The 55,915-nt window shown below is 69.4% G+C and carries 59 protein-coding genes (2 of these 59 cut by a window edge); 26 read left to right on the top strand and 33 right to left on the bottom strand.

What is annotated here, in order from left to right:
- Both ACWDUM_RS11100 and ACWDUM_RS11095 read left to right on the top strand, forming a co-directional pair.
- Positions 1-720, top strand: the 3' portion of a protein-coding gene (locus ACWDUM_RS11100) for an arylamine N-acetyltransferase family protein (protein WP_450134010.1). Its footprint begins 87 nt before the window's first position; 720 of the gene's 807 nt are visible here — the last part of the coding sequence; its start codon lies beyond the left edge, outside the window; the stop codon is at positions 718-720.
- 52 nt (positions 721-772) lie between these two features.
- Positions 773-1,519, top strand: coding sequence for a VIT1/CCC1 transporter family protein (locus ACWDUM_RS11095; protein WP_450112638.1), 747 nt, complete (start codon positions 773-775; stop codon positions 1,517-1,519).
- Here ACWDUM_RS11095 and ACWDUM_RS11090 read toward each other — a convergent pair.
- The 4 genes from ACWDUM_RS11090 to ACWDUM_RS11075 form a co-directional block, all read right to left on the bottom strand.
- On the bottom strand, positions 1,495-2,076 hold the full coding sequence (locus ACWDUM_RS11090; RefSeq protein ID WP_450134009.1) for a TetR/AcrR family transcriptional regulator: 582 nt from the start codon (positions 2,074-2,076) through the stop codon (positions 1,495-1,497). The genes ACWDUM_RS11095 and ACWDUM_RS11090 overlap by 25 nt on opposite strands.
- Positions 2,073-3,308 (bottom strand): cytochrome P450, encoded by a 1,236-nt coding sequence (locus ACWDUM_RS11085; RefSeq protein ID WP_450134008.1) that lies wholly within the window; start codon positions 3,306-3,308, stop codon positions 2,073-2,075. Before ACWDUM_RS11085 ends, ACWDUM_RS11090 begins: the two co-directional genes overlap by 4 nt.
- Positions 3,309-3,357: 49 nt before the next feature.
- On the bottom strand, positions 3,358-3,540 hold the full coding sequence (locus tag ACWDUM_RS11080) for a hypothetical protein (protein WP_450134007.1): 183 nt from the start codon (positions 3,538-3,540) through the stop codon (positions 3,358-3,360).
- 164 nt (positions 3,541-3,704) lie between these two features.
- Positions 3,705-5,231, bottom strand: a complete 1,527-nt coding sequence (locus ACWDUM_RS11075) for a SpoIID/LytB domain-containing protein (protein WP_450134006.1) — start codon at positions 5,229-5,231, stop codon at positions 3,705-3,707.
- Positions 5,232-5,475: 244 nt separating this feature from the next.
- Here ACWDUM_RS11075 and ACWDUM_RS11070 point away from each other — a divergent pair, with 244 nt between their 5' ends.
- Positions 5,476-7,596 carry an N-acetylmuramoyl-L-alanine amidase gene (locus ACWDUM_RS11070; protein WP_450134005.1) on the top strand — a complete coding sequence of 707 codons (2,121 nt, stop codon included), beginning with the start codon at positions 5,476-5,478 and terminating at the stop codon, positions 7,594-7,596.
- Between the two features lie 61 nt (positions 7,597-7,657).
- Here the strand turns inward: ACWDUM_RS11070 and ACWDUM_RS11065 are convergent, their stop codons facing one another.
- Together ACWDUM_RS11065 and ACWDUM_RS11060 are read right to left on the bottom strand one after the other, a co-directional pair.
- Positions 7,658-7,795, bottom strand: coding sequence for a hypothetical protein (locus tag ACWDUM_RS11065; protein WP_450134004.1), 138 nt, complete (start codon positions 7,793-7,795; stop codon positions 7,658-7,660).
- Between the two features lie 149 nt (positions 7,796-7,944).
- A complete protein-coding gene (locus ACWDUM_RS11060; RefSeq protein WP_450112629.1) occupies positions 7,945-8,787 on the bottom strand; it encodes an HAD family hydrolase in 843 nt (280 codons plus the stop codon).
- 480 nt (positions 8,788-9,267) lie between these two features.
- Between ACWDUM_RS11060 and ACWDUM_RS11055 the strand changes: the two genes are divergently transcribed.
- On the top strand, positions 9,268-10,194 hold the full coding sequence (locus tag ACWDUM_RS11055; protein ID WP_450112628.1) for an Ig-like domain-containing protein: 927 nt from the start codon (positions 9,268-9,270) through the stop codon (positions 10,192-10,194).
- 178 nt (positions 10,195-10,372) lie between these two features.
- Here ACWDUM_RS11055 and ACWDUM_RS11050 read toward each other — a convergent pair whose 3' ends face one another.
- Both ACWDUM_RS11050 and ACWDUM_RS11045 read right to left on the bottom strand, forming a co-directional pair.
- The gene (locus tag ACWDUM_RS11050; protein ID WP_450134003.1) at positions 10,373-10,987 is read right to left on the bottom strand and encodes a SanA/YdcF family protein; all 615 of its coding nucleotides are present in this window, start codon (positions 10,985-10,987) and stop codon (positions 10,373-10,375) included.
- A 70-nt stretch (positions 10,988-11,057) separates the two neighbouring features.
- Positions 11,058-11,816 carry a lysophospholipid acyltransferase family protein gene (locus tag ACWDUM_RS11045; protein ID WP_450134002.1) on the bottom strand — a complete coding sequence of 253 codons (759 nt, stop codon included), beginning with the start codon at positions 11,814-11,816 and terminating at the stop codon, positions 11,058-11,060.
- Between the two features lie 153 nt (positions 11,817-11,969).
- Here ACWDUM_RS11045 and ACWDUM_RS11040 point away from each other — a divergent pair, with 153 nt between their 5' ends.
- The 5 genes from ACWDUM_RS11040 to ACWDUM_RS11020 all read left to right on the top strand — a co-directional run bounded on the left by ACWDUM_RS11040 (position 11,970) and on the right by ACWDUM_RS11020 (position 16,490).
- Positions 11,970-13,517, top strand: coding sequence for a Rieske 2Fe-2S domain-containing protein (locus tag ACWDUM_RS11040; RefSeq protein WP_450134001.1), 1,548 nt, complete (start codon positions 11,970-11,972; stop codon positions 13,515-13,517).
- A gap of 146 nt (positions 13,518-13,663) precedes the next feature.
- On the top strand, positions 13,664-14,104 hold the full coding sequence (locus tag ACWDUM_RS11035) for a hypothetical protein (RefSeq protein WP_450134000.1): 441 nt from the start codon (positions 13,664-13,666) through the stop codon (positions 14,102-14,104).
- Between the two features lie 154 nt (positions 14,105-14,258).
- Entirely contained in the window at positions 14,259-15,095 is an 837-nt protein-coding gene (locus ACWDUM_RS11030) for a mycofactocin-coupled SDR family oxidoreductase (protein WP_450133999.1), read from the top strand.
- Between the two features lie 20 nt (positions 15,096-15,115).
- Positions 15,116-16,261, top strand: a complete 1,146-nt coding sequence (locus ACWDUM_RS11025; protein WP_450112623.1) for a Rieske 2Fe-2S domain-containing protein — start codon at positions 15,116-15,118, stop codon at positions 16,259-16,261.
- A 4-nt stretch (positions 16,262-16,265) separates the two neighbouring features.
- Positions 16,266-16,490, top strand: coding sequence for a hypothetical protein (locus ACWDUM_RS11020; protein ID WP_450112622.1), 225 nt, complete (start codon positions 16,266-16,268; stop codon positions 16,488-16,490).
- A gap of 86 nt (positions 16,491-16,576) precedes the next feature.
- Here ACWDUM_RS11020 and ACWDUM_RS11015 read toward each other — a convergent pair whose 3' ends face one another.
- Together ACWDUM_RS11015 and serS are read right to left on the bottom strand one after the other, a co-directional pair.
- Positions 16,577-16,972, bottom strand: coding sequence for an ankyrin repeat domain-containing protein (locus ACWDUM_RS11015; protein ID WP_450133998.1), 396 nt, complete (start codon positions 16,970-16,972; stop codon positions 16,577-16,579).
- 95 nt (positions 16,973-17,067) lie between these two features.
- On the bottom strand, positions 17,068-18,327 hold the full coding sequence (gene serS / locus ACWDUM_RS11010) for a serine--tRNA ligase (RefSeq protein WP_450133997.1): 1,260 nt from the start codon (positions 18,325-18,327) through the stop codon (positions 17,068-17,070).
- Positions 18,328-18,452: 125 nt separating this feature from the next.
- Between serS and ACWDUM_RS11005 the strand changes: the two genes are divergently transcribed.
- From ACWDUM_RS11005 to ACWDUM_RS10980, 6 genes are all read left to right on the top strand, one after another.
- Positions 18,453-19,598, top strand: coding sequence for a septum formation family protein (locus ACWDUM_RS11005; RefSeq protein ID WP_450112619.1), 1,146 nt, complete (start codon positions 18,453-18,455; stop codon positions 19,596-19,598).
- Positions 19,598-19,948: a metallopeptidase family protein gene (locus ACWDUM_RS11000; RefSeq protein ID WP_450112618.1), complete on the top strand. Its 351-nt coding sequence runs from the start codon at positions 19,598-19,600 to the stop codon at positions 19,946-19,948. Before ACWDUM_RS11005 ends, ACWDUM_RS11000 begins: the two co-directional genes overlap by 1 nt.
- Before the next feature lie 130 nt (positions 19,949-20,078).
- Positions 20,079-20,387 (top strand): PE family protein, encoded by a 309-nt coding sequence (locus tag ACWDUM_RS10995; RefSeq protein WP_450112617.1) that lies wholly within the window; start codon positions 20,079-20,081, stop codon positions 20,385-20,387.
- Between the two features lie 34 nt (positions 20,388-20,421).
- The gene (locus ACWDUM_RS10990; protein WP_450133996.1) at positions 20,422-21,627 is read left to right on the top strand and encodes a PPE domain-containing protein; all 1,206 of its coding nucleotides are present in this window, start codon (positions 20,422-20,424) and stop codon (positions 21,625-21,627) included.
- Positions 21,624-22,424, top strand: coding sequence for an ESX secretion-associated protein EspG (locus ACWDUM_RS10985; protein ID WP_450133995.1), 801 nt, complete (start codon positions 21,624-21,626; stop codon positions 22,422-22,424). The genes ACWDUM_RS10990 and ACWDUM_RS10985 overlap by 4 nt, the downstream gene beginning before the upstream one ends.
- Before the next feature lie 85 nt (positions 22,425-22,509).
- Entirely contained in the window at positions 22,510-23,145 is a 636-nt protein-coding gene (locus tag ACWDUM_RS10980; RefSeq protein WP_450133994.1) for a TetR/AcrR family transcriptional regulator, read from the top strand.
- 120 nt (positions 23,146-23,265) lie between these two features.
- Here ACWDUM_RS10980 and ACWDUM_RS10975 read toward each other — a convergent pair whose 3' ends face one another.
- Positions 23,266-24,051, bottom strand: a complete 786-nt coding sequence (locus ACWDUM_RS10975) for an enoyl-CoA hydratase (protein WP_450133993.1) — start codon at positions 24,049-24,051, stop codon at positions 23,266-23,268.
- 21 nt (positions 24,052-24,072) lie between these two features.
- Entirely contained in the window at positions 24,073-25,041 is a 969-nt protein-coding gene (locus tag ACWDUM_RS10970) for an NADPH:quinone oxidoreductase family protein (RefSeq protein WP_450133992.1), read from the bottom strand.
- 171 nt (positions 25,042-25,212) lie between these two features.
- On the opposite strand from ACWDUM_RS10970, the gene ACWDUM_RS10965 reads away from it, so the two are divergent.
- The 6 genes from ACWDUM_RS10965 (at position 25,213) to ACWDUM_RS10940 (ending at position 30,932) form a co-directional block, all read left to right on the top strand.
- On the top strand, positions 25,213-26,016 hold the full coding sequence (locus ACWDUM_RS10965; RefSeq protein WP_450133991.1) for a crotonase/enoyl-CoA hydratase family protein: 804 nt from the start codon (positions 25,213-25,215) through the stop codon (positions 26,014-26,016).
- A gap of 80 nt (positions 26,017-26,096) precedes the next feature.
- Positions 26,097-27,290 (top strand): thiolase family protein, encoded by a 1,194-nt coding sequence (locus ACWDUM_RS10960; protein ID WP_450133990.1) that lies wholly within the window; start codon positions 26,097-26,099, stop codon positions 27,288-27,290.
- Between the two features lie 28 nt (positions 27,291-27,318).
- Entirely contained in the window at positions 27,319-28,080 is a 762-nt protein-coding gene (locus tag ACWDUM_RS10955; RefSeq protein ID WP_450133989.1) for a 3-hydroxyacyl-CoA dehydrogenase, read from the top strand.
- Positions 28,081-28,106: 26 nt separating this feature from the next.
- Entirely contained in the window at positions 28,107-28,727 is a 621-nt protein-coding gene (locus ACWDUM_RS10950) for a TetR/AcrR family transcriptional regulator (RefSeq protein WP_450133988.1), read from the top strand.
- Positions 28,728-28,752: 25 nt separating this feature from the next.
- On the top strand, positions 28,753-29,754 hold the full coding sequence (locus ACWDUM_RS10945) for an NAD(P)H-dependent flavin oxidoreductase (RefSeq protein ID WP_450133987.1): 1,002 nt from the start codon (positions 28,753-28,755) through the stop codon (positions 29,752-29,754).
- Positions 29,755-29,774: 20 nt separating this feature from the next.
- A complete protein-coding gene (locus ACWDUM_RS10940) occupies positions 29,775-30,932 on the top strand; it encodes an acyl-CoA dehydrogenase family protein (protein ID WP_450133986.1) in 1,158 nt (385 codons plus the stop codon).
- A gap of 85 nt (positions 30,933-31,017) precedes the next feature.
- On the opposite strand, the gene ACWDUM_RS10935 is transcribed toward ACWDUM_RS10940, so the two are convergent.
- The 8 genes from ACWDUM_RS10935 to ACWDUM_RS10900 form a co-directional block, all read right to left on the bottom strand.
- A complete protein-coding gene (locus ACWDUM_RS10935; protein ID WP_450133985.1) occupies positions 31,018-32,004 on the bottom strand; it encodes an NAD(P)H-dependent flavin oxidoreductase in 987 nt (328 codons plus the stop codon).
- 107 nt (positions 32,005-32,111) lie between these two features.
- Entirely contained in the window at positions 32,112-32,744 is a 633-nt protein-coding gene (locus ACWDUM_RS10930; RefSeq protein WP_450112604.1) for a TetR/AcrR family transcriptional regulator, read from the bottom strand.
- Positions 32,745-32,818: 74 nt separating this feature from the next.
- A complete protein-coding gene (locus ACWDUM_RS10925; RefSeq protein ID WP_450133984.1) occupies positions 32,819-33,676 on the bottom strand; it encodes an enoyl-CoA hydratase-related protein in 858 nt (285 codons plus the stop codon).
- A 4-nt stretch (positions 33,677-33,680) separates the two neighbouring features.
- Positions 33,681-35,198 carry a class I adenylate-forming enzyme family protein gene (locus ACWDUM_RS10920; protein ID WP_450133983.1) on the bottom strand — a complete coding sequence of 506 codons (1,518 nt, stop codon included), beginning with the start codon at positions 35,196-35,198 and terminating at the stop codon, positions 33,681-33,683.
- 106 nt (positions 35,199-35,304) lie between these two features.
- Positions 35,305-36,171, bottom strand: coding sequence for an SDR family NAD(P)-dependent oxidoreductase (locus ACWDUM_RS10915; RefSeq protein WP_450133982.1), 867 nt, complete (start codon positions 36,169-36,171; stop codon positions 35,305-35,307).
- A 174-nt stretch (positions 36,172-36,345) separates the two neighbouring features.
- A complete protein-coding gene (locus tag ACWDUM_RS10910; RefSeq protein WP_450133981.1) occupies positions 36,346-37,785 on the bottom strand; it encodes an MFS transporter in 1,440 nt (479 codons plus the stop codon).
- Entirely contained in the window at positions 37,770-37,979 is a 210-nt protein-coding gene (locus ACWDUM_RS10905) for a hypothetical protein (protein WP_450133980.1), read from the bottom strand. Before ACWDUM_RS10905 ends, ACWDUM_RS10910 begins: the two co-directional genes overlap by 16 nt.
- A 37-nt stretch (positions 37,980-38,016) precedes the next feature.
- Positions 38,017-38,967 carry a PDR/VanB family oxidoreductase gene (locus ACWDUM_RS10900; protein WP_450133979.1) on the bottom strand — a complete coding sequence of 317 codons (951 nt, stop codon included), beginning with the start codon at positions 38,965-38,967 and terminating at the stop codon, positions 38,017-38,019.
- Between the two features lie 152 nt (positions 38,968-39,119).
- On the opposite strand from ACWDUM_RS10900, the gene ACWDUM_RS10895 reads away from it, so the two are divergent.
- The 3 genes from ACWDUM_RS10895 (at position 39,120) to ACWDUM_RS10885 (ending at position 41,530) form a co-directional block, all read left to right on the top strand.
- On the top strand, positions 39,120-39,905 hold the full coding sequence (locus ACWDUM_RS10895) for an SDR family NAD(P)-dependent oxidoreductase (protein ID WP_450133978.1): 786 nt from the start codon (positions 39,120-39,122) through the stop codon (positions 39,903-39,905).
- Positions 39,906-39,930: 25 nt separating this feature from the next.
- Positions 39,931-40,797, top strand: a complete 867-nt coding sequence (locus ACWDUM_RS10890) for an alpha/beta fold hydrolase (RefSeq protein WP_450133977.1) — start codon at positions 39,931-39,933, stop codon at positions 40,795-40,797.
- A 91-nt stretch (positions 40,798-40,888) separates the two neighbouring features.
- Positions 40,889-41,530 (top strand): TetR family transcriptional regulator, encoded by a 642-nt coding sequence (locus tag ACWDUM_RS10885; RefSeq protein WP_450133976.1) that lies wholly within the window; start codon positions 40,889-40,891, stop codon positions 41,528-41,530.
- On the opposite strand, the gene ACWDUM_RS10880 is transcribed toward ACWDUM_RS10885, so the two are convergent.
- From ACWDUM_RS10880 to ACWDUM_RS10865, 4 genes are all read right to left on the bottom strand, one after another.
- Positions 41,527-41,895 (bottom strand): antibiotic biosynthesis monooxygenase, encoded by a 369-nt coding sequence (locus ACWDUM_RS10880; RefSeq protein WP_450112594.1) that lies wholly within the window; start codon positions 41,893-41,895, stop codon positions 41,527-41,529. The genes ACWDUM_RS10885 and ACWDUM_RS10880 overlap by 4 nt on opposite strands.
- 185 nt (positions 41,896-42,080) lie before the next feature.
- Positions 42,081-43,565, bottom strand: coding sequence for an aldehyde dehydrogenase (locus ACWDUM_RS10875; RefSeq protein ID WP_450133975.1), 1,485 nt, complete (start codon positions 43,563-43,565; stop codon positions 42,081-42,083).
- Between the two features lie 10 nt (positions 43,566-43,575).
- Positions 43,576-44,400 carry a mycofactocin-coupled SDR family oxidoreductase gene (locus ACWDUM_RS10870; protein ID WP_450133974.1) on the bottom strand — a complete coding sequence of 275 codons (825 nt, stop codon included), beginning with the start codon at positions 44,398-44,400 and terminating at the stop codon, positions 43,576-43,578.
- 199 nt (positions 44,401-44,599) lie between these two features.
- Complete coding sequence (locus ACWDUM_RS10865; RefSeq protein ID WP_450133973.1) at positions 44,600-45,622, bottom strand: GNAT family N-acetyltransferase; 1,023 nt, start codon at positions 45,620-45,622, stop codon at positions 44,600-44,602.
- Positions 45,623-45,803: 181 nt separating this feature from the next.
- On the opposite strand from ACWDUM_RS10865, the gene ACWDUM_RS10860 reads away from it, so the two are divergent.
- Together ACWDUM_RS10860 and ACWDUM_RS10855 are read left to right on the top strand one after the other, a co-directional pair.
- Positions 45,804-46,973, top strand: a complete 1,170-nt coding sequence (locus tag ACWDUM_RS10860; RefSeq protein WP_450133972.1) for an aromatic ring-hydroxylating oxygenase subunit alpha — start codon at positions 45,804-45,806, stop codon at positions 46,971-46,973.
- Positions 46,974-47,026: 53 nt separating this feature from the next.
- Entirely contained in the window at positions 47,027-48,178 is a 1,152-nt protein-coding gene (locus tag ACWDUM_RS10855; protein WP_450133971.1) for an acyl-CoA dehydrogenase family protein, read from the top strand.
- Between the two features lie 108 nt (positions 48,179-48,286).
- Here the strand turns inward: ACWDUM_RS10855 and ACWDUM_RS10850 are convergent, their stop codons facing one another.
- The 9 genes from ACWDUM_RS10850 to ACWDUM_RS10810 form a co-directional block, all read right to left on the bottom strand.
- Positions 48,287-48,907, bottom strand: coding sequence for a hypothetical protein (locus ACWDUM_RS10850; protein ID WP_450133970.1), 621 nt, complete (start codon positions 48,905-48,907; stop codon positions 48,287-48,289).
- Between the two features lie 60 nt (positions 48,908-48,967).
- Positions 48,968-49,927: an MlaD family protein gene (locus ACWDUM_RS10845; protein ID WP_450133969.1), complete on the bottom strand. Its 960-nt coding sequence runs from the start codon at positions 49,925-49,927 to the stop codon at positions 48,968-48,970.
- A complete protein-coding gene (locus tag ACWDUM_RS10840) occupies positions 49,924-50,904 on the bottom strand; it encodes an MlaD family protein (RefSeq protein WP_450133968.1) in 981 nt (326 codons plus the stop codon). The genes ACWDUM_RS10845 and ACWDUM_RS10840 overlap by 4 nt, the downstream gene beginning before the upstream one ends.
- A 14-nt stretch (positions 50,905-50,918) precedes the next feature.
- Entirely contained in the window at positions 50,919-51,944 is a 1,026-nt protein-coding gene (locus ACWDUM_RS10835; RefSeq protein WP_450133967.1) for an MlaD family protein, read from the bottom strand.
- 1 nt (position 51,945) lies between these two features.
- A complete protein-coding gene (locus ACWDUM_RS10830; protein ID WP_450133966.1) occupies positions 51,946-52,965 on the bottom strand; it encodes an MlaD family protein in 1,020 nt (339 codons plus the stop codon).
- Positions 52,950-53,954: an MlaD family protein gene (locus ACWDUM_RS10825; protein WP_450133965.1), complete on the bottom strand. Its 1,005-nt coding sequence runs from the start codon at positions 53,952-53,954 to the stop codon at positions 52,950-52,952. Before ACWDUM_RS10825 ends, ACWDUM_RS10830 begins: the two co-directional genes overlap by 16 nt.
- On the bottom strand, positions 53,951-54,961 hold the full coding sequence (locus ACWDUM_RS10820; RefSeq protein ID WP_450133964.1) for an Mce family protein: 1,011 nt from the start codon (positions 54,959-54,961) through the stop codon (positions 53,951-53,953). The genes ACWDUM_RS10825 and ACWDUM_RS10820 overlap by 4 nt, the downstream gene beginning before the upstream one ends.
- A 79-nt stretch (positions 54,962-55,040) precedes the next feature.
- Entirely contained in the window at positions 55,041-55,907 is an 867-nt protein-coding gene (locus tag ACWDUM_RS10815; protein WP_450112581.1) for an MlaE family ABC transporter permease, read from the bottom strand.
- Positions 55,907-55,915: the end of an ABC transporter permease gene (locus ACWDUM_RS10810; RefSeq protein WP_450133963.1), read on the bottom strand. Its footprint extends 888 nt past the window's final position; the window shows 9 of its 897 coding nt (coding positions 889-897); the start codon falls outside the window, past its right edge; the stop codon is at positions 55,907-55,909. The genes ACWDUM_RS10815 and ACWDUM_RS10810 overlap by 1 nt, the downstream gene beginning before the upstream one ends.

Below are 55,915 nucleotides of genomic sequence, written 5' to 3'. Positions count from 1 at the left end.
GCCCACCACACCCGCACGATCCCGTTCGAGAACCTCGACCCGTTCCTCGGCACCCCGAACCGGTTGGACCTGGCGTCGCTGCAGGCCAAGCTCGTCGACGGTGGCCGCGGCGGCTACTGCTTCGAGCACGGCCTGCTGCTGCGGGCGGCGCTGCTCGATCTCGGTTTCACGGTCACTGCGCTCGCCGCGCGGGTGCTGTGGGGGTCGGACATCGACGCGATCACCGGCCGCACCCACATGCTCCTGCTCGTGGATCTGGGTGACGAGCGGCGGGTGATCGACACCGGGTTCGGCGGCATGACCCTGACCGGGACGCTCCGGCTCGAGCAGGACACCGTGCAGCCGACGCCACTGGAGCCGTTCCGGCTGGTCGACCTGGACGGCGACTGGGCGATGCAGGCACGCGTCGAAGACGAGTGGCGCACCACCTACCGGTTCGACCTGCACCCCCAGCACCCGATCGACTACGAGCCGACCAACTGGTACCTGTCGACGTGGCCGCAGTCCCGGTTCGTCACCGGGCTGATGGCAGCCCGCGCCACCCCCGACCGCCGGTTCGCGCTCGCGGGCCGTCGGCTGACGGTCCATCACGCGGACGGCGCGACGGAGCGGCGAGTGATCGCCGACGCCGGGGAGTTCCGCGAGGTCCTCGAGCGGGACCTGCTGATCGACACGTCCGGGCTGTCGGGGCTGGACGCCGCGTTCGACCGACTGCCGTAGGCCAGCCTTACATTGCTGGCCGGATTCGGTTGAGGCCGATAGCGTTTCCGGCATGAGCGCCTCAGTGCACACACCGAACGACGGCGACCCCTCCGATCCTAGCCACCCGTCCGAACCACACGGCCAGGGCCTGAACGCGAAGCTGAACTGGCTGCGGGCGGGCGTGCTCGGCGCGAACGACGGCATCGTCTCGACAGCGGGTCTCGTGGTCGGCGTCGCGGCCGCGACCGTGGACCGCGGCGCGATCTTCACGGCAGGCATGGCCGGCCTGGCCGCGGGTGCGGTGTCGATGGCACTCGGCGAGTACGTGTCGGTGAGCACCCAGCGTGACACCGAACGGGCGCTGCTCGCGAAGGAGCGCGCCGAGCTGCGTGAGGTTCCCGACGCCGAACTGCAGGAGCTGACGGTCCTGTACGAGGCGAAGGGCCTGTCCCCCGCCACCGCGCGGACGGTCGCCGAGGAGCTGACCGCGCACGACGCGTTCGCCGCGCACGCGGACGCCGAGCTGGGCATCGACCCGGACGAGCTGACCAATCCGTGGCAGGCGGCGGGTTCGTCGGCGGTGTCGTTCACGATCGGTGCGCTGCTGCCGCTGATCGCCATCCTCGCGACCCCGGCGACCGTGCGCATTCCGGTCACGTTCGCGGCGGTCCTGGTCGCCCTGGCGCTGACCGGAAGCCTCAGCGCCCGGCTCGGCGGAGCGCGGCGCGGACGGGCGGTGCTGCGGGTGGTGATCGGCGGCGCCCTCGCGATGATCGTGACCTACGCCATCGGTCAGGCGTTCGGCACGTTCGCCTGATTTGGCACGAGCGCCGGCACCACGAACTGTTCGACCATCGCCCGTTCGTCCTCGGCGTCGAGGCCGGGAACGGTGAGCAGCGAGACGATCACCCGCACCACCCAGCGCGCCTGCCGGGGCAGCTCGCCGACACCGCCGCGTGCGGCGTCGGCGAGGAACGTCACCCCGAGCACCTCGATCACCTCGGAGGTGCTCGCCAGCTCCGAGGCGATACCGGCATCCCCGACCGCGAACCACACTGCGAGCGTAGGTGTTTCGCGAACCCTCCGGACCGCGGCGAGGATCGCCTCGGTGATTCGCTGCGCGGGGTCGGCGATCGACGCGACGTCGGCGACGACCCGCTCACCGACCCGCCGGGCCTCCCGGTGCACGAATGCCCGGTGCAGGGCCTGCCGGCCGTCGAAGTAGCGGTACAGCGTGGCCCGGGAGCAGCCCGCCGCCTTGGCGATCTCCCCCATCCCGGTGGTCGCGACCCCGCGCTGCACGAACAGGTCCGCGGCCGCGTCGAGGATCTTCTCGGCGGCGGCCTCGGACCTCTCGTCCCGCAACCAGGTCACGAGCGCACCCGGAACGGCACGTGCATCGGGCGACGGACGTAATTGCCCGGGGCGTAGACGATTCCGTCGACGTCGACCTCGAAGTCGGGGCACCGGGCGAGGAGTTCCTCGAGCGCGACGCGGGCCTGCATCCGGGCGGCCGCGGCGCCGAGGCAGTGGTGCCCGCCGTGGCTGAAGGTCATGATCTGCCGGGGCGCACGCAGCACGTTCAGTTCCTCCGCGTCGTCCCCGTACATTCGCTGGTCGCGGTTCGCGGAACCATAGACCAGCAAGGTCTTTCGTCCGGCCGGGATGGTGACGCCGTGCAGGTCGACGTCGCGGGTGGTGGTGCGGGCGAGCCCCTGTACCGGTGAGGTCAGCCGCAGCAGTTCATCGACGGCGTCCGGGATTCGGGACGGGTCCTCGAGCAGCAGCGCCCGCTGGTCGCGGTGCAGGGTGAGCAGCGCCGACGAGCCGCCGAGCATGCCGGTGGTGGTGTCGTTGCCGCCGGTGACCATGGTGAACGCGAATCCCAGGATCGACAGCAGCCCGGACATGTCGCCGTCGGCGCCCATCCCGGCGGACACCAGGTGCGAGATGGTGTCGTCGCCGAGGTCCCCTGCGGCTGCGTCCGCGTGTCTGCGGGCGATCAACTCCCCGAAGTACGCCATCAGCTCGCCGACCGCGTTGGCCGCTTCGAGCGGATCGCCGGTGGCGTTGGCCGCGACGATCGCCTCGGTCCAGCCGTCGAAGCGGCCCCGGTCCGCCTCCGGCACACCGAGATAGTGCGCGACCACCATGCTTGGCAGCGGCTTGAACAGTTCGGTGACGATGTCGCCCTCACCGGCCGCACGCAATCCCTCGAGGCGCTCGACGACGAACTCGCGCACCGCCGGCTCGACCGCCTCGACCTGCCGCGGCGTGAAGCCGCGGGCGACGAGTTTGCGGAAGTCGGTGTGCTGCGGCGGATCCTGCATCACCAGCGGCGGATTGTCCCCCAGGCCGATCTTGTCGAGCTCGCCGTAGCTGGTGGTCAGGCCGTCCGCCGACGAGAAGGTCTCGTGGTCGCGGGCCGCGGCGAACACGTCGGCGTGCCGGGTGAGCACCCAGTAGTCGTCGTGCGGCGCCGACGCGGGCACCACGTGGTGCACCGGGTCGTGGTCGCGCAGCGCCGCGTACATGCCGAACGGGTCGCGCCAGGTCTCCCCCGAGGGCGGTACGTACGCCGCCTTGCCGGACATAGTCGTCGTCATGTGTCGAGAGTGAGACATATCTCGACATGTGTCAAGACCCGCGCCTGCGCTAACTCATCCCACTGCGGATCCAGTGCTGGACGCGCCAGACGATGTTGTAGAGATTCCACGGCTTGACGTCGAAGGTGTCCCACGGGGTCTGACCCACGCGGGTGGTCCACTCCGGGATCCGCCCGCAGCAGATCCGGTGTCCGAACACGCGGAAGAGACCGTCGCAGAAGGCAGCACGCATCGAGAGTTCCTCTCGTCCAGTCGCCGGCCCCACATCGGGGCTAGCGTTGGTGCGTGCTCATGGCGACAACGTAGCAGGGCCGCACGACACCCGAGCACCGACGAGACGGACCCGGCCCGCCCGTGGTGGGCGAGCCGGGTCCGCGATCACGGGTCGGGCGCGTGTCAGCCGGCGCTACCGGTGCCTGGCAGTTCGGAGAGCACGACGCTGGCGTCGATGACCTGCGCGCCGAGGGTCTCGGTCCACACGATGGCGCCGCCCTCGAACATCCGGAAGCGTCCGCTCTCATCCGGCATGGACATCTCCGGGCCGATCGGCTTGCCCAGAGGTCCTGCCTCACCACCGATTTCGGCGTACTTCTTCTCGATCTCGGTCGGGGTGACCGGCGCCTCCTGCGGCGCGGGCTCGGCCTGCAACTCCGGGCCGGGGGCGGGGCTCGGTCCGGCACCGGGGACCAGCCCCTCCGTGACGGTGAACCAGTCGGACTTGATGCCGAGCCTGGTCCGCGCGTCCTTGCCGGACACCCGCGCGGTGCCACCCGACCCGACGACCTCCAGTTCGGTGACCCGGCCGCCGTCGGCGCCGAGGTTGTTGCGGCCGACCACTGCGATCGAGTGCAGGTCGCCGACACCGAACGCCTTGCCGATCTCACCGGCGGTCAGGGTCTGCGTCCAGTCGTGGGTGGGCGAGAGGGCGTCGCCGATGTCCTCGACCGAGGCGAACTCACCGCCGGCGGTGTATCCACCTGTGGAGGAGGAGAATTCGGCCGACACCGGCTGCCCGTTCTTCGTGACGACCTTGCCCGCGGTGGTCCGGACGGCCTCGGTGGTGCGGGGGTCCTCCTTGCTCGACCCGCCGTACACCTGGCAGTCCTGGGTGTCGCAGGTCTCCGCGTAGGGGTACCTGTGTTCGGCGGCGGCGTAGGACCGGGCGGCAATCGCCTGCGCGCGCAGTGCCTCCTTGCCGCCGGTGTCGGCCCACTCGGCCTTCGACTCGACGGGCACGACGCCGAGCAGATAGTCCTCGAGGTCCACGTGGTTGAGGACCCGCCCCTCGGCACCGTCGAGCGCGACGCCGAGCGATCCGCGGAAGGCTTCTCCGCCACACAGTTTCAGATGCTCGTTCGGGGGACGGTCGGTGCCGAGGTCGATCGGATCTACCCACGGGTGGTCGGTGGCCGCCTGCCACACCACGGCGCCGTCGCAGCCTTGGGTGACGACGACCGCCGCGCCGCCGCCCGGGGTCGCGGTCAGGTGCACCGCCTGGCCGGGCTCCACGTTCTGTCCGGCCACCCGCGCGCCTGCGTCGGAGAACGCGCTGAGCACCCGGCCGTCGAGACCGACCAGCCGGACACCGATCCGCGTGTCCGTGACGTCGCCGAGTTCGGTGCCGCCGTAGTAGTGGCCGACGATACGTTCGGCGGACCAGCCCTCGTTCCTGGCGTAGCCGTAGGCGCCCCACTGCCCCATCCCGCGCCCGTGGCCGTGGCCGTGGCCGGACAGGGTGAACGGGGTGTCGGCCGCGACCGCCGGGGTCACCTCGGGGTCGCCGGAGCCGACCGTGACGACGCCGATCGCGCCGGCCGCGACGAGCGCCGGTACGGCCCCGAGGGCGAGTGCCCGCCGCAACGGGGACGTGCTTCCCCCTCGGTTTCGTCCTCGCAGGGTCACTGTGCGACGGAGCTTCGCCATCTTCTGCTCTCCTCGTCGGCGGCGTCATCACCCGGTCGCGGAACCGTGAAGTGGTCGTCGGCCGGGCTCGAGCAAAGTCTCAATCTAAAGTTGAGGCTTAGGTAATCTGTGGCTAGTGTTGCAAGAGTGCTCGGCATTGGCAACATCTGTCACATTGGTAACACCAGCAACATCAGACAGTCGGACGTAACGTCTTGACGGCCGGCGCAGACCGCACACGCCAGTAGCAACCGAGGGAGCCGTTTTGCCGCACCGTCGACCGAAGTCGTCGATCGTCCTGGGGACGGTCGCCGCCGTGGCCATCGCAGCCCCGTTCGCGGTTTGGGGCGTGACCAGCACTTCCGGGATCCGTTCGACCGCCGACTCCTCTCCGGTCGCGATCCCAACCCAGATCGCCGAGATCGGCCTCGCCCAGATCCCCGACGTCGTCATCCCGCTCAAGGAACTGACCGGGCTCGACCTGCCCGATCTGCGCCTGTCGGATCTGAAGAAGCTGCCGCTGCCGACCGAGATCGCCATCCCGCAGGGCCTGCCCCTGCCCGAGGGGATCACCCTCCCGGAGACCATCAAGATTCCGACCGAGCTGCTGCCGTCGGCGCCCGCGGACGTCGCCGAGCCGGTCACCCCGGCACCGCCGGCGGCCGTCCCCGAGCAGGATCTCGGGACCGCGGTCAAGGAGATCGTCCGCGACACCCCGTTCAGCATGATCGCGTTGACGTCCGAGCTGGGAACGACGGCGGCGAAGGTGCGCGCGAAGCTGGCCGACGGCTCGTGGGGACCGTGGTTCGCGACCGAGCAGCTCGACACCGGCAAGACCGACCAGGCGCCGGGGGGCAAGACCGGCACCGAGCCCGTGTACGTCGGCAACACCACCGCCGTGCAGGTGCTGGTGACGAAGGCCGCCCAGGCCGTCGCCGCGCTGCCGACCGGCTCCGCCGACCAGACGCTGCCCAACGTGCTGACCCCCACGGACCCGACGAAGGATCCGGTCGCGTTCGCGCCCGCCGCCGTCAGCACACCCCTGCGTGGCCAGGACCCGGCCCAGCAGCTGGCCGAGGGCGTCACCGCGGTGCTGATCGCGCCCGGCTCCGGGAACGTCGACGCCTCGCTGTCCGACATCGCGACCCCCCTCGGCGGTAACGGGCCGAGCGTGATCACCCGCGCCCAGTGGGGCGCCGACGAGTCGCTGCGCTGCGAGGAACCGACGTACGACGACATGCTCGGCGGCGCGACCGTGCACCACACCGCGGGCAGCAACGACTACACCCGCGCCGAGTCCGCGGAGATCGTCCGGTCGATCTACGCGTACCACGCGCAGACGCTCGGCTGGTGCGACGTCGGCTACAACGTGCTGGTCGACAGGTACGGACAGATCTTCGAGGGCCGGGCCGGCGGCCTGGACCGCAACGTGCAGGGCGCGCACGCCGGCGGGTTCAACGAGAACACCTTCGGCATCGCGATGATGGGCGACTTCTCGACCACCGCCCCGCCGCAGGCCACGATCGACTCCGTCGGCCGGTTCCTCGGCTGGCGGCTGGCGAAGGCCGGCCTCGACCCGCAGGGTCACACCACGATGTGGTCCGAGGGCACCGAGTTCACGCCGGTCCCGCAGGGTCAGGCGATCGACCTGCCGGTGATCTTCGCGCACCGCGACGTCGGCAACACCAGCTGCCCTGGCGACGCGGCCTACTCGAAGATGGACCAGATCCGCGCCATCGCGAAGGCCAACCCCGACGGCGGCTCCGCCGGCTCCGGCATCCTCGCGGCGGCACCGGCCAAGCCGGCGACCGACGCGGCGGCCACGGCACCCGTTCCCGCCACCACGAACGAGACCGGCACCGGCGGCGGGCTGCTCGACACCGGCTCGGTGGGGGCGCTGGTCACCGAGATCCTCAAGCTCACCGACCAGTCCCCGATCGCGCAGAAGTGGATCGCCGAGGGCGGCGACACCGGCAGGCTCGGTGCGGCCCTGACCGGCGAATTGCCCGCGAAGGCGGGGAACCTGCTGGTCAAGTTCGCGAACGGCGTGATCTCGACGTCACCGAACGGTGGCGTGTGGACCGTGCTCGGCAAGATCTACGAGACCTGGCAGCAGAGCGGGCTGGACGCCGGATCGCTCGGCCTGCCGATCAGCGACGAGTACTCGGTCCCGGACGGCAAGCGCGCCGACTTCGAGCAGGGCTCGCTGATCTTCAACGAGGTCACCGGGGTCGTGACGACAGTGCTCAAGGCGTACAACGAGGCGTACGCGCAGGCTCTGACGGAGAATGCGCCCGCCGATGTCGCCGCGCCGGTCGCGGAGGCACCGGTCCCGGCACCCGCCCCGGCCGAAGCGCTGGTCCCGGCGCCCGCACCGGCAGGCTGACGCCGGCCCAGTACCGGAATGAAGGTGCCCCTCGACCGCACGAGGGGCACCTTCATCCGTTTCACCGCCGGTGCAGCCCGAGCCGCAGCGTCTCGTCGATCACCCGACGCAGGTGCCTGAGCTCGTGGATGTCGCCGAACACCGGGTCCGGGTCGGGCGGCCACAGGCCGCGGATCTCGACTCGGGCCCGCTCGGCCACCTCGGGATGGGTCGCGAGCAGGGCAGTGCGAACGGCAGTGTGCCCGAGTCGGTTTCGCGCCCGGGGAATACAGCCCGAGTAGTCGACCACTCGAATCCGCCGACGCCGGGCCCACACCCGATCAACCGACGACCGGAAGCCGTCCCCGGTCAGCCCACCCACCAGCGCTCGAGCACTCGGGCGACGCCGTGGTTGGAGTTCGACGCGGTCACCTCGTCGGCGGCGGCGATCGCGTCGTCGTGGGCGTTCGCGACGGCGACGCCGTGCCGGGCCATGCTCAGCATCGGCACGTCGTTCGGCATGTCGCCGAAGGCGAGGATCGCCGAATCCGTGATGCCCAGGTGCTCGGCGAGCACCGCCAGCCCGGATGCCTTCGTCACACCCGGTGCGGCGACCTCGATCAACCCGTTGTTCGTCGAGTAGGTCAGGTCGACGCGGTCGCCGACGAGCGGTGCGAGCCGGGAGATCATGTGGGCGCTGGCGATGCCCGGCAACCTGATCAGCAACTTGACCGCCGGGTGCGCCAGCACGTCCTCCGCGGACATCTCGGTGTTGTCCGGGTTCAGCCAGGCGTGCTCGTACCCGGGCGAACTGACGAACTGCGGGGTGGCCGCGTCGTGGGCACTCGCCCCGACGCGCTCGGCCGCGACCCCCGCGCCGGGCAACGCCGCCTCGGCCAGCTCGGCGACCCAGGTCAGGGTGTCGGTGGAGAGGGTCTGCGCGCTCAGCACCCGGTCGGTGTCGCTGTCGTAGATGACCGCCCCGTTGGCGCAGACCGCGAGCGGGGCGTAGCCGAGGCCGTCGACGACCGGGCCGATCCAGCGGGGCGGGCGGCCGGTGGCCAGCACGAACGGCACCCCGTCGGCGACGGCGGCGTGCACGGCGGCGCGGGTGCGGTCGCTGATCCGCTCGTCGTCGTCGATCAGGGTGCCGTCGACGTCGCTGGCGATCAGTTCGGGCTTGGTGTGGCGGTGATCCTGCACTGCACCCATCTTGCCGCACGGGGCACCCGCGTGCCGCAGACGCGCCGGGGACGGCCGACTCCACCCGGCGGTCGGTGACGTCACTGTGGTTGCGGCTTAGCCGTTTTCACGGTACGAGGGCTCGCCGGTCGAGCCGCGACCCGGGGAGGCGACATCGGACACACCGACGTCGGCCGCGCGGAACGCCGCCTCGGGGCCGCTCTGCGTGAGCGCGGCGCCCGCGGGAACCGGCCGCCCATGCCGAGGCGGAGACGGCGCAACAATGCAGTCCACGGACGGAGAATCCGGGCCGAGTCCGTGCCGCACCAGGCCAAATCCAAACCTGCAACACGTGTGATTGCTTAGACTAACTTTTGCTGACTTTTAGCTGTCTTCCTGCGGTTTATCCGATTTGGTCCGATTCCATGACCACAGAACACGTTCTCGTTTATGGTCCACATCGCAAACACGTTTCCTTGGGCAAGCAACGACCCGACCTTGAGGAGTCCAATGCAGTTCACCCCCCTGCGCCGCGCCGCCGTCCCCGCCGGTGTTGCCGCAGCCGTCGCCGCCAGCGCACTGCTCTGCGCCTCCCCCGCCTCCGCGGCGACCAACACCGTCGAATTCGCCGGCGCCTGCCAGGCCCGCGCGATCCTCACCCAGCACATGTCGCAACCGCTGGGCATGGGCATCACCGCACCGGATTCGGCGAAGGTCGGCGAGACCTTCAGCTACACGCTGCAGCCGACCGTGAGCTCACTGCCGGACAAGGAGTCGATCGCCACCACCATCGACATCCAGCGGCTGAAGATCGACTGGGACCTCCCGTCGAATGCCGAATTCGTCTCCGCAACAGTCGTTCCCGGAACCGGGAAGGGCATCTCCGGTGTCGCCCCCACCGTGATCCGGGTCAACGACGCAGGTGAGCCGGACGCAGCGGGCACCATCCTCCGGCTCTCCGGGGACAACGAGACGGTCGCCAACGGACCGAAGTCCAGCACGAACACGCCCGGTGGCATCGCGGTCGAGAAGACCAAGACCGATCTCGACGGCAATCCGACCGCCGACGGTTCCACCAAGTTCCAGCTCCCCGCAGTCGAGGTGACCGTCACGGCGCTCGCCGAGGGCGTCATCGCCCCGACGGTCCGGGTCTCCGGGGACTCGGCGAACTACAACAGCGACAAGAACTACGACACCTTCCTGGCCCGCGCCAACGCGCTCGGCAGCACCCAGAACGCCCCGACCTTCTGCACCCCCAAGGACGGCACCCGGCCTGCAAACGACGTCCCGGTCAACAAGGGCGGCCAGGGCCTCGCGACGATCACCGTCGGAGCGGGCACCGTCGATCCCGGCCCTGACCCGGATCCGGGCACCGACCCCGGAACGGGCACCGGATCGGTCGACTTCGGCTCCGTGACAGAGATCTTCGGCTCCTGACCTCGTCTCCGATGGAACAGGCCGGTCCGCGTGACGGACCGGCCTTTTCGGTCGGCTGCTGCGTGGATCGAGGTCGGACGAGAATCTCAACCGGCTCACAGGGGGCAGACGCGGGCCGGGCCACCGGCCAGGCAGGCCGGACCCGCGAACCCGCACCGGTTTCCCTTGCGGGAGAGAGCTATCCGGCCGACACCGCAAGCGCCCGATCTAGGGCGTCCGTCGGTGGCGTCGTGACCTTCGGCGGCCGATCCGAGAGCATGTCGGCGACGGCCTTCGGCCGGGCCAGCCACTCGCGTGCGGTGTTGCGGGCGACGGTGATCGTGCGGCAGTCGCAGTCGCCGCGGACCCCGTCGGCGTCGATACCCGCGTGGCGGCACAACGCGACCGCCCGGGTCACGTGCGGGTCCTGGCTGACGATCAACGCCCGTCGCACCCCGAAGGTCTGGGCGGCCCGTGCGCAGGTGTCGTACGTGTCGAGGCCGTGATCGTCGCCGACGATCAGCGCGGGGTCGACCCCGCGTTCCACGAGATACCCTGTCATCGAGGCGATCTCGTTCCCGGAGGTGCCGTTCGCGTCCCCGGACACCAGCACCGCCCGCGCCTTCCCGTCGCGCAGCAACGCGGCCGCGACGTCGAGTCGGCCGGCGAGGAACGACATTGGCCTGCCGTCCTGCACCTTCGCGCCGAGGACGATCACCACCGGCGCCTCCGGGGCGTCGGCGAGGTCGTGGACGCGTCCCGACGCCGCGGACGCGATCACCGCCATCGAGCCGACGGCCGCCACCGCACCCACCGCTACGACACCCGCGCACGCGAGGGCCAGCCGTCGGCGGAGCGGCCGCCGCGGCCGATCGCCCCGCACCTCAGGCCCCGTCACCGCCCGACGAGGCCCGCCGGGCGGCCTTCGCCGCGGCCTCCTCGGCGTCCATCCGGTTGGCCTCCTCGAGGGTCGGCGCACCGCCCCCCAGACGGGCAGGAACCCAGTACTCCCCGGCGGGGTGCTCGTAGTTCTCCTGCAACGCGTGCAGCATCGACTCCATCGTCGCGTGCACCTTCGCCGTCAACTCGTCGGCAGGCTCGAACGGGGCGATCGGCTCACCGACGGCCATCGAGATCGGCGTGTTGGTGCGGCCGAGTCGCTTCGGATGCCCCTTCGTCCACACCCGCTGCGACCCCCAGATCACCAACGGGATGATCGGAACGCCGGCCTCGATCGCCATCCGGGCGGCACCGGACTTGAAGTCCTTGATCTCGAAGCTGCGGCTGATCGTGGCCTCTGGGAACACCCCGATCAGTTCGCCGGCGCGCAGCGCGTCGACCGCGGCCCGGTACGAATCGGCACCCGCCGACCGATCCACCGGGATGTGCCGCATCGTGCGCATCATCGGCCCGGAGATCTTGTTGTCGAAGACCTCCTTCTTCGCCATGAAGCGCACGTATCGCTTCACCTCGCGCACCGGAATACCCGCATAGGTGAAGTCCATGTAGCCGGTGTGGTTGATCGCGATCACCGCGCCACCCGACGCGGGAATGTGCTCGGCACCACTGATGGTGAACTTCAGCCCCTCCGCGAAGAACAGCGTGCGGGCGACACCGATGATCGATCTGTAGAAGGGTTCCACGGCCGCCAGCCTAGTGTGTGCCCGCCCACAGGTCCTCCGGAGTGGGAGGGGTGACGTGCGCCCCAATCCGGGCGGCGGACCCGCGTGTGCAGGGTTCGGTTTGCCGCACCACCTACCCTGGTAGGCGTCGCACCACCGTAGGAGGCAGTCGAAGTGCAGGTCACGAGCGTCGGACACGCCGGATTCCACATCCAGACCGAAGCGGGGTCCATCCTCTGCGACCCGTGGGTCCACCCGGCCTACTTCGCGTCGTGGTTCCCGTTCCCCGACAACACCGGCCTGGACTGGGATGCCCTCGGTGACGTCGACTACCTGTACGTCTCGCACCTGCACAAGGACCATTTCGACCCGCAGACCCTCGTCGACCACGTCAACAAGGACGCGACGGTGCTGCTGCCGGACTACCCGGTCCCGGACCTGCGCCGCGAGCTGGAGAAGCTGGGCTTCACCAAGTTCTTCGAGACCCAGGACTCGGTCAAGCACACGGTGAGCGGCCCCAAGGGTGACCTGGACGTCATGATCATCGCGCTGAGGGCGCCCGCGGACGGCCCGATCGGCGACTCCGGTCTGGTCGTCTCCGACGGCGAGACCACCTGCTTCAACATGAACGACGCCCGCCCGGTGGACATGGACGTGCTCGGCGAGCAGTTCGGCAAGGTCGACATCCACCTGCTGCAGTACTCGGGGGCGATCTGGTACCCGATGGTCTACGACATCCCGGCCGGCACCAAGCGCAACTTCGGCAAGCAGAAGCGTCAGCGTGGCATGGACCGCTGCCGCAGCTACATCGACCAGGTCGGGGCGACCTGGGTGGTGCCGTCCGCCGGCCCGCCGGTGTTCCTGGACGAGGCGCTGCGCGATCTGAACGACGACCACGACGATCCGGGCAACATCTTCCCCGACCAGATCGTCTTCCTGGAGCAGATGCGCATCCACGGCAACGACGGCGGACTGCTGATGATCCCCGGGTCGGTCGTCGACATCCACGGCTCGCAGGCGGCGCTCACGCACCCGATTCCGGACGCCGAGGTCGACAAGATCTTCTCCGACAAGGCCGCGTACATCGAGGACATGGCGCAGCGGATGGCCCCGGTCATCGCCGCGGAGAAGGCCGCATGGGCACCCGCCGAGGGCGAGCCGCTGCTCGGACCGCTGCAGGCGAAGTTCGAGCCGATCATGGCGCAGTCGACGCTGATCTGCGACGGCATCGGCTACCCCGTCGGCCTGGAGATGGGCGACGAGACGGTCGTGCTGGACTTCCCCAACCGGGTGGTGCGCGAGCCGAAGGAGGACGACGGCAAGTACCGCTACGGCTTCCGCATCGCACCCGAGCTGGTGCGCACCGTCCTGCGTGACGACGAGCCGGACTGGGTGAACACCATCTTCCTGTCCACCCGCTTCCAGGCGTGGCGGGTCGGCGGCTACAACGAGTTCCTCTACACGTTCTTCAAGTGCCTGACCGACGAGCGGATCGCGTACGCGGACGGCTGGTTCGCCGAGGCGCACGACGACTCGGCGTCGATCGAGGTGGGCGGCTACGAGATCCAGCGCCGCTGCCCGCACCTGAAGGCGGACCTGTCCAAGTTCGGCGTCGTCGACGGCACCAACCTGACCTGCAACCTGCACGGCTGGCAGTGGGACCTCGAGACCGGCCGCTGCAAGACCTCGAAGGGCCACGAGCTCCGCTCGACCAAGCTCTGACCCACCCCCGAAGGTTCCGTAATGTGACATTGGCTCACTTGACGATCCCCAATGTGACATTGCGGAACCTCACGCGGGGGCGGTGACCTCGTAGATCGCGCAGTCGGTACGCGGCGAGCACGACTGACCACCCCTAGGGTGGGGTGATGGCACCGAGTCGGGAGTCCGTCGAGGAATTCCTCACCAGCTACGGCCGGGCACTGGCCACCTTCGACGCGGTCGCGACCACGCAACTGTGGGGCCTGCCCGGAACGCTGGTCACCGACGCGTTCGTGGGCGCGCTGACCACCCGCGAGGAGATGATGCTCGGGCTGTCCCAGGGCCATCCGGTGTACCGGGCCCTCGGACTGGGCGGGGTCACGCACACGCTGCTCGAGTACGCGCCGTTGACCGACGCGATGGTCCGAATCCGGGTGCGCTGGCATTTCCTCGACGACGAGGGGGCCGAGCTCACCGACAGCGACTACGAGTACCTGCTGCGTCGCGATCCCGAGGGGTTGCGCGCCTACGTCGCGGTCGGCATCAACGACGCCGAGAAGCTCCGCGAACTGGCGCAGCGGCGAGGCGTCGAGCTTCCCGGGAGCTGAAACCCACCGACGACCCGCCGCACGCGTCCACCCGGGCGATCGAGCGCCCGGAGCAATGTGTGACCACGGTCTCACCCAACGGGACGAGTACGCACGGTCACACAAGTCTTTTGGCTCACTTGGTCGCAACGACGACGAGAGGGTCACGCGACAAATGGACGATTTCACCGGCAGGGTCGCACTGATCACCGGCGGCGCCCGAGGTCAGGGCCGCTCCCACGCGCTCGCATTCGCGGAGCGCGGCGCGGACGTGGTGCTGGTCGACCGGTGCGAGGACCGCGAGGTGATCGGTCATCCGATGGCGACGAAGGAGGACCTGGCCGAGACGGTGCGCCTCGTCGAGGCCGCCGGAGGCCGTTGCCTGGCAACCCGGGCCGACGTCGCGGACCGGTCCGCCCTGGACGAGGTGGTCGCCCGGGCGACGGCCGAGTTCGGCGGGATCGACATCGCCGTCGCGAACGCGGGGGTGTCGGCGGCGGCCCCGGTGCAGTCCACCAGCACCCCGATGTGGGACGAGGTGGTCGGCACCAACCTGACCGGCGTGTTCAACACCCTCGCCGCCGTCTCCCCGGGCATGATCGAACGTGGCTACGGCCGGATCGTGACGATCTCCTCGATGCTCGGCCGCACCGGGAACACCAACCAGGCCGCCTACTGCGCATCCAAGTGGGGTGTGATCGGATTGACCAAGAGCGCCGCACTCGACCTGGCCGCGCACGGGATAACGGTGAACGCGATCGCCCCCGGCAACATCGCCACCGGGATGCTGCACAACGACGCCCTGTACCGGCACCTACGGCCCGATCTCGACAACCCGGGCCCCGACGACGTCGAGGACATCCTGCGCGGCCTGCACGTCCAGCCGATCGCGTGGCTCGATCCCGCCGAGATCACCCGGGCGGTGCTGTTTTTCACCGCCGAGGCGGCCGCGCATGTCAGCGGCACCGTCCTGCCCGTCGACGCCGGCAACGCCGCCCGCGTCACCGCCTGACCACGAGAGGAGATCAGCCGATGACCACTGCAACGAACGACGAGATCCGCGAGATCGAGGGCGGTGCGGTGCCGCAGCGGTTTGCCCGCGGCTGGCACTGCGTCGGCCTGTCCCGGGACTTCAACGACGGGAAGCCGCACTCGCTCAACGCCTTCGGCACCAAGCTGGTGGTGTTCGCCGACAGCACCGGCGCGATCAAGGTCCTCGACGCGTACTGCAGGCACATGGGCGGCGACCTCAGCCAGGGTGAGGTCAAGGGCGACTCGGTCGCCTGCCCGTTCCACGACTGGCGTTGGGGCGGCAACGGCAAGTGCACCGGCATCCCCTACGCCCGCCGGGTGCCGCCGCTGGCCCGCACCCGCGCCTGGCACGTCCTCGACCAGGACGGCCTGCTGTTCGTCTACAACGACCCCGAGGGCAACCCGCCACCGGAAGAGGTACGGCCGCCGCGCATCCCGGGTGCCCTGGCCGACGACTGGACCGACTGGAAGGGCTTCAAGCAGACGATCGTCCACACGAACGTCCGCGAGCTCATCGACAACAACGTCGACATGGCGCACTTCTTCTACGTGCACGGCTCGTTCCCGACGTTCTTCCGCAACGTGTTCGAAGGCCATGTCGCCGCGCAGTACATGAACGGCGTCGCCCGCGACGACATCCGACCTCCGGCCAAGCCCGGTGAGCCGCGCGTGCTCGGCAACTCGTCGTCCGCCGCCTACTACGGTCCGGCCTTCATGATCGACGAGTTGACCTACCACTACGAGGGGTTCGACTCCGAGGCGATCCTGCTCAACTGCCACTACCCGATCGACGCGAACACCTTCGTGCTCACCTACGGCGTGATCGTGAAGTACTCCGAGCACCTCGCCCCCGATGCCGCGGAGAAGCTCGCCGAGGGCATGAGCACGTTCATCAACAAGGGCTTCGAGCAGGACGTGGAGATCTGGCGCAACAAGACCCGGATCGACAACCCGCTGCTGTGTGAGCAGGACGGCCCGGTCTACCAGCTGCGCCGCTGGTACGAGCAGTTCTACGTCGACGTCGCCGACATCACGCCGGACATGACCGACCGCTTCGAGTTCGAACTCGACACCACCAGGCCGGTCGAGTCGTGGCGGCAGGAGGTCGAGGAGAACCTCGCCGCTCGCTCGGCCGCGCAGGGCTGAGCCGATGCAATCCGTGCAGTGCCGCGAGTGCGGGGTGTCCGTGCTCGTGGAGAAGTTCAGCTGGGAACACACCGGTGTGCAGTGGACCGAGGACGCGGTCGCGGCGTGCCCCGCGCTGGCACCCCTCGCCGCCCGAGGTGACACCGCGTCACTGACACGAGGCTGCGAGGCGATGCGGACGTCGATTCGCACGGCCGCGGTCGAGGGGCTCTTCGGCGACCTCGACTGAGCGTGCCGATCCACCGAGAGGTCGAACGGGCCACAACCCGTTCGGCCTCTCCGGCGTTCCCGGGTGACCGCGGCGGGCGGCGTCGACTATGCGCGGTCCCACAGCGCGAGGTAGTCCTCGCGGCCGAACATCGTCGCGGCGTCGACGGCGGTGGGATGCCCGGCCCGGGGGTCGGCGCCGGCGGCGGCGAGCACCCGCACCACGGCCTCCTCGCCCTTGAAGATCGCGCCGGCGACCGGCGACTGGCCGCGGGCGTTCAGCCGGTTCACGTCCGCGCCGCGGTCGGCCAGCAGCTGCACCGCGGCGGCGTGCCCGTGGTACGCGGCGAGCATCACGAGGGTGTCGCCGGTGCCGGTGGTCAGGTTCACCGGGACCCCGGCATCGAGGTACGCGGCGAGGGTGTCGGCGTCACCGGCCCGGGCGGCGTCGAACACGCGCTGCGCGATCTCCTGCAACCGCGGATCGATCGGTTCGTCGGTCATACCGTCCGACGCTACCCAATCCCCTGTCCGACCGAATGTGGCCTTCGTTCAGTCGGATTGAACGAAGGCCACATTCGGTCGAAAATGGTGGGGGGTTAAGGCGCGCGCAGCACGTCCGTGCCGACGAACGGCTGCAGCGCGGCGGGCACCGTCACGGAGCCGTCGGCCTGCTGATGGTTCTCGAGGATCGCGACGATCCAGCGGGTGGTGGCGAGGGTGCCGTTGAGGGTCGCGGCGATCTGCGGCTTGCCGTTCTCGTCGCGGTACCGGACGCCGAGACGGCGCGCCTGGAAGGTGGTGCAGTTCGACGTCGACGACAGCTCGCGGTAGCGCTGCTGGGTCGGCACCCACGCCTCGCAGTCGAACTTGCGGGCCGCCGAGGAGCCGAGGTCGCCGCCGGCGACGTCGATGACGCGGTACGGCACCTCGATCGCGGCGAGCATCTCCCGCTCCCAGCCGAGCAGGCGCTGATGCTCGGCGTCCGCGTCCTCCGGCTTGCAGTAGGTGAACATCTCCACCTTGTCGAACTGGTGGACGCGGATGATGCCGCGGGTGTCCTTGCCGTAGCTGCCCGCCTCGCGACGGAAGCACGACGACCAGCCGGCGTACCGCTTCGGGCCGGCGGACAGGTCGAGGATCTCCCCGGAGTGGTAGCCGGCGAGCGGAACCTCGGAGGTGCCGACGAGGTACAGGTCGTCCTGTTCGAGGTGGTAGACCTCCTCGGAATGCTGGCCGAGGAAGCCGGTGCCCTGCATGATCTCGGGGCGCACCAGCACCGGCGGGATCATCATCGTGAACCCGTTGGCGGTGGCCTTCTGCGCGGCCAGCTGCAGCATGCCCAGCTGCAGGAGCGCACCGAACCCGGTGAGGAAGTAGAAGCGCGCGCCGGAGACCTTCGCGCCGCGTTCCATGTCGAGCAGCCCGAGCGACTCGCCGAGCTCGAGGTGGTCCTTCGGCTCGAAGTCGAACGTCGGCAGTTCGCCGACCGTGTCGAGGGTGATGAAGTCGTCCTCACCACCGGCGGGGGCGCCGTCCTGGACGATGTTGGAGATCGCGCGCTGCGCGGCCTCCAGGGCGGCGTCGGCCTCGTGCTGCGCGGCCTCCGCGTCCTTGACCTGCTGCGCAAGTTCCTTCGCACCGGCCAGCAGCGCGGGCCGCTCCTCCGGCGATGCCTGCCCGACCTTCTTCCCGAGGGCCTTCTGTTCGGCCCGCAGGTTGTCCCCGGCCAGCACCGCGGCGCGGCGGGACTCGTCGGCCGCGAGCAGTGCGTCGACCAGCGCGGGATCCTCTCCCCGAGTGCGCTGCGACTGGCGGACGACGTCGGGGTTTTCCCGCAGGAACTTGAGGTCAATCACGACCGAAACCCTACTTGGTCGCCGTTTGGCGCGGAGCCTGCCCAGTGGCCGGGTGTCGGGAACGCCTCATTTCCGTTTCGGTGTGTCGGCGATCGGGACGCGCGCGGCAGGCATGATGGAGGGCGATGTCCGACGAACACAGCTCAGCTCACGACGACCCGACCCCGGCCCCGGCAGACGGCCCGCAGGGGGGACGGGACGACGCCGCACCCACAGGCGGCTGGTCCGCGGCCGAGCGCTGGACCGGCGGCAGGCAACTGTCCGCGAAGGTCACCCGCCGCGCCCTGATCGCGGTCGCGCTCGGCGCGGTGATCGCGGCGATCGCCACCGTCGTCATCTCCGGCGGGTTCAAGGGCGGCGACGAACTGAAACCCGACGCCAACAGCGGCGGACCGATGGCGACCGGCGCGGTGGCCGGGAAGGCGTTCGGCACCGCCGCCGCCGGCGACTGCCTGACGTGGACGGAAGCGGACGCCAGCGACCTGTCGAAGGTCGACTGCGCCGAGGAGCACCTGTTCGAGGTGGCCTCCGAGGTGGACCTGAGCGTCTTCCCCGGCGCCGAGTTCGGCCCGGGCTCCCGCTTCCCGAGCGTGCTCCGGTTCTCGCAACTGCGTGACGAACACTGCACCCCCGCCGTCACCGAGTACCTCGGCGCGCACTTCGACCCGCACGGCAAGTACAGCGTCGGCCTGATCAACCCCGGTGAAGCCGGCTGGGCGGCCGGCGAGCGGACCATCCGCTGCGGGCTGCAGCGGTCGAGCACCACCGGAACCGTGCTCGCGGTCACCGGTGCGGTCCAGGGTCAGGACCAGTCGAAGGTGTGGGAGGCAGGCACCTGCATCGGCATCAACCAGAACGTGCCCGCCGACCCGGTGGACTGCTCGCAGGCGCACGCCTTCGAGGTCATCTCGGTGGTGGACCTGGGCGCGAAGTTCCCGGGCGGCTTCCCCGCCGTCGCCGACCAGGACAAGTACCTGGAGGAGACGTGCACGCAGGCGGCGAACGAGTACCTCGGATCGCCGGACGCGCTGCGGAACAAGACCCTGACCCTGTTCTGGGACAACCTCGACCTGAGCAGCTGGCTCGCCGGCAGCCGGAAGGTGAACTGCTCGGTCGGCAAGGAGATCGACGGCGGCGGCTTCGCGCCGATCGTGGGTTCGGCCAAGGGCGACATCCTGATCAACGGAGCGCCCCCGGTCGCGCCGCCGCCGCTGCCCGAGGGCCGGTCCATCCCGACGCCGCTGCCGGGCGCAGCTCCGCTGGGGAACTGATGGCGGTGCAGATGTCCGAGGCCAGGTTCGACGAACTGGTCTCCGAAGCCCTCGACCTGATCCCGCCGGAGTTGGCGGCGGCCATCGACAACGTCGTCGTCCTCGTCGACGACCGCGACGAGGAGGACCCGGGCCTGCTCGGGCTCTACCACGGCATCGCGCTGACCGAACGCGACAGCCACTACGGCGGTTCGCTGCCCGACACCATCACGATCTACCGCGAGGCGATCCTCGACATCTGCGACGACGAGGAGCACGTGGTCGACGAGGTGGCGATCACCGTCATCCACGAGATCGCGCACTACTTCGGCATCGAAGAGGACCGGCTGCACGAACTCGGCTGGGGCTGACCCCACCGCACCGCCGCCCACCCTCCCTCGGCGGGTGGCCGGCGGGTGGAATCTGCGGGAACCGTTCGACCGACGGGCGCGTCCAACCCCCTGACGGATCATTTCGATCGAGCCAGCCAGGAGACCGCCCATGACCGGACACGTGTTCGTCTCACCCGACGCCCTGATCTCCGCGGCCACCCAACTCGAGGCCCTCGCGCAGCGACTCCAGGCAACCGTCGACGCCAACGCGCCCGCACTGCACATGGCGCCCGCCGGCACGGAGGAGGTGTCGGTGCTGGCCGCGTCGTACTTCAACTCGGTCGCCGACAGCTTCCTGCCTGCGGCGGCGACGGGCATCGCGGAACTGTGGGCGGCGGCCGCGACGCTGCGCAAGCAGGCCGCCGAGTACGAGGGCCTGGACCATTCGTTCGGCGCCGCGCTCGCCGCGGGCATGTGATCCGAGCCGATCCGACCGTAGGAAGGAGCACGAAATGACACTGGGCTTCACCGGCGTCGTCTGGTTCCCCCGGGGTGCCACCTGGAACTCGACCTCGCTGAACGCGGGCATCGGACCGGCCGGGTTCGCGGCCGCGGGCACCGCTTGGTCCGCCGTCGCGACCGGCCTGACCGACGCCACCGCCACCGTCACGAAGGTGATGACGGAACTGCGGGTCGGCTGGGAGGGGGTCGCATCCGACGCGGCGCTCGCGAAGCTCGCCCCGTTCCTGACGTGGACGCAGCAGGCCGCCGCGGTGGCCACCGCGACCGCCGCGAAGGCAGGCGCCGAGGCCGCCGCGCACACCATCGCGCGGGCCACGATGCCGATCCTCGCCGAGATCGCCGCGGTCAAGGCCGCGACCGTCGCCGCCCACACCGTCGGTGGTTCGCTGGCCGGCGCCGGCGCGGCCGCCGAGGCCGCAGACAAGGCGATGGACCTGCGGGCGGCGCTGGTGATGGAGGCGTACGAGTCGGCGTCGAGCATCGTCTCGGTGCAGCAGGGCTTCAGTCCCCCACCGCCGCTGGCGAACGCGGGCGGCGCGGCGCCGGCGGACGCGCCTGTGGCTCCCGTTCCCCAGAACACCCTGCTGTCCGACTTCGCGGTAAACCCGGCGCAGGCCGCGCAGGCCGCGCTCGGCACGGTGCTCGCGCAGGCGCAGAACCCGACGGTGGTGGCCGCGGCGTCACAGGTCGGCTCGATCGCCGGGACCGGGGTCAGCACGGTCGCGGGGGCGGCGTCGGCGCTGGCCCCGGCCGCGGCGGCTGCGATCGGCGGCAGCCGGTTCGGCGACGCGGGCGCCCCGACGGTGACGGGTGCCGCCTCGGAGGCTCGATCCGGCGGATCCGCCCGGACCGTCGGCGCGGCGGGGTACTCCGGCGGTCCCGGACGCGGCGGGCCTGCGGGCGCCCCGCGGATCACCCTGCCGGAGGGCTGGGGCGGCGCCACCGGCACCGGCGGCTCGGGATTCGCGGGCCGCGGCGCCGCGACGGGCGCAGTCCCCGGACTCGAGCCGGCGCCCGTCGCCCGGGTGGAGGCCGCGGCCGCGGCCCGGCCCGGGCACCTCGGTGCCCCGCTCGGTGCGGGTGCGTCGCAGGGCGCCGAGGACGAGGAGCACCGGACGCCGGGATACCTGAAGAGCTTCGAGCACTTCGAGGACGGCCGGGTGGTGATCCCGTCGGTGATCGGCGGCGACCGGTGACCACGCCCTTGATCGGCGGCCGGCTGGGGTCGGTGACGCTGAGCGGCGACGAAATCGACCTGCTGCTGCACCTGCTCGGGGTCGACGAACTGCCGGTGGTGCTCGCCACCATGTCCAGGTTCGACACGGTCGCGGCCCGCGATGTGGCGTTCGCCGCGGCTCGTGAGTCCTTGCAGGCGCGGGGGCTGCTGCGCGGTGACCATCCGCACCCGGGGATCGTCGATCGACTGGCGGTGCTCGCCCGCCCGACCGTCGAGCTCGCCCTGCGCTGGTACCCCGGCGACGGCGCCGTGTCCCGGATGTGTCTGGCCCAGGGCCCTGCCGGGGTGGTGCTGGCGCTGCGAGCGGCGGACACCTACGTGCTGGCGGACGTCGGTACCGCCGAACCCGACCTGGTGCTCGACGTGATCGGCCGCGGTGTCGGGCTCGACGTCGGTTCGGTCAGCGCGCCGACCGAGCCGCTGGCGGCGGCCCTGCACGATGTCACCGACCCTCCCGCCGTCGCGCGCCGGTTGACGTCCCTCGGCGTGGCGGAGCGGGACGCCGACCGGCTCGCGCACGCGCTCGGCTCGTGCCGGGCGCACGCGGAGATCGTCGCGCTCACGCACCGGGAGGGCCGGACGGGCACGTCCGGCCCGGTGACGGTGTTCGACACCGGCGAGGGCCGGATCGTCGGCACCACGAGCGCGGCCGCGGACGGGGCCGCGTGGTGCACGCTCGGCCCGGGCGGGGATGCGCGGGTCCGGCAGGCGGTGCGGGAACTGCTCGACGCGGCGGGTGCTGCCGAATCGGTCTGACGGGCCACTGTGTTCGACGGGGCGCTGTCGGGTGACCGGTACCCTTTGCAGTGACATTCTGGCGATCGAGACGTTTGGTAGGGCAATGGGTGAACCCGTCGAGGAACCGGCTCCAGACGAGACGGCCGGCGACTGGCGTCGGCTGAAGGACGTCGAGCTGACCCCGATCCTGTCGGCGTCGCTCGACGCGTTCTACGAACTCGGCTACCACGGGACGACGGTCCGCGAGGTGGCCCGCCGGGTCGGGGTGACGGTGCCCGCGCTGTACTACCACCACGACAGCAAGGAGGGGCTGCTGATCGCCCTGCTCGAGTTGTCGACGGCGGACGTGCTGGCGCGGGCGCACGCCGCGGACGCCGACGGCGGCGACGATCCGGTGCAGCGGCTCGCGAACGTCATCGAGGCGATCGTGTTGCGGATGACGACGCGTTCGCGGCTCGCGTCGCTCGAGGGCGAGGTGCGGTACCTGAGCGCGGAGAACCGGCAGCGGTACCGCGCGGTGCGCAAGGGCATCGAGGAAGTCGTGCTCGGGATTGTCCAGGACGGTACGGCCAGTGGGGATTTCGACGTCGAGGACCCCGCCGAGACCACCCGCGCGCTGCTCGGCATGTGCCAGTCCATCCCCCGTTGGTACCACGCGGAAGGCACCCTGTCCCCCGAAGAGGTCGCGAAGAAGTACGTGGCGATCGCGATGAAAACCGTTGGGGCAAAGCCGAGGTGAACGTTCCCATGCCACACCGCCCCACCCCGTGTGGATGAAGGGCACCTTCGCTCGGCCCAACCGGACGAGGGGCACCTCCACCCGCGACGGTGTGGCGGTGGAGCGAGCGGACGAAGACGGTCAGCCTTGGCCGAAGACCGCAGGCCGCTTGTTCAGGAACGCGTCGACGCCCTCCGCGAAGTCGGCGGCGGCGAGCAGTTCGAGCTGACCGCTGCGCTCGCGGGCGAACGCCGGGTCGAGCTGGCCGAGGGTGGCGTCGTTGATCGCGGTCTTGGTGGCCGCGAAGGCATCCGACGGTCCGACGACGAGGCCCCTGACGAGCGCCTCGACGTCGGCGGCGAACGTGGCATCGGGATACACCCGGGCGATCAGGCCCGCGTCGAGCGCGTCGGTCGCGGGCAGCCGCTCGGCGAGCAGCGCCATCTTCAGTGCGCGGGCCCGCCCGATGGACGCCGCGACGAGAGCGGTCGCACCACCGTCGGGCATCAGGCCGATCTTGGTGAATGCGAGCAGCAGGTAGCTCGACTCGGTGGCGACGGTGAGGTCCGCGCCGAGGGCGAGCGAGACCCCGACCCCGGCGGCCGGGCCGTTGACGGCGGCGACGACCGGGCGCGGGAACGCGCGCAGCGCGGCGACGAGCCGGTTGGCGGCGTCGATGGTGGCGCTGTCGGGCGGGCCGGTCAGGTCGTCGATGGTGGACAGGTCGGCTCCGGTGCAGAACGCCCGGCCGGTGCCGGTGAGGACGACGACGCGGACAGCCCGGTCACCGGCGTGCTTCTCGAGGGCGTCGGCTGCGGCGGCGAGGGTCTCGGTGGTGACGGCGTTCATCCGGGACGGCCGGTTGATGGTGATGCGCAGGACGCCGTCGGTCAGGTCGACGAGGACGTCGTTGGTGTCGGTACTCATTGAACTGTCCTTCTCGGGAAGTCAGGATCGGAAGGTGATCGCCACTTTGCCGGTGGCGCTGCGGGATTCGAGGCTGCGCAGCGCGTCGCCCGCGTGCTCGAGGGGGTGGACGGTCGGTTCGGCGACCTGCAGGGCACCGGACGCCAGGAGGGGTTCGAGTTCGGCCCACTGGCGGGCCGGGTAGCCGAAGTCCTCGCGGACGTACTCGCCCCATCCGGCGCCGAGCACCGCGATGTTCTTGAGCAGCAACCGGTTCACCTTGACGGTGGGGATCTCGCCGCCGGTGAAGCCGAGGACGACGTGCCTGCCGTTCGTGGCCAGGCTGCGCAGGCTGTCGAGGAAGCGATCGCCGCCGACCGGGTCGAGGACGATGTCGACGCCGCGGCCTGCGGTGATCTCGGCGACCGAGTCCTTGAATCCGTCGGCGAGCACGGTGTGGGTGGCGCGGTTGGCGGCGGCGACCCGCGCCTTCTCCTCGGTGCTCACGACCGCGATGGCGTCCAGGCCGAGGGCGGCCGCGACCTGCAGGCACGCCGTCCCGAGGCCGCCGGCGGCGCCGTGCACGAGGACCGTCTCGCCGGCCCGGTACCGGGCGCGTTCGGTGAGGGCGAAGTGTGCGGTGAGGTAGTTCATCAGGAACCCGGCGCCCGCGGTCAGCGACACGGTGTCGGGCAACCGGAACACGATCGACGCCGGGACGGCGACGGTCCCCTGCCACGCGCCGCCCAGCGACAGCGCGACCACGCGGTCGCCGGCGTGAAATCCGCTGTCGGCGGGGGCTTCCCGCACGATTCCCGCGCCTTCGACGCCAGGGACGAACGGGGTCGGGCGGACCACCTGGTAGCCGCCCGACGTCTGCAGCAGGTCGGGGAAGGAGACGCCGGCGGCTTCGAGGTCGACGACGACCAGGCCGGCCGGATCCGGTTCGGGGATGTCGACGACGCGGAGGCCGTCCGGTCCGATCGCCTCGACCACCTGCACTGCCCGCATGCCGTCTCCCTGGTTGCTCGGTTCGGCCGCACGCCGCGGCCGTTCTCATCAGTACCAGACCTCACTGAGCGGTCGCTAGCTAACGGGACCCATTGACCGGCCCGCGGGTCCCGTGATAGGTGTCTTAGCGAGCGTTCAGTAATCCCGTTCGATCCAACCGAGGAGCAACCCATGGCCGACGAGTCGACCACTGCGCCCGAGCCCGCGGCGCTGTACGAGCGGCGCGGCAACGTCGCGCTCATCACGCTGAACCGACCCCGAGCCATGAACGCGGTCAACGCGGCACTGTCCACGGCGGTCGGCACCCTGCTCGAGCAGGCCGAGGCCGACGACGAGGTGCGGGTCATCGTGATCACCGGTTCGGGCCGCGCCTTCTGCGCGGGCGCGGACCTGAAGGCGCTCGGCTCCGGCCAGTCCCTCGACGCCGACGGCCACCCGGAGTGGGGTTTCGCCGGCTACGCCCAGCACTGGGTGAGCAAGCCGACCATCGCGGCGGTGAACGGTTTCGCCCTCGGTGGCGGCACCGAACTCGTCCTCGCCAGCGATCTGGCCGTGGTCGACGAGAACGCGCAGCTGGGCCTGCCCGAGGTCAAGCGCGGCCTGTTCGCCGCGGCCGGTGGCGTCATCCGCCTGCAGCAGCAGATCCCGAAGAAGGTTGCCCTCGAGCTGGCGCTGACCGGCGAACCGATCACCGCCGCGCAGGGCAAGGAGCTCGGGCTGGTCAACCGGGTCGCCCCGGCCGGCACCGCGCTGGACCTCGCCCTCGAGCTGGCCGAGAAGATCGCGGGCAACGCGCCGCTGGCGGTGCGCGAGTCGAAGGCCATGATCCACAACACCGCGACCGGCGCCGACTGGGAAGCCGGTGTCTGGCAGGAGAACCTCAAGGCCCTCAAGGTCGTCTTCACCAGCGCCGACGCGCAGGAAGGCCCGAAGGCCTTCGCCGAGAAGCGCACCCCGGTCTGGCAGGGCCGCTAACCCCACGATCACGGTCCGGTGCCCTGTCGACCCCCCTCCGGGGCACCGGACCGCCAAACCCCACGAAAGGCACCAACACCATGACGAACGCAGTCATCGTCGACGCAGTCCGCCTCGCCTCCGGCAAGGGCAAGATGGGCGGCGCGCTGTCCGGCACGCATCCCGTCGAGCTGCTCGCGCACGTGCTCCGCGCGATCACCGAACGCAACAACCTCGACCCCGCCCTCGTCGACGACGTGATCGGCGGCTGCGTACAGCAGGTCGGCGAGCAGGCGCTGAACATCTCCCGGACCGCGCTGCTCGCGGCCGGGTTCCCGGACTCGGTGCCCGCCACCACCATCGACCGGCAGTGCGGGTCGAGCCAGCAGGCCGCACACTTCGCCGCGCAGGGCGTCATCGCCGGCGCCTACGACATCGTCATCGCGTGCGGTGTCGAGTCGATGAGCCGCATCCCGATGGGTACCTCCCCGATGGGTCAGGACACCCACGGCCCGTCCATCGCCGCCCGGTACCCGGAAGGCCTCGTCCACCAGGGCATCTCGGCGGAGCTGATCTCCGCCAAGTGGAAGTTCGACCGGGACACGCTCGACGCCTTCTCCGCGCAGTCGCACCAGCGTGCGGCGGCCGCGATCGCCTCCGGAGCCTTCGACCGCGAGATCCTGCCGATCGACGTGACCAACGCCGCCGGCGAGACCGTCTCGCACACCGTCGACGAGACGGTCCGCGCGTCGACCACCGCCGAGGGCCTTGGCGGGCTCAAGCCGTCCTTCCGCACCGACGCCTTCGCCGAGCGCTTCCCCGAGGCCCCCTGGCAGATCACCCCCGGCAACTCGTCCCCGCTGACCGACGGCGCCTCCGCGGTGCTGATCATGAGCGAGGAGGCCGCGACCAAGCTGGGCCTGACCCCGCGCGCCCGCTTCCACTCGTTCTCGGTCGCCGGCGACGACCCGATGTTCATGCTGACCGCGCCGATCCCGGCCACCCACAAGGTCCTCGCGAAGGCCGGACTCGGCATCGACGACATCGACGCCTACGAGGTCAACGAGGCCTTCGCCCCGGTGCCGCTGGCGTGGGCCCACGAATTCGGCGCCGACCCGGCCAAGCTGAACCCGCTCGGCGGCGCGATCGCCCTCGGCCACGCACTCGGGTCGTCCGGCACCCGGCTGCTGACCACCCTGCTGCACCACCTCGAGAACACCGGTGGCCGCTACGGTCTCCAGACGATGTGCGAGGGCGCGGGCATGGCCAACGCCACCATCATCGAACGCCTCTGATCCACAACACGTCTCGAAAGGAAAACGCATGATCATCAACGACAGCGTCGCCGTCGTCACCGGTGGCGCCTCCGGCCTCGGCCTGGCCACCACCAAGGCCCTGCTCGCCGACGGCGCCCAGGTCGTCATCATCGACCTGCCGTCCTCCAACGGCGAGACCGTCGCCAAGGAGCTCGGCGACCGGGTCCGCTTCGTCGCCGCCGACGTCACCGACGAGGCCGCCGTCACCGAGGCCCTCGACGTGGCCGAGTCCCTCGGCCCGCTGCGCGTCGCGGTGAACTGCGCCGGCATCGGCAACGCCATCAAGACGGTGAACAAGCAGGGCGCGTTCCCGCTCGACGCCTTCAAGAAGGTCGTCGACGTCAACCTGTTCGGCACCTTCAACGTGCTCCGCCTCGCCGCCGAGCGGATCGCGAAGACCGAGCCCATCGAGGGCGAGCGCGGCGTCATCATCAACACCGCCTCCGTCGCCGCGTTCGACGGTCAGATCGGCCAGGCCGCATACTCCGCCTCCAAGGGCGGCGTCGTCGGCATGACCCTGCCGATCGCCCGCGACCTCGCGTCGCTGCTGATCCGCGTCGTCACCATCGCACCGGGCCTGTTCAAGACCCCGCTGCTCGGCTCGCTGCCCGAGGAGGCCCAGAAGTCCCTCGGCGGGCAGGTGCCGCACCCGTCGCGCCTCGGCGATCCGTCCGAGTACGGCGCCCTGGCCGCGCACATCGTGTCGAACCCGATGCTCAACGGCGAGACCATCCGTCTCGACGGCGCCATCCGCATGGCCCCGCGCTGACCCACACGCGACGAGAGGAGGGGCCGATGCCTGCATCGCCCGAAACCACCACCAACTGGCGGGAATTCGAGCCGATGCAGCTCGGCCCCATCCTCGAGAACGCGCTGGAGGCGTTCCACGAAAACGGCTTCCACGGCACCACGGTCCGCGATCTGGCCCGCCGGGTCGGAGTGACGGTGCCCGCCCTGTACTACCACCACGAGAACAAGGAAGCGGTTCTCGTGGCCTTGCTCGACACCGCCGTCCGCGACCTGATCGACCGCTGCGTGGCCGCGGTCACCGACGGCGGTGACGATCCGGTCCTGCGCTTCACGTACTTCTTCGAGGCGGTGGTGCTGAACATGACGCACCGCGCCCGGCAGTCCGCCCTCGACTCCGAACTGCGGCACGTCTCGCCGGACAACCGCCGCAACTACGCCGCGACCCGCAAGAGGCTCGAGCTCATGGCTCTCGATCTGGTGACGGACGGTGTCGACCGGAAGGTCTTCGTTGTCGACGACGTCCCCGAGACCGTCCGCGCCCTCCTCGGCATGGGCCAGTCCATCGCCCGCTGGTTCCAGATCGACGGACCGCTGACCCCGGACGAAGTCGCCGACCGGTACACCGCCATCGCCCTGCGCGTGGTCGGCCATCCCACCGCTTCCTGACAACCCGCACCGCGAGGAGAATTACGTGCTGACCACCGCATTCACCGAGACCTTCGGCGTCCGCCACCCCATCGTGCAGGGCGGCATGCAGTGGGTCGGTCGCGCCGAACTCGTTGCCGCCGTGGCGAACGCCGGCGCACTCGGCATGATCACCGCGCTCACCCAGCCCACCCCGGACGATCTCGCGAAGGAGATCGCCCGCACCCGCGAGCTGACCGACCAGCCGTTCGGCGTGAACCTGACCATCCTGCCCGCGATCACCCCGCCCCCGTACGACGAGTACCGGCAGGTCATCATCGAGTCCGGCGTCAAGATCGTCGAGACCGCCGGCTCCAACCCCGCCCCGCACCTGCCCGACTTCCACGCCGCCGGCGTCAAGGTGTTGCACAAGTGCACCAGCGTCCGGCACGCGGTCAAGGCCCAGGACATCGGCGTCGACGGCATCAGCATCGACGGGTTCGAATGTGCAGGGCATCCCGGCGAGGACGACATCCCCGGCCTGGTGCTGATCGCCGCCGCGGCCGAGCAGATCACCATCCCGATGGTCGCCTCCGGCGGCTTCGGCGACGGCCGCGGCCTGGTCGCCGCGCTGGCACTCGGCGCCGACGGCATCAACATGGGCACCCGCTTCATGTGCACCGAGGAGTCCCCGATCCATCGCACCATCAAGGAGGCGATCGTCGCCGCGAAGGAGACGGACACCGAGTTGATCTTCCGCCCGCTGCGCAACACCGCCCGGGTGGCCAGCAACACCGTCAGCCGCGAGGTGGTCGAGATCCTCAGCCGCGGTGGGCAGTTCGAGGACGTGCGTGAACTGGTCGCCGGGGCCCGCGGCCGCCTCGTGTACGAGAACGGCGACCCGGAGGCCGGCATCTGGACCGTCGGCACCGTGCAGGGCATCATCCACGACATCCCGACCGCGGGCGAACTCGTCGAACGGATCGTCGCCGACGCGGAGTCCCTGATCTCCGAGCGCCTGGCCGGGCTGCTCGGCAGCGACCGGGGCACCCAGACCGTCAACGCCTGAGCCATCGAGGAGTGAGAGTCATGCAGCGCAAGCATTTCGAGTCCGATCACGAGGACTACCGCGGCACCGTCCGCGAGTTCCTCGCCCGCGAGGTCGAACCCCACTACCTGCAGTGGGAGGAGGATCGCCTCATCGACCGGGCCGCCTATGTCGCCGCGGGCAAGTCCGGCATCCTCGGTCTCGGCGTCCCCGAGGAGTTCGGCGGCTCGGGGGTCACCGACTACCGATTCCGGCATGTCGTGTCCGAGGAGATCGCCCGCACCGGGACCACGTCGTTCGGGTCCAGCCTCGCCCTGCAGGACGACATCGCGATCCCCTACATCCTGCACCTCGGCACCGCGGCACAGAAGGATCGCTGGCTGCCGCGGATGGCCGCCGGTGAGCTGATCGGCGCCATCGCGATGACCGAGCCCGGCGCGGGCTCGGACCTGCAGGGCGTCAAGACGACCGCGGTCCGGGACGGTGACGAGTGGGTGATCAACGGGCAGAAGACGTTCATCACCAACGGGATTCACTCCGACCTGGTGATCGTCGTGTGCCGCACCGACCCGAACGCCGGGTCGAAGGGCTTCTCGCTCATCGTGGTCGAACGCGACACTCCGGGCTTCAGCCGCGGCCGCAAGCTGCACAAGGTCGGCCTCGCCGCGCAGGACACCGCCGAGCTCGTCTTCGAGAACGTGCGGGTGCCTGCGGAGAACCTGCTCGGCACCGAGGGCCGCGGTTTCATCCATCTGATGGAGAACCTGCCGCTGGAGCGGATCGGTATCGCCGTGGGCGCCGTCACCGCGGCCCGCGCCGCCTACGAGTGGACCAAGAACTACGCGTTCGAGCGCAAGGCGTTCGGCAAGCCGATCGGCGACCTGCAGAACAGCCGCTTCGTGCTCGCCGAGATGCTCACCGAGATCGAGGTCACCGAGTCGCACATCGACCGCTGCGTGCTCGCCCTCAACGCGGGTGAACTCACCGCCGTCGACGCGTCCAAGGCCAAGTGGTGGGCCACCGAGCTGCAGAAGCGTGTCGTGGACCGCGGAGTGCAGCTGCACGGCGGCTACGGCTTCATGATGGAGTACCCGATCGGCCGCGCCTACGTGGACACCCGGATCCAGACGATCTACGGCGGCACCACCGAGGTGATGAAGGAGATCATCGGCCGCGACATCGCCGCCGAGTTCAAGTAGGCAGTCCCCGCCCGCGCCGGTTCCCAAATGTCACATCGGGTGTCCTCGAGTGAGCCGATGTGACATTTGGGAACCCAGGGAGGGGTCAGGCGTCGAGGAGCGCGGTCCTCGCGGCGGCGTACTCGGCCTTGAGCCGCTCGACGAGCTCGGCGGCGGGCACGACGGCCTGCACCGCGCCGACGCCGTGGCCGGCGCCCCAGATGTCGCGCCACGCCTTCGCCTCGCTCTTCGCGGCCTCGGTCCCGTCGGACTCGCCGGTGCCGAAGTCCATCGCGGACGGGTCGGAGGTCGCGAGGTTGTCGGGGTCCATGCCCGCCGCGGAGATGCTGCCGCGCAGGTAGTTTCCGTGCACGCCGGTGAACAGGTTGGAATACACGATGTCCGACGCGCCGGAGTCGACGATCATCTGCTTGTAGGCGTCGACGGCGCCCGCCTCCTCGGTGGCGATGAACGCCGAACCGATGTACGCGAGGTCAGCACCCGCGGCCTGGGCGGCGAGGATCGAGCGGCCGTGCGCGATCGAGCCCGACAGCAGCAGCGGTCCGTCGAACCACTGCCGGATCTCCTGGACCAACGCGAACGGCGACTGGGTGCCGGCGTGCCCGCCCGCGCCCGCGGAGACGGCGATCAGGCCGTCCGCACCCTTCTCGACCGCCTTGTGGGCGAACTTGTCGTTGATGATGTCGTGCAGCACGATTCCGCCGTACGAGTGGATCGCCGCGTTGACGTCCTCGCGGGCGCCGAGCGAGGTGATCACGATCGGCACCTGGAACTCGACGATGGTGGCGAGATCCTGCTCGAGTCGGTCGTTGGACTTGTGCACGATCAGGTTCACCGCGTACGGCGCGGACGGCGCCTCGGGGTTGTTCGCGTCGTGCTTCGCCAGCGCCTCGCCGATCTGCGTCAGCCACTCATGCAACTGCGACTGCGGGCGGGCGTTGAGCGACGGGAACGATCCGACGATGCCCGACGTGCACTGGGCGATGACGAGGTCCGGGTTCGACACGATGAACATCGGCGACGCCACCACGGGCAGACGCAGCCGGTCCTTGAGGATCGAGGGCAGTGCCATGTAACTCTCCTTGCGCAAGATTGCCGTCGCCACAGCATCCCATGGCTACCTAGCGATCGCTAGGACGATCTTGCGCCGAGGGCGCCACCGAGGTTCACGTGATCGGCTCAGATGCCGGCCGCGGCGGCAGCCTCGGGCGTGAGAATGCCCGGGACCAGGAAGTTGGTCAGCATCCGGCGATGCTCCGGGTCCTCGTCGGAACCGAAGTCCATCCGTCCGACGAGGATCAGTTCGACCAGTGCGATCCACTGGCAGATCTCCGCGTTCGTGCGGTCCGCCCGCACCTCGCCGCGATCGCGGGCCTCGTCGATCACCGGCGCCCACATCTCCTCGGTCAGGCGCGCCGCCAGGCCCGAGCTGCCGACCAGGGCGGTCGCCAGATCCATGTGCTCGGGACTGACGATCAGTCGCACCACGGGATCCTTGCGGCCCATGTCCACCAGATAGATCAGCCCGTCGACGATCTGGTCGGCGAACGTCTTCCGCTTGCGCAGGAAGGTGCGGGCCTTGCCGAACATCCGCCGCGAGCGCACCTCGATGAGCGCGGTGATCAGGGTGTCGCGATCGCTGAAGTAGCGGTACACGGTCGGTCGGGATACGCCGGCTTCCTTTGCGATGTCGTCCATCGTGGTTTTCGCCGCGCCGTAACGCTCGAAGGTCCGTTCCGCGGCCTCGAGGATCTGTCCCCGCGCCTCCTCCGGATTCTCACTCAGGACACTGCCGGTTCGCCGTCGAGCCATGTCACCCTTCTCCAGGTGTACGGCCCCGCGCCCTACTCCCGCGACGATGTTACCGCCGCGGGAGTGGGCGACGGCTAACCGGACTCGCCGAAGAGATCGGGCAATCCGGTCGAAATCCGGTCGGGAAAGTCCGGCTCGCGCTTCTCCAGAAAGGACTCGACGCCCTCGCGTGCATCGCCCGAGGTCCCCCGCAGGTACACCGCGAGCGAGTCGGCCCGGTGCGCGGACTCCGGGCCGTCCGCCCCGAGCATCCGCCACATCAACTGACGGGTCAGGGCGACCGACACCGGCGCGGTGCCACCGACCATCTCGCGCGCGACCTCGATCGCGCGCGAGAGCACCCGGTCGGCGGGCACGATCTCGCTGACCAGGCCGTGCTCGAGAGCCTCCGCGGCCGGCACCATCTTGCCGCCGAGCGTCCACCGCAGCGCGGCGGAGATCCCGACGACCCGCGGCAGGAACCAGGACGAGCACGCCTCCGGGACGATGCCGCGCCGGGTGAACACGAACCCGAAGCGTGCGGTGTCCGAGGCGATCCGGACGTCGGCGGGCAGCGTCATCGTGACGCCGACGCCAGCGGCGGGGCCGTTGATCGCCGCGATCACCGGCTTGGTGGACCGATAGAGCCGAAGGGCGACGCGCCCGCCCTGGTCGGCGGGAGCGCCCCCGGTCTCCGGGTCGTCGCCGAGGACGAAGGTGTCGCCACCGGACGCGAGATCGGCGCCGGCGCAGAACGCCCGCCCGGTGCCGGTGAGCACCACCGCGCGCACGGTGTCGTCCGCGTCGCACTCGTCCATCACCGCGAGGATGCGCTCGCACATCTCGTCGGTGAAGGCGTTGAGTCGATCGGGCCGGTGCAACCGCACGATCGCGATCTCCCCGTCCCGCTCGACCACCACCGGGCCGCCGGTCACCGCGCCTTCGTCACTCATCGTCTCAACGCACCTTGCTGAATCGCTCCGCCACATCACGGTATTCGGAACGGATAGCGGTCTTGGACAGCTTCCCGCTGGGCAGCCGGGGAAGCGGTTCGTCCCGGATCACGACGTACCGGGGCACCTTGTAGTCGGCCACCACCTCGTCGCAGTGGGCCACGATCGCGGCGGCGTCGACGTCGCCGCTGACGGTGACGATGGCGGCCGGGGTCTCACCGAACCGCTCGTCGGCCGCGGCGATCACCGCGACCTCCTCGACACCGTCGATGCCACCGATCACCCGTTCGATCTCGACCGGCGAGATGTTGATGCCTCCGGTGATGATGAGGTCCTTCATCCGGTCGACGAACTTCACGCGGCCACCGTCGTCGAGCGTGCCGAGGTCGCCGCTGTGCAGCCAGCCGTCGCGCAGGGCCTGCGCGGTGGACTCGTCGTCGTTCCAGTACCCGGGAGTCACGCCGGGGCCGCGGAGCACGATCTCGCCCTCCTCCCCCGGGTCGGCGGGGGTGCCGTCGGGCCGAACCACCTTGAGCTCGGTGAAGATCGAGCCCGTCCCGCACGTGTCGGGATGCGTGAACGCTTCTTCCCGGGTGGTGGCGGTCGCGACGCCACCGGCCTCGGTCATGCCGTAGATCTGACGCAGCTGAACACCCTTGTCCGCCCACGACTTCAGGAGCGCGGGTGCGACCGCGGCGCCGCCGACGATCGCGGTGCGCAGCGACGACATGTCGGCGGCGTCGAACTCCGGGGTGCGCGAGATCGCCTCGAACACCAGGGGCACACCGAACAGGGCGTTCACCCGATGCTCACCCAGCAGCTTCGCCGCACGTCCGGGGTTGAGTTCCTTCTCGATCACCAGGGTGTTTCCGAGCACCACCGACATCACCAGGCCCCACACGAGGCCGGGTGTGAACACGAGCGGAAGCAGCAGCAACGACGTTCCGCCGGGACGGAATCCCTCTTCGGTGAGGGTGGCCTCGAAGACGATGTTGAGCAGCGTCTTGTTGGTGCAGACGACGCCCTTGGACAGCCCGGTCGAGCCGCTGGTGAAGAGGATGGCGACCGGTTCGTCGTACCCGCGGTCGATGCGGAAGTCGTCGCGGTCGCCGTCGCGCAGTCCGGTGAAGTCGTCGAACGACAGGGCCTGGAAGTCGCCTCCCAGTGCCCGGGTCTGCTCGATCTGCTCGGCGAACTCGCTGGGCGCGATCGTCATCGCCGCACCCGAATCGTCGAGTACCTTGCGCAGTTCCGCCGGCTTGAGCCGCGGGTTGAGCGGCACAAGCACGGCGCCGGCCTTGATCACGCCGAGCGCGATCACCGGCCAGGTCAGCGTGTTCGGTCCGAGGACGCCCACCCGATCGCCGGGCGCGATCCCGGCGTCGGCGATCCGGCGTGCCACCCGGCTCGACCAGTCCTGCAGCTGCCGGTAGGTCAGCGCCTCGTCGTCGACGATCAGCGCCCGCTGATCTCCCTTGGTGTCGGCCCACCAGTGCAGTGCAGATCCGATCGTGGCTGCCATGTCGTCCTTCTCCAGTCGAGATTCGTGATGGTGTGTTCGGTCCAGGGCGTGTCTCCCGATCCCCCTCGCATGCACCCGGCGCGAAGTGGGGATTGGGAGATACGCCCTAAGAGGCCGCGGTCGGGTTCAGGTCTTCCTCGAACCACATCCCGACTCGCGAGAGGGTGCCGCCGTCGGTGGTCGGCATCGTGACACCCGACATGTAGGCCGAGTCGTCGGAGACGAGGAACAGTGCCGCCTTCGCGTTGTCGACCAGTGACGGCGGACGGTTCAGCTTGAGCGGGATCGGCGAGACGATCGGATCCCACGGGCCGGCGGTCTCCTCGTAGGACTGACCGACGACCGGGGTGCCCGCCGGGGCGAGGAAGTTCGGCGACATGCCGTGGGTGGGTGCGATCGCGTTGACGCGGATGCCGAACTTGCCGAGGTCGAGGCTCAGGCCGCGGACCAGCCCGTTGATGCCCGCCTTCGTCGCCTGGTACAGCGCGATGCTGTGGTAGGACACGATCGAGGACGCGGACGAGGTGGCGAGGATGACGCCCCCACCGTTGGCCTTGAGCGCGGGCACCGCGGCCTGGGCGGAGTAGATGACACCGCTGAGGTTGACGCCGCAGACGTGCTGCCAGTCCTCTTCGGTGAGGTCCTCGAAGGCGACCTGCTCACCGCCGGCGACCGACGGCACGCCACCGCGCGAGACGACGCCCGCGTTGGCGAACATGATGTCGAGCTTGCCGAACTCGCCGACGGTGCGGGCGACGGCGTCGACCATCTGCGCCTTCTTGCTGACGTCGGCGACGATGTCGATGGCGGTGCCGCCCTGCTCCTGCACGAGCTTGACGGTGCCCGCCGCGCGCTCCGGGTCGATGTCGACGACGGCGACGCGGGCGCCCTCGGAAGCGAACAGCTGGGAGGCCTGCCGCCCGAGACCCGAGCCGCCTCCGGTGATGATCGCGACCTTGTCGTTGAGTTTCATGTGAGAGCTCCTTGTGCCCGACGGGAGGGATCGCCGGGCAACCGGCGTCCGTAAATCTGACCGTGAATAAAGTTGGCGTGCACCGGATTCGGAACACGGTGCGGAAGAGTGCATTCCGGGGCGATGACGACCTCCGGCGCTTGCGACCCAGGCTACGCCCCACACTGTGAGACGTCAATCAAAATTTGTCCTTTGATATCCAGCCGACAGTGCCGCCACTCCGGCGGCGGCCGCGGCCGCCGCACCGATGCCGAAGGCGAGCACGTAGGCCGACTCGGTCGCCGCGCCCGTGCGCGGCACCGTCATCGCCGCGAGGAGGGCGGCGACCAGGGCGCTCGCCAGCGAGCTGCCGAAGATGCGCGCGATCGCGTTCACCCCGTTCACCACGGCGGTCTCGGAGGCGGGCACCGCGTCCACGAGCAGGGCGGGGAGGGCCGCGTAGGCACCGCTCACGAACACGTTGACCACCACCACGGCCACGACCATCTGCCACGCCCTCTCGTGCGCGAAGATCAGGACCGCAAACCCGGCCACCCCCACCGCGCACATCGCGACGAGGACCCGGTCCGCGCGGAACCGATGGACCAGCCTGCCGCTGACGGCGGCAGTCAGCGCTCCCGCGACGGAGCCGGGCAGCAGGAACACCAGACTGGCCTCCAGCACGGAGGCACCGAACCCGTAGCCGGCGACGTCGGGACCGACCTGGACGAACTGCGCGATGCCGAGGAACTGGACGTACATCGCCGCACCGACGAGCAGCGCTGCCACATGCGCCGGTGCCACCGCACGTCCGACGAGCACCCGGGGCGAAACCAGTGGTTCCGTGCAACGCTTTTCGTGACGGAACCACCACAGCAGGACCGACAGGCCGCCGGCCGCCAGGACAAGGGCCGGTCCGATCCCCCACCGGCCGCCCTCCGCGATCGCGAGCAGGAGGGCGGACAGCCCGACCGCGAGCAGGGCCGCACCCGCGACGTCGAGGCCTCCGCGTCGTTGCGGGGCTCCGATGCGGGGGATCGACACCCAGGAGATCACGAGCGCAATCAGACTCAGGGCCAACAACATCCCGAAAACAGGGCGGTAGCCTCCGTCGCCTGCGACCAGCAGGCCGGCCGCGACCATCCCGAATCCGGCTCCCGCCGCCATGATTCCGGACATGATGCCGATGGCATGGGTGAGCCGGCGCTCGTCGAGCACCGCGCGCAGCACCGCCACCCCGATCGGGAACAGGGCGAACGCGGTGCCCTGCAGTACCCGTCCGACGATCAGCAGCGGCAGGGAGGGCGCCACGACGCAGAGCACCGACCCCACGACGACCACGGTGAGCACGCCGATCAGCACCGGGCGCCCCCCGCGCTGATCGGCGAGCCTGCCGAGCACCGGGGTGGTCACCGCGGCGGCGAGCAGGTTGGCGGTCAACACCCAGCCGACCGCCGTCGGCCCGATCCCGAGTTGCCGCGCCATCGTCGGGATCACCGGCACCACGGCGGCCTGCAGAATCGAGAGGGTCATGACCGAGAAGCACAGTGCGGCAACGACACGAACGCCCGAGACGCCTGCTTCGGCGGAGGCCGGGGCGGCGTCGCGAGCCGCCGCCGTCAGTGACCGGTCCACTGCGGCGTCCGTTTGGCCGCGAAGGCGCGCGGCCCCTCCTTCGCGTCCTCGCTGGTCGTCACGACCCGGGTGCGTGCGCTGCACGTCGCCGACAGCGCGGCGTTGACGGAGTGGAGGGCGTCGGGACGGTTCAGCGTCACGATCGCGACCTGGTCGCGCACCTCGTCGAGGGCGGCGGGCTCGGTCCGGTTCACTCGGGTCTCCTGGTGGGTCGATCGCTCGAAGGGTGGGTCAGAGGTCGAGGACGAGCCGTGGCGTGCAGCTGCGGGAGACGCAGATCATCATCGCGTCGTTCGCGGCCTGCTCGTCCTCGGTGAGGATCGAGTCGCGGTGATCGGGCCGTCCGGCGAGAACCGCGACCTCGCAGGTCCCGCAGGTGCCCTCCCGGCAGGAGAAGTCGACGGCCACCCCACTGCGCTGCAACGCGTCGAGCACGGATTCCGATGCGCCGACCTCCACGACGGAACCGCTGCTGCCGAGTTCGACCTCGAACGCGCCGTTCTCGCGGGCGTCGATCCGTTTGGCGGCGAAGCGTTCGACATGCAGGGTCACGTGATCTCGCTCCCGGCATGCGGACTCGATGGCCTGAAGCAGGGGTTCGGGTCCGCAGCAGTACACCGCAGTGCCCGCCGGCGCGGCGTCCAGGGCGGCGGCGAGGTCGAGGACGCCGTACTCGTCCTGCGGCCGCAGCTCCACCCGGTCGGGATGCGCGGCCACCAGTTCGTCCCCGAAGGCCATGCTCTCGCGGGTGCGTCCGCCGTACAGCAACCGCCACGGGAGGCCCTGTCCGTCGACCGACCGGAGCATCGGCAGCAGCGGCGTGATGCCGATGCCGCCGGCGACGAACAGGTAGGAGGGCGCGGCGGTCAGCGCGAAGTTGTTGCGGGGTCCGCCGACGCCGATCACGTCGCCGACCTCCAGCTTGTCGTGCACATATGCCGACCCGCCGCGGCCGTTCGGTTCCCGCAGTACCGCGACGGTCAGCGAGGTCTCGTCGGTGACGTCGCCGCACAGCGAGTACTGGCGGGTGATGTCTCCGAACACGAGGTCGAGGTGGGCACCGGGCTCCCAGGTCGGGAGTGCGGCACCGTCGGGGTCCGCCAGGGTCACCGCCACGACCCCGGCCGCAGCCGGCTCCTTGCTCGTCACCCGCATCTGCCGGAACGTCTGGTTGTCGGTCATCGGGCTACCCGTTCCACTCGGACTGAACTTGCCTAAATCTTAAGTGGTTAGTTTTATGGAACGCAAGAGCGACGTAGGAGGGCTTGCCTTCCATCCCTTCTCAGGTCTAAATCTATAGTCATTAGCCGATGTTCGACAGGAGCCGTGACAGCATGGACACCCCCCTTCCCGACACCGGATCGGTCGTCGACCTGTTCCGCCTGTCCGGGGCCGTCGCAGTCGTGACCGGCGCAGGCAGCGGACTCGGCGCCGGATTCGCCCGCGCACTGGCCGAGGCGGGCGCCGACGTGGTCGTCGCCGCCCGCCGTCGCGACAAACTCGAGCAGGTCGCCGAGACGGTGACCGATCTCGGCCGCCGCTGCCTGGTCGTGCCGACCGACGTCACCGACCCCGACCAGTGCGACGCCTTGGCGAGAGCGACGATCGAGGAGTTCGGCCGCCTCGACGTCCTGGTCAACAACGCCGGCGTGACCCATGCCGCCCCCGCCACCCGCGAACGGCCCGAGGACTACCGGAACGTGCTCGAGGTCAACCTCTTCGGCGCCTACTGGACCGCCCAGGCCTGTGCCCGGGTGATGCGACCCGGGTCGAGCATCGTCAACGTCGCGAGCATGCTCGGGCTGGTCAAGTCGGTGCTGCCGCAGGCGGCCTACGCGTCCAGCAAGGCCGGGATGATCGGCCTGACCCGCGACCTGTCGAATCAGTGGTCCGGACGAAAGGGAATTCGTGTCAACGCGATCGCCCCCGGTTTCGTCGACACCGACATGACCGGTGAGATGTCCCCCGAGACCCTCGCCGAGTTCCTGCGCGACTGCCCTCTCGGCCGCACCGCCACCCAGCGCGAGATCGACGCCGCGGTGGTGTTCCTGGCCAGCCCGGCATCGGGATACGTGACCGGGTCGACGCTTGCCGTCGACGGCGGCACGTCGGGCCACTGAACACCACCACAGGAGCACGAGCACCATGACGGACACCACCACCGCAGTACGCCTGACGGGCGACGGCCTCACCCTCGTCGCGGACCGCTGGGATCCGGTCCACGAACCCACGCGGGGCACGGTGCTGCTCCTGCACGGCGGCGGGCAGACCCGGCACTCGTGGCAGCGCACCGGGGAGCGTCTCGCCGAGAACGGCTGGAGCGCGCTCGCCTTGGACGCGCGTGGTCACGGAGACAGCGACTGGGCGGACGACGGCGACTACGCCATCGCGGCGCACGCCCGCGACCTGGTCGCCGTCGCGAGCGCACTCGACGAGCCCCCGGTCCTGGTCGGTGCCTCGATGGGCGGCATGGCCTCGCTGATCGCGCAGGGCTCGCATCCGGACCTGGGCCGCGCGCTCGTCCTGGTCGACATCACCCCGCGCGCCGAACCGGAGGGCCTCGCCAAGATCAGCGCCTTCATGCACGACGGCCTCGCCGGGTTCGACACCCTCGAGGACGCCGCCGCCGCCGTGGCCGCATACAACCCGCACCGCCGCAGGCCCCCGCGCGCCGACGGCCTGCGCAAGAACCTTCGCCTGCGCGACGGCCGCTGGTACTGGCACTGGGATCCGCGGATGCTCACCCACCGGGAGAACGGCCCGGAGCAGGCCGGGGTCCGCGAGGAGCAGGCACGGTCGGCGGCACGCGCGATCACCGTGCCCACACTGCTGATCCGAGGCGCCCAGTCCGACGTGGTCAGCCCCGACGGCGCCCGCGACCTGCTCGACCTGATTCCCGGCGCCCGGCACATCGATGTCGGCGGCGCGGGGCACATGGTCAGCGGCGACGACAACGACGTGCTCGGTGAGGGTCTGATCGAATTCCTCGACGGGTCGGTGCCGCCCAGGTGATCGACCGGACCGGTGGCAGGCCGACCACCCGTTACGATCGGTCCACCCGAGCCGGGTGCCCGACCCGGCGACACCGAGTGGAAAGCCCGAGATGCCACGACCGTCGAAACCGCTGATCAGTCGCGCCTCCGCGGTCGCAGCATCCATCGAGATCATCGACACGGAGGGGCTCGAGGCGTTCAGCCTGCCGCGTTTGGCCAAGCACCTCGGCGTCCGGGCACCGTCCCTCTACCACCACTTCTCCGACAAGTCGGAGATCCTCTCGGCCGTGGCCCGGCAGATCGCCGGCGCCGGCTCGATCCCGCGCCGCAAGCCGGGTCCGGACTGGCCGGAGTTCTTCGTGTCTCTCGCACTGAACTTCCGGCAGTCGATCCTCAAGCACCGAAATGCGGCGCCGATCCTGCTTCAATACCTGCCCCGCGACCTGCTCATCGGCAGCTACGAGGAGACGGCCCGGTTCCTGGAGGCCTCGGGAGTCCCCGCCCGGCTGCACGTACAGATCCTCGACGGGATGGAACGCCTCTCCCTCGGCGCGGCGCTCACGGAGGCCGTACGCGGACCCAGCACGCGGACGACGATCTTCCCGAACGTCGACCCCGAATCGCAGCCCACCCTGGCGTACGCACTGGCCGAGAACGAGTTGACGTCGAAGAAGCTGTACGAGGAGATGGTCCGCAGCTTCCTGTACGGCGTCATGCGGAACGAAACCGACGCCGGCACCCGATCGGCCTAGGGGCGCTCGAAGAGGTCGACGGCCGTCGTGGCGCGGTCGTTCGGCAGTTCCTCGGCAATGTTCTCGCCGGTGCGGAGCCACCCGCCGCGCAGCGCCGAGCGGAGCCAGTTGTCAAGGGCATCTTGCGTTTCGAATCGAAGCACGATCACGCACACATCCGAGACGCTGCTCTCCTTGAGCCACCCTCCGCCGAGGAAGCCGGGGAAGATCCGAGCGAGGCCGAGGCCGCTCTGGATCCAGTCGGCGAACTCGTCGTCGCGGCCCGCCCGAATCCGCCGCACGATCGTGGTCGTCACGTTCGCGACACCACGTTCGGCCACGCCGTCACCGGTGTCGACCGCTTCGACGCCATCGGTGTTGTTCACTGTTCCCGCCTAGGCTCCCGCGCACGTCCACGCCGTGCGACCCCCTCAAAATAGCAGCGGAACGGCCACAAGCGGTGCCCCGGAACCAAATGTTCCGGGGCACCGCCTGTTTCGATCGCCGGCCGGCCAGGGCGTGTCTCCTAATCCCTCCCGGGTGTGCCGAAACGGGGATTGGGAGACATGCCCTAAGCCGGCATGTGCACGGTCTTGGTCTCGAAGAACTCCTCGAGACCCTCGACGCCGCCCTCACGGCCGACGCCGGACTGCTTGTATCCGCCGAACGGAACGGTGAAGTCGATGACGGCGCCGTTGACGCTGATCGTCCCGGTCCGGATCCGCTGCGCCAGGGCGTACCCGCGGTCCAGATCCTCCGTGTACACCGCACCGGAAAGCCCGTAGATCGAGTCGTTCGCGATCGCGACCGCCTCGTCCTCGTCCTCGTAGGTGATCAGCGCGATGACCGGACCGAACACCTCTTCCTGCGCGATCCTCATGTCGTTGCGCACCCCGTCGATCAGGGTCGGAGCGACGAAGAACCCCTGGTCGACGCCTTCGGGGGCGCCGCCGCCCAGCACGACCGTCGCACCCTCGGCCTCGGCCGTGGCGATGTAGTCCTGCACGCGGTCGCGGTGCCGCTCCCCCGCCAGGGGGCCGAGGAAGTTCGTCGGCTCCCAGGGATTGCCGATAGGCAGCGAGCCGTACGCCGCCTTGAGAGCCTCGACCACCTCGTCGTGCCGCTTGCGGGAGACGAGCACGCGGGTCAGTGCGATGCAGGCCTGCCCGGACTGCATGCAGCCGCCCATGGGCAGCGACTGCAGCACGTGGTTCAGGTCGGCGTCGTCGAGGATGATCGCGGCCGACTTGCCGCCGAGCTCCAGGGAGACTCGTGCGATGCGCTGGCTCGCGAGCTCCGCGATGCGGCGGCCGGCGACGGTGGAACCGGTGAACGTGATGTGGTCGACGTCGGGGTTGGTCACCAACGTCTCGGACACCTCGCGGTCGGCGATCAGGACGCTGACCACTCCCTCCGGAATGCGGCCCTCGTCGACCAGTTCGGCGATCACGTCGGCGAACACGGCCGGCGACAGCGGGGCGTCCGGTGCACCCTTGAGGATCACCGAACAACCGGCCGCGAGCGCCGGGGCGACCTTGAACGCGATGGTGCCGATCGGTCCGTTCCACGGAATGATCGCGGCGACGACTCCGGTGGGCTCCTTGAGGATTCGTGAGATTCCCCCGTCCGCCCGGGTCCGGTCTTCCCGGACCTCGAACGCGCGTGCCTCGTTCGCGACCGCCTGGAACAGGCCTGCGGTCATCTGCTGGGTACCGGCACTGACGCTGACCGGGATCCCGACCTCGATGACGCCGATCGCGGTCAGCTCCTCGAGGCGGCGCTCGAGCCGGGTGGCGATCTCGTCGATCACGTCGGCACGCTCGGCCATCGACCTGCCCGCCCACGCGCCGTCGTCGAAGGACGTGCGCGCAGCGGCAACGGCACGGGCGACGTCTTCTGTTGTGGCACTGCGGATCCGGGCGGCACGCTGCTCACTCCATGGGTCGATCAGGTCGATCCACTCGTCGCCGGTCGAATCGACCCAGCGGCCGCCGATGAAGACCTGCTCGCGGTCGGCGACCGTGGGCGCCGAGGGGGTGGTGTCGGTGATGGTCATCTGTTGCCTCTCAGCGGTTGTTGTAGCCGGCGTCGACGGGCAGGGTGACTCCGGTGATGTAGCGGGCCTCGTCGGAGGCGAGGAAGACGATCGCGTTGCTGATGTCGACCGCCTCGATCAGCTCGACCGGCATCGGGTTCTTGTAGGCGTCGTCGTTCGCCACCTCGGGGTGCGAGTTCACGAACGCGCCGTACTCCGCGTTGGCGACCATCGGGGTGTTCACGCCGGTCGGGTGGATCGTGTTGACCCTGATGAAGTGCTTGGCCAGCTGCTTCGAGTACAGCCGCATCAGACCGACGACACCGTGCTTCGCCGCCGAGTAACCGGCCTGACCGGGGAAGGTGTTGAGGCCGATGCTCGTCAGACCGGCGGCAGAGCTCGTGATCGCGACGGATCCACCCTCGCCGCGCTCGATCATGCCCGGCACGGCCACCTCGAGCACGTGCCAGACTCCCGTGAGCATCGTGTCGACGGCGTCGTGCCACGCCTGGGGCTCGGCGCCCTGGTCGATGACCGGCATGATGCCGGCGTTCGGGACCACGATGTCGACGAACCCGAACTGTTCGACGCCGGCGTCGTACGCGCGCTGCACGTCCTCACGCTTGCGCACGTCACCGACGGTGGTGACGATCCGGCCGCCGGCCTCCTTGACCAGCCGCTCGGTCTCGGCGAGATCCTCCTCGGTGGCCATCGGGTAGAACACGGTCGGGATCTGCGCGCAGATGTCCATCCCGATGATCGCGGCGCCCTCCTCCGCGAGCCGGACCGCGTGCGCACGACCCTGCCCGCGCGCCACGCCGGTGATGAATGCGACCTTACCCTCGAGCCTCTTCATGTGTATCCCTCTCTCACTGGGTAATTCGGGTATCTGACGCCGGCGGACGAGGATCTGCGGGCGGATTGTCGAGTGGTGGGCGAAACTGCGCCCGACAGGTGGGGCGGGCGAACCTGCGCCCTGTGTGTGACCCCCGACACAGCACGCTACCGACAGCAAGTGGTGACGTCAAGACAAAGATCGTATTTTGTTCTACGTATCACCGATGGAACTCGACCGGCTGCGACCAGCGACCCACCTGGAAACACGCGTGCGCCTCGTCCTGCTCGAACGACAGCAGCCGGCACATGCGCAGGGCCCGTTCGTCGTCGGGGTCGATGCGCAGCAAGGCGACCTGCGCGCCGGCCTCGCACAGGGCCTCGAGTGCCCGCACGAGCAGGGCGGAGCCGAGCCCCGAGCCGCGCGCGGCCGTCGTGACGACCAGCGCCCCGATCCAGGCAGCGCGCAGCTCGTCCCGGATACGGAGGGTGGGGTCGTAGCACGCGACGCCCACGGGTCGTCCCGCCTCGTCGATGGCGGTCATCGCCTGACCCGAAGTCGCTGCAACAGAGAGATTTTCGCGATGTTGCGCTGGAAGCGACGCATCCACCAGGATTGCATCGACCGCGGACGTGACGTCGGGGTCGGCGACCGGGTGGGACGGGACGATCCGGTACGCCTCCGGCGATTCCACTTCCGGGAGCGGCTCGGCCCACGGCCCGGACAGGTGGCGCAGCAGAGTCCACAGCCGGCTCACCGCGGGCACCCCGAACCTCGCGGTCAACCGTTCGGTCGCCGGATGGCTGCCGTAGGCCCATGCCCGCAGCGCCCGGGCGCCGGTGCCGGCCCACCCGCCCGCCGCGTCGACGTCGAGGCCGAGCTCCTCGACGAGCTGGGTCGCGATTCCCCGGGACCGGTAGTCCGGGTGGACGACGAACTGCGCCACGCCGAGACCGTCGGACCCGACGGCGAGGTGCAGGTAGGCAACCAGCATCCATGGCACGTCCGGCCCGGTGGCGAGGCCGCGCCGAGCCTTGATCGGAAGGTGCAGCACGCGAGCACCGTCGGCAGAAGACGAATCCGAATCCGACTCCGCGCTCCGACCATCCCCGTCGACGACGTCCGACTCGGCGATCGCCGAGAATCCGGCCTCGTCGTCGTACTCGGCCGCAACCCGGACGAGCTCGAGCACCTCGCCCCGATCGTCCGGGCTCAGCGCCTCGCACCACTGATAAGCGATCATCCTCACTCCTCGTCGAGCGGATTGGTGTCAATCTAATGACTGTCGGTTAATGCCGCAAGGGTGAACCGGCAGCCGAGGCTTTACACCTAAACCTACATGAATTAGATTTAGCGTCATCGACACGACGGGCACGCCCCCTGGACTCAACCCGGGCCGGCGACCAACGACAGGAGGCGAAGCGATGACCGAGGTCGGAGCACCCCGTGAGGAACGCATTCGGCGGGCACTGGAGCACCTGCGCAACGACACCACCGACGAGTTCGAGCACATCACCTGGTTCGAACCCGTCGAGTTCACCGATCCGGAGATCGCCAAGCGCGAGCGTGATCGCGTCTTCGGACGGGTTCCGACCATCGTCGCCCACGGCTCCGAGATCCCCCGCGCGGGCGACTTCTTCACACTCCAGCTGCCGCGGAACAACGTCATCGTCGTCCGCCAGCGCGACGGCAGCGTCAAGACCCTGGTGAATCAGTGCCGCCACCGCGGCGCCATGGTCGAGAAGGAGGAGAAGGGTCGGTGCCGCCTGTTCTCCTGCCCGTACCACCGCTGGTCGTACGACACCGACGGAACGCTGCGCACGATCACCCGTGACAACACGTTCGGTGAGGCCGACCGCTCCGAGCGCAACCTCGTGCAGCTGCCCACCGAGGAACGGCACGGATTCATCTGGGTCGTCGACGATGCCTCCGCGACGATCGACGTCGCCGACTGGCTAGGCCCGGAGATGGACTCCATCCTCGCCTCACAAGAGCTCGGCTCGAAGGTGACCACCCGTGTCAAGGTGTTCGAGGAGCCGGTCAACTGGAAGCTGATGCAGGACGCGTTCCTCGACGGCTACCACATCCAGTACGCGCACCCGAACACCGCCGCCAAGCACATTCACACCAACGTGATGTCCTTCGAGGACTTCGGACACCACTGCCGGTTCATGAACCTGCGCAAGACGATCGACCGGTGGATCGAGGAGGACCCCGGCGACCGCAGCCTGGCCGAGCACACCACCGAAACCTACTTCATCGGGCCCAACAGCACCCTGCTCCGCCAGCCCGATCACTTCCAGTTGCTCACCTTCCGTCCGCATCCCAGCGACCCGCAGCAGTGCCGCATGGAGATCCGCCTGATCTGCCCGACAGTCGAGGAGAGCGGATTGGCCGAGGAGCGCTGGAACCGGCTCTGGGACAAGAACGTCGAGATTCTGGTCGCGGTCCTGCACAACGAGGACTTCCCCATCCTGCGCGACTCGCAACGAGCCATGGCCAGCGCCAACGCCGGCAACATGCTCCTGGGTCGCAACGAGGTCGCCAACCAGGTCTTCCGCCGGGAAATCCAGAAGCTCGTCAGCGAGAACTGACACCGAACACCAAGGCGGGGCGCCTTCGAGCGTCCCGCCCGTAGGAGGCTCACGTGGAGAGCGATCTCTTCGAAAACGACCACGAACTGTTCCGCGACTCGGTCCGGGGTTTCGTCGACAAACACGTCGTCCCCAACCTCGAGAAATGGGACGCCGATCGGCTGATCGATCGCGACACCTGGCTCGCCGCAGGCAACCTGGGGCTGCTCGGGCTGACCGTGCCGGAGGAGTTCGGCGGCCCCGGTGAGACGGACTACCGCTACCGGGTCGTCATCCAGGAGGAGATCGCCCGGGTCGGTGCGTCCGCGCTGCAGTCCGGGTTCTCCACCAACGACGACATCGTGCTGAACTACCTTCTGCGCCATGCGAACGACGAGCAGCGGCGCCGCTGGCTGCCGGGGTTCGTGACCGGCCGGACGATCGGCGCGATCGCGATGAGCGAGCCCGGGGCGGGCAGCGACCTGCGGGCGATCACCACCACCGCGGTTCTCGACGGCGACGAGTGGATTGTGAACGGCGCCAAGACCTTCATCACCAGCGGCATCCTCGCCGACCTGGTGATCGTCTTCGCCAAGACCGATCCCGACGCCGGTTCGAAGGGCTTCAGCCTCTTCGTCGTGGAGGAAGGGGCCGAGGGCTTCAGCCGCGGCCGCAAGCTGGACAAGGTGGGCCTGCACGCGCAGGACACCGCCGAACTCTTCTTCGACAACGTGCGGGTGCCGGCCGCGAACCTCCTCGGCGAACGAGGATCCGGGTTCGCGTACCTGATGCAGTCGCTGCCGCTGGAGCGTCTCGGCATCGGTATCGCAGCGCAGGTCTCGGCGGAGGCCGTGTTCGGGTGGACGATGGACTACGTGAAGGAGCGGACCGCCTTCGGCAAGCGGATCGGCGAGTTCCAGGGAATGGGTTTCGATCTCGCGAAGCTGCGCACCGCGATCGAGGTCTCGCGGAGCTACATCGACCGCTGCATCCGTGAATACAACAAGGGTGCCCTGACCGCGGTGGACGCCTCCAAGGCGAAGCTGTGGGCGACCGAACTGCAGGGCCAGGTCGTCGACGCCGGCGTCCAGTACCACGGCGGTTACGGCTACATGATGGAATACCCGGTCGCGAAGGCCTATCTCGACCACCGCATCCAGCGAATCTACGGCGGCACCAACGAAATCATGAAGGAGATCATCCACCGCGATCTCATGAAGAGCTGAGCGGCTCCCGAAGGACGAACATGGCGAACGACAGCGGCGGGGTGGACCATCACGGTCCACCCCGCCGCTTGTAGCGGTCCGTCCCTCAGGGAGCGGGTGTACCGCCCGTCATTTCGGTGTCGCGCCGGTCGTGCCCAGATCGGGTCCGACACCGCTGATCTCGGTGATCTTCCAGTCTTGCATGCTGTCGATGGTCAGCTGATAGGTCGCCGTCGACTGGATCCCCTCGGGCGCCTGCGCGTTCGACGTGAACACGCTGACGAAGCAGTCGACGGTGTAGATGCCGTCGCCGGTCGCCTCGGCCTTGGCCGTGATCGGCTGCGCGGTGGAGTTCCACTGCAGGGGAACGATGATCTGCTCCATCGACGTCGACGCCTGCGTGAGCCGCTGTTCCAGCTCGGGAGCCGTGCCCGCGGTGAGCCGCTGCTTCCAGCCGGCGAGGTCCTGGAAGTCCATCCGGGCCGCCCCTGTCGCGTAGTCGAGCGCCACCTGTTCGGCGTGTGCACGCGCGTCCGCGTCGGCGCGCATCGCGTCGAGCTCGGTGGAGGTGTCGTAGAGCTTCCAGCCTCCGAAACCGATCGCCGCCACGGCGACGGCGCCGAGGACGCCCGTTGCGATCGCCCGTGTCGGGTACCGGTTGTTGCGTGCGTGATCGTCGGCGGACGGCCGCGAGCCCGAGCCGTCCTCGTCGATCCGGTCCTGGTCCTGCAGCAGCGAGGTGTTCGACATGGTGGCCTCGTTTCCTTCCGTTGTCGTGGGGTCTGCGCGCACGGTGTCCGTGCGGCGGGGTCAGTTGCCGTCCGGTGTGACGTGCACGGTCAGCGCGTCGCCGGATTCCGTCGAGGCGAGGACGTTCTGGAGGAGCCGTCCGATGTCGACCGAGCGGATGGCGTTCGCCGCCTCGGTCACCGCCGGGAGCAGGTTCACTCCGAGGACGTTGAGATCGGACGCGGTTTCGTCGAGGAACGTCTGGAGTTCACCGATGAACGGGCTGGCGCCGTGAGCGATGCCCGCGTTGAGCGGACCGCGATCGGCCGCGAACCTGATGCCGGTGAGCAGATCCTGGAATCCGGACCCGAAAGCGGCGAGGTGCGGTGCCGCCTCGAGCATGCCCCGCGGGATCGGGCCGCTCTCGAGCAGCAGGGGCTGCAGTGTCCGCAGAACCGTGGTGAGGCTGTCGGAGCGCTGGGTGAGAGTGTCGGCCAGCTTCTGCCCCGCCCCGTTGATGTCGCTGTACACACGCGGGTCGTCGGGCAGAGCCACGTCGAGAGTGCGGAAGATCTGGCCGACCGCCTCCGGCTCCACCTGGGTGAGCAGGTTCGTCAGGCGCTCCGAGAGTTCCTCGAAGGTCGTCGGGACCACCACCCGGTCGGGTGCGACCACCGCGGCGTCCGGGAGGTACGGGGCACCCGCCGACCTCGGCCAGACCCCGAGCACGGGTTCGCCGAGTGCGGAGAGGTTGTCGACCCGGAAGGTGCTGTCCACCGGAATGGGATGGTCGCGGTCGTACTTCCACGCCACGTCGACCGAGTTCGCCGATGAGGTGATGTCGGTGATCTCACCGATCTCCACTCCCCGCAACAGGACCCGGGCGCCGACCACGAGACCGTTGGTGTCAGGAATCCCCACGGAGGCGGTGTTCACCTTCTCCGCCACGCCGGTGCGCAGGCCCGACTGGAACATGTACGTGAAGGACAGCGCGCCGATCGCGACCATCCCGAGGACCGACAGAACCGTCTTCCTGCTCATTTCACAGCTCCCAACATGCGCAGGATGTTCTCCGCGTCGGCCAGCGACCGACCGCCGTCCGAGGTCTCGACCGAGACGACGTCGACGGACGGATTGCCCGCGAACGGCACCAGCGTCGTTCGAAGGAACTCGGACAGTTGTGTGGCCGCCGACGGGGCACCGCTCAGAGAGGTGTCCGTCGTGTCGGCCAGGGACTCGAACATGGGGACGAGCCAGAGGCCGCCGGCGTAGAGACTGCCGACGGACGGCAGGATCTGCCCGATGTGCGAGACCACGTCGACGGCCAGCCGCCGCCAGTACTGGACGGTGGAGCCGTCGAAGATCGTCGCCAGCGACTCGGAGTTCTCGCCCAGAGTCACCGCGGTGGCGTTCATTCCGTCGAGCATGCGATCGATCTCGGCGGTGCGGGCACCGAGGTCGCGAAGGTCCGTCGAGACCACCGTGGCCAGGCTCCTGATCTCCGGCACCGCCGGCATCACGGCGTTGACCCTGGCCATCACGTCCTCGATGCGCGCGATGCTGCCGCCGTTCACGAACGTCGCCAGCACCGCCATGGTGTCCTCGATCTGCGGCGGCGAGACGGTGCGCTCCAGCGGCACCGAATCGCCGTCGGACAGATGGGCCGTCACCTGGGAGGCGGGATCACGGACCAACGCGACGTATGTGTCGCCCAGGAGGGTGTTCTGCCGGACGATCGCGTGGATGCTCACCGGGATCCGGGTGTCGTCCCGGATGCCTGCCGTGACGGCGACTCCGTTGCCCTCGACGGCGACGTCACGAACCTCTCCGACCCGGAGTCCGTCCATGATCACGTCCGCGCCGGCGGGCAGGTTCAGCGCGCTCTCGAACTCGAGCGAGATCTCGTAGCCGCTGCCGATTCCGCCGCGAACCGAGGGAAGGTCCTCGGGGCGGAGCGAACATGCCGACGCAGTCAGAACGAGCATCAGTGCCGCCGCCAGCTGCACTCTCCGGGCCACTTCACGTCTCCTGGTCACCGTCCCGCTCCCGTCCCGAGGACCTCACCCAGCAGGTTCGCCGGATCGATCCGGGCCCCGTCACCGATCTCGACCGTCGGCGGCGTGTACCGAATCGTCAGGCCGTTCGTCCCGATCGCCTGCTCGTCGAGCGCAGCGGTGAACGACGGAATCGATCCGGCCAGGCCGGACAGGTCGCCCGCACGTCCGGCCGCGAGAGCGATCGCGTCGGCCACCTGTCCGTGTACGAACGGCCAGATGTCGCCTCCATAGCGCGTCTGGATGTCGTAGAGCAGTGCAACGACCCAGCCGATGCCGACACAGACGTCGATGGTGCCGGGGAACAAGTCGATGCCTGCGGTGGCGATGTCGGGCAGCTGGCTCGCGATCGACGTGATGGCACCCCAGTCGGCGAGCGCCTGCTCGTTCAACGGGGCCATGGCACCGATCGCGGACCCGATGTTCGCGATCAGCGTGTCGGGGTCCTCCATTGCGCCGGCCGCACTCCGCATCATCTCCCTGGCCGGCTCGCCCTGCCATCGAAGTGCCTCCGAGACTCCCGCGATCGCACCTGCGACGGTGTCGCTGCCGTCTGGGGACAACGCCTTGAGGAAGTCCGCCGCGGACCCGACCACCTCGGAGATGGTCTTCGGCGTGTACCCCTGTTCGAGGGGAATGCACGACCCGGGTTCGAGCACGGGCCCGCTGGTGTAATTTCCGACCAGTTCCAGGCTCCGGTCCGCCAGAATCGACTTCGACCGCGTCACCGCCTTCACGTCCGCCGGAAACTTCCGGCCGACCTTCGTGGTGAAGGTGATCTCCACGTGGTCACCCTTCTCCACGATCGTGTCGATCGTTCCGACCTCGAACCCCATCTGGGTCACCGGGTTACCGGTGTAGAGACCGACCGAATCGGGCAACTGCGCGCAGTACGTCGCGGGCTCGGCCCCCGAGTCGGCCGAGGCCGTGGTGACGCCGGTGCCGATGCCGAGGGCGGCGACGGTCACCACCGAGACGGCCGTCCACTTCTTCACGTTGGTCACGTCAGCAGCTCCGTCCGGGGACGGGCATGCAGATGTCGGATGCCATGAGCGTTCCTCCGCCGATCGTGGCCATCCCCTCCGGGGTCAGCCAGTTGGCCAATTGGTCCCGCGCCGCGGTCAGTGCGTCGATCGACGGGCCCATCGTCGCGTTGAACTCCTCGATGGTCGCCCGCACCTGCGCGATCCCGCCGGCCAGATCCTCGCTGTGGTCGAGGTAGTACTCCGCGTACGGCGACACGGTCATCAGCACATATCCGAGCAACCGGTACGCCTCGTTGAAGCCCGCATGATTGGTGTTGTAGGTGGACAACACGATGTCCATCTTCCGGACGACGTCGAAGATCATGTCGCGGTTGGCATCGAAGGTGTTCAGATACTCCGACGCGAGTGCGGTGATGGTCCGGACCTGCTCGCGCTGCTGCTCCATCACCCGTGCGATGGAGGACATTCCGGAGATGACCGAGCCGACCGAGTCCGGATTCGACTGCAGCGCCTGGGCAACCTGCGCGAGATTCGCGTCGACGGTACCGCCGTCGACGTTGTCGGTGACGTTCGGAGCGGCCTGCAGGACGTCCCCGATCGAGTAGGGCACCGACACCTGTCCCGCCGGAATCGGATCGTCCCCCACGGGGGCGTCACCGACCGGGACGATGGTGATCGCGTATCCCCCGACCGGGGTGAGCATGCGCACGTCGATGCGGGAGTCCGCTCCGACCACGACGTCCTTCTCGATGTCCATCGTCACGCGCACCGAGTCCGCGCCGAGCGTCATGTCCGACACCGAGCCGACCGAGATTCCCGCGACCCGGACGTCCTGGCCCACGGAGATCGCGGACACGTCAGTGGTCTCGAACGAGACCTTGGTCCGTCCCGGTGGACGCAGGTACAGCACCGCGGTGGCGACGAGCGCCGCGGCGACGAGAACGGCGACCGCGGCACCGATCCGGAGATCGTTGTCGAACCAGGAGAACAGCCGACCGAACCGGCCGCGTGGAGTGCGGGCGTTCACCGGGCGCTGCATACGACCACCTCACTTCCGTTGAGTAGAACCTCGACGTCGGTGGGGAGCTGGGCGACACCGTTCGCGCACCCCTGCGCCCCCTCGCTCGCCGGCATCTGCATACCCGCGATGGATGCCGGGAGCAGACGGAACGCCTGCGCGGCCTCCTCGATCGAGCCGAACACCTGAGCGACCTGGTCCTCCACGTTCACGCCCGGCTCGAGGTGATACGCGTCGAGCAGCCTCTTGGTGGGCGTGAGGAAGTACGGGCCGTAACTCGCGGTCTTCGCGAACTCGTCGATCACGGTCATGGCGCTGGAAATCGGGTAGTCGACCGAACGGATGAACTCGACCACCGCGCCGGAGCGGCCGCCCATCGTGTCGGAGATGCGTGCCAGGTTGGCGGTGAGCGTCGAGATCACCTGTTCCCGGCTGGAGGCGAGATCGGCCAGCTTCTGGGCGTCGGCGAGCATCGGTTCCAGTCCCCCGCCGTCGCCCTGGAGGACGGCGATCGCGTTCTCCGAGAACCGGTTGATGTCCTCGGTGCTCATCGTCGCGAGCACCGGCTGCAGCCCGTTGAACAGCTCGGTGATGTCGAAGGACGGCCTGGTGCCGTCGAGACCGAGGCGCGACGTGGCCGGGGCGGACCCGTCACCGAAGTCGGCGTCGATGTACCGGACACCGGTGAGGTTCTGGTACTTGACCGACAGCACCGTGTCCCCGGTCAGCTCGTAGGGCTTCTCCATGGTGAACCGAACTTCGGCGATCGTCCCGGTGTCGCGGCGCACGAGCTCGATCGACTCGACCTTGCCGATCCGGACACCGCGGGTGCGGATGTCGCCATTGTCCCCCAGACCCGAGACGTCGGAGAACTCCGCCGTGTAGCTCCGGGTCTCCCCGGAGACCGGGCTACGCATCGCGGCGATCACCAGGACGAACAGGAACACCGAGACCACCACGGCCACAGCAAGTTTCACAACCGTTGCGACAAGCGCACCACGCGAGGTCATCGCACACCTCCTTCCGCGGACACGGTGGGCCCGAGCCCGAGCGCGGCGTTCATCGAGGGAAAGGCGTCGAGCACGACGCGCAGACGCAGACGCTTGCCACCCGGGACGTCGACGAAGGCCGAATCGAGCTTGCGGACCACGTCGCGAGCCGACTCCGGGGTCAATCCTCCGCTGCTCAGATGCGGGAAGACGTCCGAGAGTTCGGTGACCGACTGGATGAGCGGGGTGAGATCGTCACCGTGTGACGCCAGTAGGGCACCGGCCTGGCCGAACAGCTGGTCGCCCGCGAGCGCGAGGCCGGCGTCGGACTCGTCGAAGACGCCCTCGTCCACGCCGACGGAGCCGTCGGGCAGGCGATTGTAGGACGGGCTGTCATAGATGTTCATCAGCGATCGGATTGCCTGGTCACTGAATTCCGGTGCGGCTTCCAGTATGTCGTCGAACCTGGTCAGCAGGTCGGTCGGCAGTGCGTACTGGGTCTTGGCGACGCGGTCGGCGAGCAGCACACCGGTTTCCACCCACGGTGTGACCCCGCCGAGGTAGTGCACCGACTTGTCCAGCGACCTGATCATGTCGCTGGTGAGCGTGCCGTCGATCGTGGAGGATCCCTGCTCGATCATGGTCGACATCGTGAAGTCACCGCGCGGCGTCCGCTGCAGCTCCAGACCCGACTCGAGTTCGTTGCCCCCGTTCATCGCGACGAGGTTCACCGCGGAGGTGCCGAAGTAGTTCTCGGGACGGTAGTCGACCTCGAATGTATCGGTCAGCCCGTCGATCTGGCCCTCATCCAGGACCAGCTGCATCCGGACCGAATCGGAGGCGGTGCGGTCGAGCTCGATGACACGGCCCACCGTCTGCCCGTGCAGGACGACCTTCGTCCCGGCCGCGACACCGGGCCCCACGTACGGAACCTCGAGACCGACCTCGACGCCCTCCGGCGGCGTCAGGCGGGGATACAGCGTCACCCCGGCGATCGCAGCCGCGCACGCGAGCGCGAACACTCCCACACCGGTTCCGCTCAGCAGACGTGACTGATGCTCGGCGGAACCGCGGATAAAGTCTTGACTCCTCGAAATGCTCATGCCCTCATCCCTTGAACACCAGTTCCGGGCTCAGCCCCCAGATCACGACCGTCATCACGAAATTCATCACGACGATGGCGACGAGACTGGCTCGGATCGCGCGGCCCGACGCCGAACCGACGCCGGCCGGGCCGCCAGAGGCGAAATACCCGTAGTAGCAGTGGATCAGCGTGACGACACCACAGAAGATCAACACCTTCGCCACCGATGCCACCAGGTCGGGAATCGTCAGGAACTGCCCGAAGTAGTGGTCGTATGTGCCGGACGGCTGATCGTGGAAGGTTTTGACGACGATTCCGCCGGTCACGAAGCTCACCATCAGCGCCATCAGGTATCCGGGCAGCACCACCAGCATGCTGCCGATCAGCCGGGTGCCGACGACGAACGGAATGGCCTGCAGGCCGATCGATTCGGTGGCGTCGATCTCCTCGGAGATCCGCATCGCACCGATCTCCGCCGTCATTCGGCAACCCGCCTGCGCGGCGAACCCGATACCGGTGATGATGGGCGCGATGACCCGGACGTTGCCGAAGGACCCGATGATGCCGGTCAGCGCGCCGAAGCCGAGCAGGTCGAACGCCATGAACGCCTGGATCGCCACCACCGCGCCGACCGCGATGCCCAGGAAGAACATCAGGCTGATCACGCCGCCGTCGACGACGAGCGAGCCGTTGCCCCAGGCCATGTTGTTCATGGTCGTGACGGTCTGCTTCCGGTAGTGCCGAACGGTCTTGGGCAGCAGGCCGATCGTCTTGCCGACGAAGAGGGTGATCTGGCCGAGTTCCGCGGCCACGTTCCGGAGCGGGCCGGTCACCGTCGTGACCAGTGACGCCACCGGCGACCCGCGGTGCGCGGGTGTCCGGGTCGCCATCACGCCAG

This window comes from Rhodococcus sp. NPDC003322 (genome assembly GCF_053589555.1).
This window is presented reverse-complemented; position numbering and strand designations above follow the sequence as displayed.

Coding starts and splice junctions, on each gene's coding strand:
- ACWDUM_RS11095 (WP_450112638.1), top strand. CDS start 773: ATGAGCGCCTCAGTGCACACACCGAACGACGGCGACCCCTCCGATCCT.
- ACWDUM_RS11085 (WP_450134008.1), bottom strand. CDS start 3,308: ATGACGACGACTATGTCCGGCAAGGCGGCGTACGTACCGCCCTCGGGG.
- ACWDUM_RS11080 (WP_450134007.1), bottom strand. CDS start 3,540: ATGCGTGCTGCCTTCTGCGACGGTCTCTTCCGCGTGTTCGGACACCGG.
- ACWDUM_RS11075 (WP_450134006.1), bottom strand. CDS start 5,231: ATGGCGAAGCTCCGTCGCACAGTGACCCTGCGAGGACGAAACCGAGGG.
- ACWDUM_RS11060 (WP_450112629.1), bottom strand. CDS start 8,787: ATGGGTGCAGTGCAGGATCACCGCCACACCAAGCCCGAACTGATCGCC.
- ACWDUM_RS11055 (WP_450112628.1), top strand. CDS start 9,268: ATGCAGTTCACCCCCCTGCGCCGCGCCGCCGTCCCCGCCGGTGTTGCC.
- ACWDUM_RS11035 (WP_450134000.1), top strand. CDS start 13,664: ATGGCACCGAGTCGGGAGTCCGTCGAGGAATTCCTCACCAGCTACGGC.
- ACWDUM_RS11030 (WP_450133999.1), top strand. CDS start 14,259: ATGGACGATTTCACCGGCAGGGTCGCACTGATCACCGGCGGCGCCCGA.
- ACWDUM_RS11025 (WP_450112623.1), top strand. CDS start 15,116: ATGACCACTGCAACGAACGACGAGATCCGCGAGATCGAGGGCGGTGCG.
- ACWDUM_RS11020 (WP_450112622.1), top strand. CDS start 16,266: ATGCAATCCGTGCAGTGCCGCGAGTGCGGGGTGTCCGTGCTCGTGGAG.
- ACWDUM_RS11015 (WP_450133998.1), bottom strand. CDS start 16,972: ATGACCGACGAACCGATCGATCCGCGGTTGCAGGAGATCGCGCAGCGC.
- ACWDUM_RS11005 (WP_450112619.1), top strand. CDS start 18,453: ATGTCCGACGAACACAGCTCAGCTCACGACGACCCGACCCCGGCCCCG.
- ACWDUM_RS11000 (WP_450112618.1), top strand. CDS start 19,598: ATGGCGGTGCAGATGTCCGAGGCCAGGTTCGACGAACTGGTCTCCGAA.
- ACWDUM_RS10995 (WP_450112617.1), top strand. CDS start 20,079: ATGACCGGACACGTGTTCGTCTCACCCGACGCCCTGATCTCCGCGGCC.
- ACWDUM_RS10990 (WP_450133996.1), top strand. CDS start 20,422: ATGACACTGGGCTTCACCGGCGTCGTCTGGTTCCCCCGGGGTGCCACC.
- ACWDUM_RS10980 (WP_450133994.1), top strand. CDS start 22,510: ATGGGTGAACCCGTCGAGGAACCGGCTCCAGACGAGACGGCCGGCGAC.
- ACWDUM_RS10975 (WP_450133993.1), bottom strand. CDS start 24,051: ATGAGTACCGACACCAACGACGTCCTCGTCGACCTGACCGACGGCGTC.
- ACWDUM_RS10970 (WP_450133992.1), bottom strand. CDS start 25,041: ATGCGGGCAGTGCAGGTGGTCGAGGCGATCGGACCGGACGGCCTCCGC.
- ACWDUM_RS10965 (WP_450133991.1), top strand. CDS start 25,213: ATGGCCGACGAGTCGACCACTGCGCCCGAGCCCGCGGCGCTGTACGAG.
- ACWDUM_RS10960 (WP_450133990.1), top strand. CDS start 26,097: ATGACGAACGCAGTCATCGTCGACGCAGTCCGCCTCGCCTCCGGCAAG.
- ACWDUM_RS10955 (WP_450133989.1), top strand. CDS start 27,319: ATGATCATCAACGACAGCGTCGCCGTCGTCACCGGTGGCGCCTCCGGC.
- ACWDUM_RS10950 (WP_450133988.1), top strand. CDS start 28,107: ATGCCTGCATCGCCCGAAACCACCACCAACTGGCGGGAATTCGAGCCG.
- ACWDUM_RS10940 (WP_450133986.1), top strand. CDS start 29,775: ATGCAGCGCAAGCATTTCGAGTCCGATCACGAGGACTACCGCGGCACC.
- ACWDUM_RS10935 (WP_450133985.1), bottom strand. CDS start 32,004: ATGGCACTGCCCTCGATCCTCAAGGACCGGCTGCGTCTGCCCGTGGTG.
- ACWDUM_RS10930 (WP_450112604.1), bottom strand. CDS start 32,744: ATGGCTCGACGGCGAACCGGCAGTGTCCTGAGTGAGAATCCGGAGGAG.
- ACWDUM_RS10925 (WP_450133984.1), bottom strand. CDS start 33,676: ATGAGTGACGAAGGCGCGGTGACCGGCGGCCCGGTGGTGGTCGAGCGG.
- ACWDUM_RS10920 (WP_450133983.1), bottom strand. CDS start 35,198: ATGGCAGCCACGATCGGATCTGCACTGCACTGGTGGGCCGACACCAAG.
- ACWDUM_RS10915 (WP_450133982.1), bottom strand. CDS start 36,171: ATGAAACTCAACGACAAGGTCGCGATCATCACCGGAGGCGGCTCGGGT.
- ACWDUM_RS10900 (WP_450133979.1), bottom strand. CDS start 38,967: ATGACCGACAACCAGACGTTCCGGCAGATGCGGGTGACGAGCAAGGAG.
- ACWDUM_RS10895 (WP_450133978.1), top strand. CDS start 39,120: ATGGACACCCCCCTTCCCGACACCGGATCGGTCGTCGACCTGTTCCGC.
- ACWDUM_RS10890 (WP_450133977.1), top strand. CDS start 39,931: ATGACGGACACCACCACCGCAGTACGCCTGACGGGCGACGGCCTCACC.
- ACWDUM_RS10885 (WP_450133976.1), top strand. CDS start 40,889: ATGCCACGACCGTCGAAACCGCTGATCAGTCGCGCCTCCGCGGTCGCA.
- ACWDUM_RS10875 (WP_450133975.1), bottom strand. CDS start 43,565: ATGACCATCACCGACACCACCCCCTCGGCGCCCACGGTCGCCGACCGC.
- ACWDUM_RS10870 (WP_450133974.1), bottom strand. CDS start 44,400: ATGAAGAGGCTCGAGGGTAAGGTCGCATTCATCACCGGCGTGGCGCGC.
- ACWDUM_RS10865 (WP_450133973.1), bottom strand. CDS start 45,622: ATGATCGCTTATCAGTGGTGCGAGGCGCTGAGCCCGGACGATCGGGGC.
- ACWDUM_RS10860 (WP_450133972.1), top strand. CDS start 45,804: ATGACCGAGGTCGGAGCACCCCGTGAGGAACGCATTCGGCGGGCACTG.
- ACWDUM_RS10850 (WP_450133970.1), bottom strand. CDS start 48,907: ATGTCGAACACCTCGCTGCTGCAGGACCAGGACCGGATCGACGAGGAC.
- ACWDUM_RS10845 (WP_450133969.1), bottom strand. CDS start 49,927: ATGAGCAGGAAGACGGTTCTGTCGGTCCTCGGGATGGTCGCGATCGGC.
- ACWDUM_RS10830 (WP_450133966.1), bottom strand. CDS start 52,965: ATGCAGCGCCCGGTGAACGCCCGCACTCCACGCGGCCGGTTCGGTCGG.
- ACWDUM_RS10825 (WP_450133965.1), bottom strand. CDS start 53,954: ATGACCTCGCGTGGTGCGCTTGTCGCAACGGTTGTGAAACTTGCTGTG.
- ACWDUM_RS10815 (WP_450112581.1), bottom strand. CDS start 55,907: ATGGCGACCCGGACACCCGCGCACCGCGGGTCGCCGGTGGCGTCACTG.